The sequence below is a fragment of the Actinomyces sp. genome (assembly GCF_030524025.1).
In the GTDB taxonomy this organism is placed as follows: domain Bacteria; phylum Actinomycetota; class Actinomycetes; order Actinomycetales; family Actinomycetaceae; genus Actinomyces.
Genome location: NZ_JAUNHI010000015.1, coordinates 1 through 56,128, shown reverse-complemented (window position 1 = coordinate 56,128; position 56,128 = coordinate 1). Strand labels below are relative to the sequence as shown.

The 56,128-nt window shown below is 70.9% G+C and carries 60 protein-coding genes; 31 read left to right on the top strand and 29 right to left on the bottom strand.

The window, feature by feature from the left end; genetic code table 11:
• Positions 1–2 precede the first annotated feature (2 nt).
• From Q4C85_RS07365 to Q4C85_RS07340, 6 genes are all read left to right on the top strand, one after another.
• Positions 3–215, top strand: a complete 213-nt coding sequence (locus Q4C85_RS07365) for a hypothetical protein (RefSeq protein WP_303140977.1) — start codon at positions 3–5, stop codon at positions 213–215.
• The gene (locus tag Q4C85_RS07360; protein WP_303140975.1) at positions 212–529 is read left to right on the top strand and encodes a hypothetical protein; all 318 of its coding nucleotides are present in this window, start codon (positions 212–214) and stop codon (positions 527–529) included. Before Q4C85_RS07365 ends, Q4C85_RS07360 begins: the two co-directional genes overlap by 4 nt.
• Before the next feature lie 8 nt (positions 530–537).
• Positions 538–915 carry a hypothetical protein gene (locus tag Q4C85_RS07355; protein WP_303140973.1) on the top strand — a complete coding sequence of 126 codons (378 nt, stop codon included), beginning with the start codon at positions 538–540 and terminating at the stop codon, positions 913–915.
• Positions 912–3,638 carry a hypothetical protein gene (locus tag Q4C85_RS07350; protein ID WP_303140972.1) on the top strand — a complete coding sequence of 909 codons (2,727 nt, stop codon included), beginning with the start codon at positions 912–914 and terminating at the stop codon, positions 3,636–3,638. The genes Q4C85_RS07355 and Q4C85_RS07350 overlap by 4 nt, the downstream gene beginning before the upstream one ends.
• A gap of 105 nt (positions 3,639–3,743) precedes the next feature.
• Positions 3,744–4,217, top strand: a complete 474-nt coding sequence (locus Q4C85_RS07345) for a hypothetical protein (protein ID WP_303140971.1) — start codon at positions 3,744–3,746, stop codon at positions 4,215–4,217.
• Positions 4,218–4,520: 303 nt separating this feature from the next.
• Positions 4,521–5,414, top strand: coding sequence for a hypothetical protein (locus Q4C85_RS07340; RefSeq protein WP_303140970.1), 894 nt, complete (start codon positions 4,521–4,523; stop codon positions 5,412–5,414).
• A 289-nt stretch (positions 5,415–5,703) separates the two neighbouring features.
• Here the strand turns inward: Q4C85_RS07340 and Q4C85_RS07335 are convergent, their stop codons facing one another.
• From Q4C85_RS07335 to Q4C85_RS07305, 7 genes are read right to left on the bottom strand one after another with little or no spacing between them, the layout of a single operon-like run.
• Complete coding sequence (locus tag Q4C85_RS07335) at positions 5,704–6,570, bottom strand: hypothetical protein (protein WP_303140969.1); 867 nt, start codon at positions 6,568–6,570, stop codon at positions 5,704–5,706.
• Positions 6,567–7,187 carry a hypothetical protein gene (locus Q4C85_RS07330; protein ID WP_303140967.1) on the bottom strand — a complete coding sequence of 207 codons (621 nt, stop codon included), beginning with the start codon at positions 7,185–7,187 and terminating at the stop codon, positions 6,567–6,569. Before Q4C85_RS07330 ends, Q4C85_RS07335 begins: the two co-directional genes overlap by 4 nt.
• Positions 7,184–7,897: a hypothetical protein gene (locus Q4C85_RS07325; RefSeq protein WP_303140966.1), complete on the bottom strand. Its 714-nt coding sequence runs from the start codon at positions 7,895–7,897 to the stop codon at positions 7,184–7,186. The genes Q4C85_RS07330 and Q4C85_RS07325 overlap by 4 nt, the downstream gene beginning before the upstream one ends.
• Positions 7,898–7,948: 51 nt before the next feature.
• Positions 7,949–8,446, bottom strand: coding sequence for a hypothetical protein (locus Q4C85_RS07320; protein WP_303140965.1), 498 nt, complete (start codon positions 8,444–8,446; stop codon positions 7,949–7,951).
• A 55-nt stretch (positions 8,447–8,501) separates the two neighbouring features.
• Positions 8,502–8,984: a hypothetical protein gene (locus tag Q4C85_RS07315; protein WP_303140964.1), complete on the bottom strand. Its 483-nt coding sequence runs from the start codon at positions 8,982–8,984 to the stop codon at positions 8,502–8,504.
• A gap of 32 nt (positions 8,985–9,016) precedes the next feature.
• The gene (locus Q4C85_RS07310; RefSeq protein WP_303140962.1) at positions 9,017–9,586 is read right to left on the bottom strand and encodes a hypothetical protein; all 570 of its coding nucleotides are present in this window, start codon (positions 9,584–9,586) and stop codon (positions 9,017–9,019) included.
• Positions 9,583–11,307, bottom strand: a complete 1,725-nt coding sequence (locus Q4C85_RS07305; RefSeq protein WP_303140961.1) for a hypothetical protein — start codon at positions 11,305–11,307, stop codon at positions 9,583–9,585. The genes Q4C85_RS07310 and Q4C85_RS07305 overlap by 4 nt, the downstream gene beginning before the upstream one ends.
• A 191-nt stretch (positions 11,308–11,498) precedes the next feature.
• On the opposite strand from Q4C85_RS07305, the gene Q4C85_RS07300 reads away from it, so the two are divergent.
• The 5 genes from Q4C85_RS07300 to Q4C85_RS07280 all read left to right on the top strand — a co-directional run bounded on the left by Q4C85_RS07300 (position 11,499) and on the right by Q4C85_RS07280 (position 15,527).
• A complete protein-coding gene (locus tag Q4C85_RS07300) occupies positions 11,499–12,338 on the top strand; it encodes a hypothetical protein (protein WP_303140959.1) in 840 nt (279 codons plus the stop codon).
• Positions 12,339–12,461: 123 nt separating this feature from the next.
• A complete protein-coding gene (locus Q4C85_RS07295; RefSeq protein ID WP_303140957.1) occupies positions 12,462–12,686 on the top strand; it encodes a hypothetical protein in 225 nt (74 codons plus the stop codon).
• Between the two features lie 26 nt (positions 12,687–12,712).
• The gene (locus tag Q4C85_RS07290; RefSeq protein WP_303140955.1) at positions 12,713–13,588 is read left to right on the top strand and encodes a site-specific integrase; all 876 of its coding nucleotides are present in this window, start codon (positions 12,713–12,715) and stop codon (positions 13,586–13,588) included.
• Positions 13,585–14,433 carry a hypothetical protein gene (locus Q4C85_RS07285; protein ID WP_303140954.1) on the top strand — a complete coding sequence of 283 codons (849 nt, stop codon included), beginning with the start codon at positions 13,585–13,587 and terminating at the stop codon, positions 14,431–14,433. Before Q4C85_RS07290 ends, Q4C85_RS07285 begins: the two co-directional genes overlap by 4 nt.
• Positions 14,430–15,527, top strand: a complete 1,098-nt coding sequence (locus Q4C85_RS07280) for a hypothetical protein (protein ID WP_303140952.1) — start codon at positions 14,430–14,432, stop codon at positions 15,525–15,527. Before Q4C85_RS07285 ends, Q4C85_RS07280 begins: the two co-directional genes overlap by 4 nt.
• A 174-nt stretch (positions 15,528–15,701) precedes the next feature.
• Here Q4C85_RS07280 and Q4C85_RS07275 read toward each other — a convergent pair whose 3' ends face one another.
• The 5 genes from Q4C85_RS07275 to Q4C85_RS07255 form a co-directional block, all read right to left on the bottom strand.
• The gene (locus Q4C85_RS07275) at positions 15,702–16,922 is read right to left on the bottom strand and encodes a hypothetical protein (RefSeq protein WP_303140950.1); all 1,221 of its coding nucleotides are present in this window, start codon (positions 16,920–16,922) and stop codon (positions 15,702–15,704) included.
• A 99-nt stretch (positions 16,923–17,021) separates the two neighbouring features.
• Positions 17,022–17,801 (bottom strand): hypothetical protein, encoded by a 780-nt coding sequence (locus Q4C85_RS07270; RefSeq protein WP_303140949.1) that lies wholly within the window; start codon positions 17,799–17,801, stop codon positions 17,022–17,024.
• Between the two features lie 26 nt (positions 17,802–17,827).
• On the bottom strand, positions 17,828–18,052 hold the full coding sequence (locus tag Q4C85_RS07265; RefSeq protein WP_303140948.1) for a hypothetical protein: 225 nt from the start codon (positions 18,050–18,052) through the stop codon (positions 17,828–17,830).
• 61 nt (positions 18,053–18,113) lie between these two features.
• On the bottom strand, positions 18,114–18,935 hold the full coding sequence (locus Q4C85_RS07260) for a hypothetical protein (RefSeq protein ID WP_303140947.1): 822 nt from the start codon (positions 18,933–18,935) through the stop codon (positions 18,114–18,116).
• A gap of 291 nt (positions 18,936–19,226) precedes the next feature.
• Positions 19,227–20,315, bottom strand: coding sequence for a GNAT family N-acetyltransferase (locus Q4C85_RS07255; RefSeq protein ID WP_303140945.1), 1,089 nt, complete (start codon positions 20,313–20,315; stop codon positions 19,227–19,229).
• A 273-nt stretch (positions 20,316–20,588) separates the two neighbouring features.
• Here Q4C85_RS07255 and Q4C85_RS07250 point away from each other — a divergent pair, with 273 nt between their 5' ends.
• The 3 genes from Q4C85_RS07250 (at position 20,589) to Q4C85_RS07240 (ending at position 23,275) form a co-directional block, all read left to right on the top strand.
• Positions 20,589–21,299: a hypothetical protein gene (locus Q4C85_RS07250; protein WP_303140944.1), complete on the top strand. Its 711-nt coding sequence runs from the start codon at positions 20,589–20,591 to the stop codon at positions 21,297–21,299.
• An 82-nt stretch (positions 21,300–21,381) separates the two neighbouring features.
• Positions 21,382–22,116, top strand: a complete 735-nt coding sequence (locus tag Q4C85_RS07245; RefSeq protein ID WP_303140942.1) for a hypothetical protein — start codon at positions 21,382–21,384, stop codon at positions 22,114–22,116.
• 301 nt (positions 22,117–22,417) lie between these two features.
• Complete coding sequence (locus tag Q4C85_RS07240) at positions 22,418–23,275, top strand: CPBP family intramembrane glutamic endopeptidase (protein WP_303140940.1); 858 nt, start codon at positions 22,418–22,420, stop codon at positions 23,273–23,275.
• 154 nt (positions 23,276–23,429) lie between these two features.
• Here the strand turns inward: Q4C85_RS07240 and Q4C85_RS07235 are convergent, their stop codons facing one another.
• Positions 23,430–23,999 (bottom strand): hypothetical protein, encoded by a 570-nt coding sequence (locus Q4C85_RS07235; RefSeq protein WP_303140938.1) that lies wholly within the window; start codon positions 23,997–23,999, stop codon positions 23,430–23,432.
• Between the two features lie 159 nt (positions 24,000–24,158).
• Here Q4C85_RS07235 and Q4C85_RS07230 point away from each other — a divergent pair, with 159 nt between their 5' ends.
• From Q4C85_RS07230 to Q4C85_RS07220, 3 genes are all read left to right on the top strand, one after another.
• The gene (locus Q4C85_RS07230) at positions 24,159–25,052 is read left to right on the top strand and encodes a DNA-processing protein DprA (protein ID WP_303140937.1); all 894 of its coding nucleotides are present in this window, start codon (positions 24,159–24,161) and stop codon (positions 25,050–25,052) included.
• Positions 25,049–25,789, top strand: coding sequence for a hypothetical protein (locus tag Q4C85_RS07225; RefSeq protein ID WP_303140935.1), 741 nt, complete (start codon positions 25,049–25,051; stop codon positions 25,787–25,789). Before Q4C85_RS07230 ends, Q4C85_RS07225 begins: the two co-directional genes overlap by 4 nt.
• A gap of 233 nt (positions 25,790–26,022) precedes the next feature.
• A complete protein-coding gene (locus Q4C85_RS07220; protein WP_303140934.1) occupies positions 26,023–26,976 on the top strand; it encodes a hypothetical protein in 954 nt (317 codons plus the stop codon).
• Positions 26,977–26,982: 6 nt separating this feature from the next.
• Here the strand turns inward: Q4C85_RS07220 and Q4C85_RS07215 are convergent, their stop codons facing one another.
• The 16 genes from Q4C85_RS07215 to Q4C85_RS07140 form a co-directional block, all read right to left on the bottom strand.
• Positions 26,983–27,567: a hypothetical protein gene (locus Q4C85_RS07215; protein ID WP_303140932.1), complete on the bottom strand. Its 585-nt coding sequence runs from the start codon at positions 27,565–27,567 to the stop codon at positions 26,983–26,985.
• On the bottom strand, positions 27,564–30,047 hold the full coding sequence (locus tag Q4C85_RS07210; protein WP_303140930.1) for a peptidoglycan DD-metalloendopeptidase family protein: 2,484 nt from the start codon (positions 30,045–30,047) through the stop codon (positions 27,564–27,566). Before Q4C85_RS07210 ends, Q4C85_RS07215 begins: the two co-directional genes overlap by 4 nt.
• Positions 30,048–30,074: 27 nt before the next feature.
• Positions 30,075–32,585 carry a hypothetical protein gene (locus Q4C85_RS07205; RefSeq protein ID WP_303140928.1) on the bottom strand — a complete coding sequence of 837 codons (2,511 nt, stop codon included), beginning with the start codon at positions 32,583–32,585 and terminating at the stop codon, positions 30,075–30,077.
• Positions 32,582–33,583: a hypothetical protein gene (locus Q4C85_RS07200; RefSeq protein ID WP_303140926.1), complete on the bottom strand. Its 1,002-nt coding sequence runs from the start codon at positions 33,581–33,583 to the stop codon at positions 32,582–32,584. Before Q4C85_RS07200 ends, Q4C85_RS07205 begins: the two co-directional genes overlap by 4 nt.
• A 7-nt stretch (positions 33,584–33,590) precedes the next feature.
• On the bottom strand, positions 33,591–33,827 hold the full coding sequence (locus Q4C85_RS07195) for a hypothetical protein (protein ID WP_303140925.1): 237 nt from the start codon (positions 33,825–33,827) through the stop codon (positions 33,591–33,593).
• Positions 33,827–34,414 carry a hypothetical protein gene (locus tag Q4C85_RS07190; RefSeq protein WP_303140924.1) on the bottom strand — a complete coding sequence of 196 codons (588 nt, stop codon included), beginning with the start codon at positions 34,412–34,414 and terminating at the stop codon, positions 33,827–33,829. Before Q4C85_RS07190 ends, Q4C85_RS07195 begins: the two co-directional genes overlap by 1 nt.
• A gap of 41 nt (positions 34,415–34,455) precedes the next feature.
• A complete protein-coding gene (locus Q4C85_RS07185) occupies positions 34,456–35,214 on the bottom strand; it encodes a metal-dependent hydrolase (protein WP_303140923.1) in 759 nt (252 codons plus the stop codon).
• On the bottom strand, positions 35,211–35,669 hold the full coding sequence (locus Q4C85_RS07180) for a hypothetical protein (protein WP_303140922.1): 459 nt from the start codon (positions 35,667–35,669) through the stop codon (positions 35,211–35,213). The genes Q4C85_RS07185 and Q4C85_RS07180 overlap by 4 nt, the downstream gene beginning before the upstream one ends.
• A gap of 27 nt (positions 35,670–35,696) precedes the next feature.
• Entirely contained in the window at positions 35,697–36,833 is a 1,137-nt protein-coding gene (locus Q4C85_RS07175; protein ID WP_303140920.1) for a hypothetical protein, read from the bottom strand.
• A gap of 28 nt (positions 36,834–36,861) precedes the next feature.
• Positions 36,862–37,641, bottom strand: a complete 780-nt coding sequence (locus tag Q4C85_RS07170; protein ID WP_303140919.1) for a hypothetical protein — start codon at positions 37,639–37,641, stop codon at positions 36,862–36,864.
• Positions 37,642–37,756: 115 nt separating this feature from the next.
• Positions 37,757–40,759: an FtsK/SpoIIIE domain-containing protein gene (locus tag Q4C85_RS07165; protein WP_303140917.1), complete on the bottom strand. Its 3,003-nt coding sequence runs from the start codon at positions 40,757–40,759 to the stop codon at positions 37,757–37,759.
• A gap of 245 nt (positions 40,760–41,004) precedes the next feature.
• The gene (locus Q4C85_RS07160; protein WP_303140916.1) at positions 41,005–41,517 is read right to left on the bottom strand and encodes a nuclease-related domain-containing protein; all 513 of its coding nucleotides are present in this window, start codon (positions 41,515–41,517) and stop codon (positions 41,005–41,007) included.
• A gap of 47 nt (positions 41,518–41,564) precedes the next feature.
• The gene (locus Q4C85_RS07155; RefSeq protein WP_303140915.1) at positions 41,565–41,711 is read right to left on the bottom strand and encodes a hypothetical protein; all 147 of its coding nucleotides are present in this window, start codon (positions 41,709–41,711) and stop codon (positions 41,565–41,567) included.
• Positions 41,712–43,079: 1,368 nt separating this feature from the next.
• Positions 43,080–45,242 carry a hypothetical protein gene (locus tag Q4C85_RS07150; protein WP_303140914.1) on the bottom strand — a complete coding sequence of 721 codons (2,163 nt, stop codon included), beginning with the start codon at positions 45,240–45,242 and terminating at the stop codon, positions 43,080–43,082.
• Positions 45,243–45,958: 716 nt separating this feature from the next.
• Positions 45,959–46,225, bottom strand: coding sequence for a hypothetical protein (locus Q4C85_RS07145; protein ID WP_303140912.1), 267 nt, complete (start codon positions 46,223–46,225; stop codon positions 45,959–45,961).
• A complete protein-coding gene (locus Q4C85_RS07140) occupies positions 46,222–46,461 on the bottom strand; it encodes a hypothetical protein (RefSeq protein WP_303140910.1) in 240 nt (79 codons plus the stop codon). The genes Q4C85_RS07145 and Q4C85_RS07140 overlap by 4 nt, the downstream gene beginning before the upstream one ends.
• A 247-nt stretch (positions 46,462–46,708) precedes the next feature.
• On the opposite strand from Q4C85_RS07140, the gene Q4C85_RS07135 reads away from it, so the two are divergent.
• From Q4C85_RS07135 to Q4C85_RS07070, 14 genes are all read left to right on the top strand, one after another.
• Entirely contained in the window at positions 46,709–47,953 is a 1,245-nt protein-coding gene (locus tag Q4C85_RS07135; protein ID WP_303140908.1) for a hypothetical protein, read from the top strand.
• A gap of 47 nt (positions 47,954–48,000) precedes the next feature.
• Positions 48,001–48,852: a hypothetical protein gene (locus tag Q4C85_RS07130; RefSeq protein WP_303140907.1), complete on the top strand. Its 852-nt coding sequence runs from the start codon at positions 48,001–48,003 to the stop codon at positions 48,850–48,852.
• A gap of 286 nt (positions 48,853–49,138) precedes the next feature.
• The gene (locus tag Q4C85_RS07125) at positions 49,139–49,984 is read left to right on the top strand and encodes a hypothetical protein (RefSeq protein ID WP_303140906.1); all 846 of its coding nucleotides are present in this window, start codon (positions 49,139–49,141) and stop codon (positions 49,982–49,984) included.
• A 57-nt stretch (positions 49,985–50,041) separates the two neighbouring features.
• Complete coding sequence (locus tag Q4C85_RS07120; RefSeq protein ID WP_368501429.1) at positions 50,042–51,010, top strand: PD-(D/E)XK nuclease-like domain-containing protein; 969 nt, start codon at positions 50,042–50,044, stop codon at positions 51,008–51,010.
• Entirely contained in the window at positions 51,007–51,849 is an 843-nt protein-coding gene (locus Q4C85_RS07115; protein ID WP_303140904.1) for a hypothetical protein, read from the top strand. Before Q4C85_RS07120 ends, Q4C85_RS07115 begins: the two co-directional genes overlap by 4 nt.
• A gap of 149 nt (positions 51,850–51,998) precedes the next feature.
• On the top strand, positions 51,999–52,151 hold the full coding sequence (locus Q4C85_RS07110) for a hypothetical protein (RefSeq protein WP_303140902.1): 153 nt from the start codon (positions 51,999–52,001) through the stop codon (positions 52,149–52,151).
• A gap of 65 nt (positions 52,152–52,216) precedes the next feature.
• A complete protein-coding gene (locus tag Q4C85_RS07105; RefSeq protein WP_303140900.1) occupies positions 52,217–52,588 on the top strand; it encodes a WhiB family transcriptional regulator in 372 nt (123 codons plus the stop codon).
• A 229-nt stretch (positions 52,589–52,817) separates the two neighbouring features.
• On the top strand, positions 52,818–53,159 hold the full coding sequence (locus tag Q4C85_RS07100; protein ID WP_303140898.1) for a hypothetical protein: 342 nt from the start codon (positions 52,818–52,820) through the stop codon (positions 53,157–53,159).
• Positions 53,156–53,494 carry a hypothetical protein gene (locus Q4C85_RS07095; RefSeq protein ID WP_303140896.1) on the top strand — a complete coding sequence of 113 codons (339 nt, stop codon included), beginning with the start codon at positions 53,156–53,158 and terminating at the stop codon, positions 53,492–53,494. Before Q4C85_RS07100 ends, Q4C85_RS07095 begins: the two co-directional genes overlap by 4 nt.
• On the top strand, positions 53,491–54,480 hold the full coding sequence (locus Q4C85_RS07090; protein WP_303140894.1) for a DNA methyltransferase: 990 nt from the start codon (positions 53,491–53,493) through the stop codon (positions 54,478–54,480). Before Q4C85_RS07095 ends, Q4C85_RS07090 begins: the two co-directional genes overlap by 4 nt.
• Complete coding sequence (locus tag Q4C85_RS07085; RefSeq protein ID WP_303140893.1) at positions 54,477–54,830, top strand: site-specific DNA-methyltransferase; 354 nt, start codon at positions 54,477–54,479, stop codon at positions 54,828–54,830. The genes Q4C85_RS07090 and Q4C85_RS07085 overlap by 4 nt, the downstream gene beginning before the upstream one ends.
• A complete protein-coding gene (locus Q4C85_RS07080) occupies positions 54,827–55,219 on the top strand; it encodes a hypothetical protein (RefSeq protein ID WP_303140891.1) in 393 nt (130 codons plus the stop codon). Before Q4C85_RS07085 ends, Q4C85_RS07080 begins: the two co-directional genes overlap by 4 nt.
• Positions 55,216–55,575 (top strand): DUF4326 domain-containing protein, encoded by a 360-nt coding sequence (locus Q4C85_RS07075; protein ID WP_303140889.1) that lies wholly within the window; start codon positions 55,216–55,218, stop codon positions 55,573–55,575. The genes Q4C85_RS07080 and Q4C85_RS07075 overlap by 4 nt, the downstream gene beginning before the upstream one ends.
• A 196-nt stretch (positions 55,576–55,771) precedes the next feature.
• Positions 55,772–56,128, top strand: a 357-nt coding sequence (locus tag Q4C85_RS07070) for a hypothetical protein (RefSeq protein WP_303140887.1), incomplete at its 3' end; no start/stop codon positions are given.

The following is a 56,128-nucleotide window of genomic DNA, read 5'->3' as shown; positions in this document are numbered from 1 at the left end:
GCATGAGCACCCGCCACGACCACACGCACCCCCGCGCACACACCCGGGCGCTCAGACGCCAGGTCGACGACGCCCTGAACGCCCTGCGCACCAGCCCCAGCACCGCCCGCCGCGACCCGCGCGTCATCACCCTCGTGCGCGCCCTCAGAGCCCCACGAGACACGGTCCGCATGTGCACGGGCAACCCGCCCCACACGACTAAGGAGCACACATGATCGAGAGCGTAGACTTCACCACCCTGTGGTCCAGCTTCCTGACCACCGTGGAGTCGGTAGCCGACACCGCCGGGCTCTTCACTATCCTCGCGTACGTGGGGCTCGGGATCCTCATCGCGGCAATCGTCCGCTGGTTCTGGCAGAAGCGCAGAGGCGGCAGGATCGCGGAGGGCAACAGCGCAGTGTTCTGGGCCCTCGTGGTCGGCCTGCTGTGCATCTCCCCCAAGGTCGTCATCCCCATCGCCCTGCTCATCCTCCAGATTCTGGCCAACCTTTGCATCGCGGTCCTCAACCAGACCGGACTCGGCGTGTGATGGCCGCGATGTACGACCTGACGGACCTGACGGGCATGCGAGCCGAGCGCTCGCGCTCGACGTTCCTGGGGACGTTCCAGATCCCCGCCTCATGGGTGGCACCCATCACCTGCGGGGTGATCGCCGGGGCAGTGCTTGGGCTCGCGGCCTGGCCCCTGACCGGGCCGGCTGCCCTGTTGCCCACTCTCCTGGTGACCCCCGCGATCGCCGTGTGGCTCGTCGTCGACGACACCGAGCCGCCGTGGAGGCGCGCCCTGCGCCGTGCCCGCAGCCGCGACGGCAGATTCATCGCCAACGCCGAGCCCATCGACATCGAGCCCGACAGGTTCGTGCGTGTCGTAGCGTCCTCCACCCCCTACCGTCCAAAGGAGACGGCCAGCCCGTGAAAACCGTCGTCGCTGGCGCCCAGCGCGCCGTTCTTGGCGTGATCCTGGCCCTGCTGGCACTGACCGCGTTCGGCGGCACCGCCGGGGCCACAACCATGGACGTCACTGTCGTGGCCGCCAGCAGCGTGTCCACCGACCCGACGGTCCTGACCGGCAGCGTCTGCGCCGCCGACGCCGGCCAGTCCGCCTCGGGGTTCCTTCCCGTCAACAGGTGGGCCGACGCCACCACGGGCTTCCACTCCCGACTGGACGCTGACGCCTGGAACGACGTCTCCGAGAAGATCCAGCGCGACGGGTGGGCGTCGGCGTGGATGCAGGTCGGTAACGCCGCCTGGTCCCTGTCGACCAACCTCCTGTACGCCTCCACCAGCTTCTGCCCAATCAAGACCCTGGGCTACCCCATGGACCGGATCGTCGCAGTCATTGGAGGGGCCGTGACCACCTCGGGCCTGCTGGTCGCGATCCTGTCATGGATGGTCTGCTCGACCCTGTGGCGCCTTCACCGAGGCGGCAACGGCGCGTACGTCGCCCGCGAGTTCGTCAAGACCGGCATCGTGCTGGGCTTCGTGTTCTCCATGGTCGCCGGCGCACAGGCGTCCACGTCGGACGCGCCAGGCCGGGGCAGCCCCTGGTGGTGGGTCGCCCAGGCCAACAACGCGGTCAACAGCCTGTCCGGGCAGCTGTCCGGGGCAGTCCTGGAGGGAGCGGACGGAATCGCCCTGGGCTACCAGAAGCTGTCCGACGAGTCCGAGCTGGACGCGAGCGAGTGGACGCTGCACTGCGCCCCCCTGGACGGGCAGGACACCGCCGGCTACGTGGACTACCTGCACAGCACCTACACCTCGTCCTGGACTGACCCGGAGTCCGGTGCGGTCACCGAGGGGTCTGCGCTGCCCGCGACGGTCTCAAGCCTGTGGGAGGCCACAACCCTGCCCGTGTGGGCGGGCACACAGTTCGGTACGAACAACCCCTACAGCGACCAGATGTTCTGCTTCGCCCTGGAGGCGAGCTCGATGGGGACGAGCGCCGACGAGTCGACGTTCGTGTCCTACCTGGTCTCGTCCCTAGGGATCACGAGGGACGAGGCGAAGAAGATCGTGGAGGACACGCACGCCCTGGACGTGGACTCCACGACGGCGACGGACAACGCGTGGGCCGGGTGGGCCGAGTGCTCACCCACCGACGCCACGACCGCAGAGCCGCGAACCAGATGGGCAAGCATCGCCGATCGAGAAGCCGACGATGCGTGCGGGAAGTGGTGGACGGGGGGTGACATCTCACGCTCCAACCTGAACTGGGATGACGACGAGGACGCCATCGCCAAGGCCACCGGGGAGGACCGCGAGGCCGAGGAGAACTTCCTGGACTCCCTGCACGGCAAAGGCGGCTCCAACACCGGCGTCGCCACCGTCCTGTACGGTGTGGGATCCATCATCAACGCCGCGGTGTTCATCATGATCGCCGCGATGCAGGGTCTGTCCAAGATCATCCTGGTGTTCATGGTCGCCGGGATCTTCGCCGCCCTCGTCAGGTCCCTGACCCCCGGTGACGACTCGGCGCTGTTCAAGCAGTCGGCCAAGCAGCTCCTGGGAGCCGCCTTCGTGTCCTCCTGCGCGGGCCTGCTGATCTCCGTCATCCTGCTGATCGCCGCCGTCATCACCGGCGCCGCGGTCAACATGTTCGGCGCTGGCACCACCGGCGCCATCATCAGCGCCTGCCTCGGCCCCGCGCTGGGGGCGTGGTTCGTGCACTGGCTGTTCTCCTCGGTGCTTGCGCTGCCCAGCCCGTTCACCGTCAAGGGGATGGCGGCCTGGGGGCGGGGCATCACCAGCGGCGTCATCGGCGGCGCCGTCGGCGCCGGGCTCGTCAGCGCCGCGGGAGGCCTCACCCGACACGGCGGGCGCAACGCCCGACACATCTGGGACAAGAAGCGCCCGCGCGTCACGGGCAACACCCCGCAGCGGGGCGTCAACGCCGCCGACAAGGGCGAGTCCGCCACCGTCCAGGCCGACCGTGGTCCCGCCAAGGCAAGACAGAAGAAGGAGCGCAACAACACCACCCAGCCCATGAAGGGGCGCCACGCCGAGGAGCCGCCACCCGCCACACCGGGCCGCTCACCGGGAGCCCACCGGGCCGCGCCCCAGGGTGGTGCGGCAGCGCGCGCTCGGCGCATCAAGTCCAGCTTCACCCGCCCGTCCGGGCGCCACAAGGCCCTCCCGGAGCCCCGGGCCGCTGGCGCGCACCGCGCGCCGCTGGCAAGCGTGCAGGGCATCAAGGCCGCGGCGGGCGAGACCAGGGCTGCTGCTGGCGCCTACGCGTCCAGCGCGTGGTCGGCGGGCCACCGTGCGGTGGATGACAGGGTGGCCCGCACCTCGCACGCGATCGACCGCGTCCAGAACGCGGGCCAGTGGGCACGACGCGGGGTGTCCGTGGCCACTCAGGCCGCCGGTGTGGCGGCGGTCGCCGCCGTCGCGGGTCCCCCGGTGGCTGCAGGTGCCGCCGCTGTCCTGGCCGGCCGGTCCTTCGCCCACCGAGTGCGCGACTACCGGGCCGCCCAGCAGGCAAACCCCGAGGTCGGCCACACCGACCAGGCGGCGCGTGCCGTGCAGGCCGTCCGCGTACCGGCGGTCCCTCCGCAGTCTCCTGCGGTTCCAGCACGCCCACGCCCCACCGAGGCGCCCCGCAGGGTCATCCAGCGCAGGCTCCCACGCCCCGGACAGTAGACCCTGGGTGGCGTGGTGCTTGCGTGCCCGCCCCACCCGGGGAGACAATCCCCCGTGAGACCCCGTGCCCTGGAGGGAGAGACAATGCGTCGAGGTGCAGTAGTCGTGGTCGCGCTGCTCGTGCTCACTCCACTCGCGGCGTGCTCTGGTGGTGGGTCCTCGGGTGCGGCTGGTGGCCAGCCAGGCGCCGCGCAGCGCGTCACAATTGACCAGTCCACCCCCGAGGCACTGGTCTACACACTCCTCCTGGCAAACGCCAACGGCCAGACCGAGGACGTCCAAGCCGCCATGATCGCCAACGAGTCGATGAACCCTTGGGCGGTCGACGACCCGTCCGAGATCGTGTACTGCGACGACGAGGGCGTTGTATGCGATTATTACCCCACCCAGAAGCTCAGCAACGGCGAGTGCCCAACCGCCCTTTCGGAAGTCCAGGCTCTCAAGGACAAGATCACCGTCGAGTATGAGCCCGCCACGGATGTCTACGGGGAGAATATGAGAGCCGATGTCGATGCGAGCGACACCTGTGGCTTCGACACCTTCAACGTCGACGGAAACTGGGTCATCGTCAGTGGATGATGTCCTGGCGAGCCGGATATCCCTGGGAGGTGAATCCCCCGTGAAGTTTCCCCAGATCGCAACCCTATTCACTATCAGGGTCCGTCTCTCATGGGATCGTGAGGCCAGCACGCTGACGCTCTACCCGAGTAACGACTACGAGCCGATCGTGGCGGACAAGTCGTCCTGACGGCCCGCGCCGAATGGTGACTCGTGATGGCTCAGGGCTCGTGTGGTAAGCACTTTGCGTACAAGCCGGGGTGTGCGGCTTGTGAGGTCGCTGAGCAGGCGCGCCTCGACCGCCACCATGATCGTGGACTCGTCTTGGGAGAGGCAATCGGGTCGGGCCTGGTCTCGCTGGTCCAAGCGGGATGGTCACGGCACCGGGAGCGGCAGCGGGCTCGCCGTGAGGCCGAGGCGCAGCGGCGCCAGTGGGACGAGCAGCCGGCGAACGCCCCTGTGCAGCAAGCCCCGTCCGGGCACAACCCGGCCCCGCACAGACTGGTCCATCAGGTTGGCGCGCTGTGGGCGGGCTCGTCCGAGGAGCGGGCCCTCACGTCGTGGGCGCATGACCGTGAACGCCTGGCCGTGATCATGGACGAGGTGCAGGAGACCTGGGACAGGGCCTGGGGGCCCGCGGTCCGGAGGGCCGAGAAAGAGACCTCGGTCAGCAGGAGGTCCGAATGGGTCTGGCTCGCCCTGCGCTTCTTGACCTGGTTGTCCCCCTACGTTCTGGCGATCGGTATTGTCCTGTTCCTGCTGAGCTGGGTGTCTCCGGGCATCAAGTTCGTTCATCGTCTGCTGCTACTCGCAGGCATGCTCGTGGGTCTGCCTGTGCTGCAGGCGGTCGCCGACGGCACGAGGTCGAGAGCCGCTGAGGTGACCAGGAGGCTTAACGCGCGCGCGGCCAAGGACGCGGCGGTGGTGCTGCGTGACCGGTATGGCCTCGACCCGCGCGACACGCACCCTTGGCTGGGGGAGCTGTCCGCGGAGTCGGTGCGGAGGGGCACCGAGGCGGTCCTCGACCAGGTTGACGCCACCGGTGCGCTGCCGCGTGTGCTCCCTGGGATCGAGCCCCTGCGTGTTCGCGACCCTGAGCCGCGTATGCCCGCGCAGGTCAGGCATGTGCTGATCACGCTGGCCGCCCAGCCACCGCCGGGGTTCCAGCCCCCACCAGCCGACCCGCAGAAGCCAGGGCCATCCACCGGCGGGGGGTGAGCCCTCCCCTCCCGGGGGCTACCTGGTCTTGCTGTGCCAGTTCGCTGCCGTGTACCGATGGTGGGGACACGACCCGCGGTGACGTCAACGACGGCTCGTCGCTGACGGCGCACTCGGTGTCGGTGACGGTGCGGGCGCTATCGGCTTCGGCCTCGGTCCATCTGTCGGTCGGTCCGTCACCCAGACTGCGCCCCCGCGCCCAGCCGTCGACGGCGACGTCGACCTCGGGGGTGGCGCAACGCCTGCAGGTGGGGCGGGCAGACTCGGGGCCCGAGTGATCGACATGGCGTCACAGGCGCATGAACGTCTGGCCAGGTGCCTGGACGTCTACCGCGTCGAGGTGTGTCGTGACGTCGACGTCGAGGCACGAGTCGTCCAGTCTTGACCGCACGCCGGGTACGCCCCGCACGTATACGGCTGGCAGGCCCGCCTCCTCACCGACCTGATCGCGCACTGGGCTGCGCCCGAGTCTCATCACGCCACCCTGCTCGTCACGAAGCCTGAGGTCCGTGCCCCAGGCGCGCACCTCGCCGTCGATGATGCTCAGGCGTGAGACTCCTTGACGTTCGGCCTCCAGGCACACGGCGGTGATAGCGCGGGCCGCCTGGGTGCGCAAGCGTGCGACGCTGCGGTCGAAGGAGGAGCGCGCAGCCTCCACCTCGTCGCGGCCACGCAGCGTCCGTGGCCTGCCGCTGGCGCTTGTGAACGCGTCCTCGGTGCCTTGGTCGGTGGAGCCCGCGTAGCCAGTCTGTCCGTACAGGTCGCCGCAGGCGGCGCGGGACACACGCTCACACAGGGCATCAAGGTCTACCTGCCTGCCCGGCTCGGTCTCAACGTCAGTGAGGCTGAGCGTCGCCGCGTCCTCCACAGTGGCCTTGGCGGACAAGACCCCGGCACGCTCGAGCTCACGCTCAGCCAGGGCCCTGCGCGCACGAGCCACCGCAGCCTCCACACGTGCCACGGCGCGCCCCACCGCCTCCAGCTCGGTTGAGGCCATCCAGGCGGCGGGGGTGGTCGTGATGACGCCAGTGCGCGGGACCCGCCCGCGTCTCGCCACTGGGGTGTCCGCCAGGTGCGCGGCCGGCGCACCCGTGGCCCTGGGGCTGAAGCGTCCGGCGCGGTCCCGGCTGACCCGCGTCTCGTCGAAGCCGTTCACCCCAGCTCCCCATCCGTGGTTGGGGCGTTCCGGGCACGCTCCACCGCCCGGTAGGGGCTGGCCAGCGCACCCGAGTCCCGGCCGGCCAGGTCGAGGGCCAGTCCCCTGCGGGTCGCCCGCGTCACGGCACCCGTGCGGGCGTCAGTGAACACCTGCTCGTACACCTCACCCTCGGCGTCGAAGGTGACCACAGCGGGCCCCGTGTCCCTGACCGGGGCGGCGTACTCGCCCCCGGGGAGCCCGTCGGTGGCCTGGACCATCTCGTCCGCCGGGCACTGGCGCCACACGACGCAGCGCACGGTGCCGTGCTCGTCAAGGCTGACCTGCACTGGCACGTCGTCGTCCCACAGCCACCCGTGCGGGTCGGACACCTCCAGGTGCGTCCACCCCTGGGCGTCGTGCTCGACGGCGACGTGGTTGCCCTGCGGGGTCGTCCCGCCTGCGGAACGCACCCAGGAGAGCACGTGCACCAGCGTCTGGTCGTCCATAGCGCCGGCGCGCACGACGCGCTCGTGGCGGGGTGCTGGGGTCAGGTGGGTCGCTGGGGCGCCAGCTGCGCGGGTGGTGAAGCGTCCTGCGCGGTCGCGCAGGACGCGTGCCTCATCGAAGCGGCTCACCGCCAGCCTCCCGGGTAGCGGGGCTCAGGGTCGTATACGCCTTCCTCGGCGCTGAGGCGGTGGTCTCTGAAGATGTCGTGGTCCGGTGTGCTGGCAACTGCGCGTTCCAGCGGGGAGTCCTTGCCGTCACCCACGCGGGCGCCGTCCTCAGCGTCAAGGGTGACGTCGGGTCCCATGAGCCACACCGTGGACCCCGCCTGGGCATGTACGGTGCCTGTCCACGCGTACACGGTGCTGCCCGCTCGGGCCCGCACCACCCCTGCAGCCCCGTACAGGTAGCCGGTCGCACCCTTGTGCAGGTCGGCCTGGGCGTCGTCGTAGACGTCGGCGCTCGAGGCGGCATAGACCTGGGCGTGGGCGCCGCCGCGGGCGATGAGGCGGGCCCTGTCACGTACCGCGAACTGACCGTGCGACTGGTCGGGGGTGCGGCACACCAGGCCGCCCCTGACGGTCACACGTGCGGGCGTGTCCGGCAGGTAGGCGTTGTACGCGGGGCACCGGACCTCGACGTCGTCCCCGGCACCCAGGTCCCGGCCGTGGGCGTCCATCATGTAGGAGATCAGCAGCTGGGAGACCAGCAGATCGCCCCCACGGGCGATCAGCACCCTGCGCCTGGTCTCGGTCAGCGCCGTCGCCGGCGGGGACGGGGGGCGTCGGGTCCACTTGCCGTCGGCGCCTCGGGGGTGCTGGTTCTCGTCGTAGGTACTCATGCCCTTCTCTGTGCGGGGAAACCCACGCTGTGGACCCCAGGGAGGTGGGGCTCATCGCCCCCAGACGGTGCCGGGCTGGACGTCGACGGCGTCGATGAGTCCGGCGTCGGCGATGGACGCCACCAGCATGGTCTCGGTGGCGGGGTCGATCGCCAGGACGTTGCCGTCCGGGAGCGGTGCCCGTGTGTAAGGGCTGTGGTGGGTCGCCACCACGTACAGGGGAGCCCCGTGCTCCCACTGCCGGATCTCGGTGACGGCGCGGGCACCCCTCGCCGACAGCGCGTAGCGCTCCTGGTCGGTCAGGAGCGCGATGTCGGCGGCGGCCCAGGCGCGGTCGGTGGCGGCCGCGACGAGCCGCCGGGCCAGTTTGTGCCGCGCGAGGTACGCAGCTACCTGGCCAGCGGCGGCCTGCCTCGGGTAATCCGGCTCGAGGTGGGCGATGACCTCGGCAGGTGAGTCCAGGACCATCAGGTCCCCGACTGTGTCGCGCACTGCCAGGTACACGGGGCCAGGTGGGACCTTCTGCCCCGCCTCGATGATGGTGCTCATGTGTGTTCCTTCGCTTGGGGTCCTTGACGCCCCGGCAGTGGTCGGGGGACACCCGTCAGCGGGTGGTTGCGGGCGTTCCGTCGAGGCCGAGCAGGTCGGCCGCCACCTCCGCCAGGTCGGCCGCGTCCACGAGGATCTGGTGCTCTGCCTCGCCGCTGGGCGTCCAGCGGCCGAGCGTGAGCCGCAGGTGGTCGCGCCCGCCGAGCTCGGCGGTCAGGGCCCGCACCGCCACCGTGGCGGGGTCGGCGTCGTCGGCGACGACGTGGAAGACGTCCTGGGTGCCGCAACGCACCACGGTCACCGTGACGGTGGCGCCGACTGCCACGGCCGTGTCGGCGATGCGCAGCAAGCAGCGTGGGGCGAGCAGGGCCGCCAGGACTGCGGCGACCCCTCTGGGGTCGCCCATGAGACGCGCCTGCCCAGGTGCCCGCGACGGCGCGGGCAGGGAGAGCACGCGCGCCAGGTACCGCGACGCCGTGTGAGGCGCACCCGCCGCGAGCAGGGCCGCCAGGTCCGTTGGGCTGATGTGCAGGATCACGGGGCCTCCCGAGGCGGGTGAGGTGGAGACGGTCACCTGCGGTGGTGGACGGACGCCCCCGCCTGCCCGCAGCCTCCTCGTGCGAGCCTCTGGAGCCGGTTGGCCTGTCGGGCGCGGCCGGTGCGGGCCAGCAGACGGATGACCCTGCGGGTGGCCACGGGGTCCGCCTGGGCGTAGGCAGCCAGGTGTGGGTCGTCGTGGTCCGCCATGCAGGCCAGGACGACCTGCCTGGTGGCGGTCATCAGCTGAGGCCACGCCTGGGCGAGGTCAGCCCACACGTGTTCTGCCTGCTCCTGTGCGCGGCCGTCCAGGACCGCGCGCACGCCTGCGGGCAGGAGCGTCCCCTCCAGGGCCGGAGACCCCACGGTGGGGTCCCCGAGGTGCCGGCTCCCCCAGGCCTCCAGGTTGTGCCACCGGGCCGCCTCACGCCCTCTGTGTGGGGCCTTCAGGTGGGTTCGGATGGCCTGGAGGATCCGGTGGCGTGAGTCGGCGGGCAGTGTCCCCCACTGGGTACGCACCGCCTCGTCGACGCGTCCGGCGGTGTAGCCGCTGCGGGTGAGCGCGTGGGCGACACACGCCTCGAGCGTCAGTGGGTTGGTCACTGCGCCTCCTGTTCTGCCGCGGGGTGCTGGTGCGCGGCCCTCCTGGCTGCGGCGGCACCGACAGCGAGCTCGTGAGCGGCCCGGGCAGCACCCCGCAGCCGCCCGCTGTCACCCCCTGGGTCACCGAAGCCGCCCTCGGTCGCCAGGCGGGAGGTCAGTGCGTCGTCGGTCCCGGCCGTGTCATCCAGGCTCGGGGTGTGGGCGGCGACCTGTGCAGCGGTGGGCTCGGGATCGGTACACTGCGGCACACCGGCGGCGATCAGGCGCTCACGCATCTCGTCGGTGGTGGCGAAGTAGCCCTTGACCACCGCCGAGGGCTGGCCCTCGAGCTCGGCGACGCCGGTGCCCCTGGCCGCGGCCCCGTCGGCACGGATCCACTCGGGCACGTGGGGTACGTCCCTGGGGTTGCTCAGGGCGAAGCCTCGGGCAGACTCGGAAGGGTTGGCTCCCCACAGGACCCGATGGGACAGGTTGGCCTTGAGCGGGCCGTCAAACCCGGTCTTGGCCTGAGCCATCTGGGTGGAGATGACCACTCTCAGACCTGCGAAACGCATCTCCGCCGGGATGGTGGACACCCGCTTGATGAGCGTCTGGGTGACCAGGTTCTCGTTCAGCGCGTCGATCACGAGCGGGTGGTCCTTGGGAATGCCCTTGGGCACTGGCTCAAGCATGAACAGGGCCGTCGCCTCGTCGATCACGATGAGCACGGGGGCTGGGCGCAGGTGCTCGGGCAGGTCGGTGACCTTCTGAGCTCGATGCTCCTTGAGCAGGCGGGCAATGGTCTGACCGCGCTCGTAGACCAGGTCGAGAACGGTCAGTGCCTGCTCCCTGGAGTCGCACCCCCACCCACCGGGTCGGCAGAAGTCCTTGCACCACAGGAAGTCCACTGCCTTGTGCGGGGCGTCGACGACCACGAGCTCCCACCCGCGCAGCAGGGCGCCGGTGATGATGGTGTTGAGGCCCACGGACTTGCCGCTGCCTGCGGTGCCGGTGGACAGCAGCCCTGGGACGTCGTCGAAGCCGATCGCGAGCTCTCGGTTCGGGGTGCCCCCGGAGCCGAGGGCGAGGCCGAGGGGGATCGACCAGATGTCGTGTGCGGGGGCGTCGAACGGGTAGGGGACGCGGTCGGGGAAGGTGGGCAGGGCGCCGGCGCGCACCTGCATGGTCAGGGCCTGGGCGTCGACCGTGAAGTACCAGCCCGGTCTACCGATAGCCGTCGTGACTGCCTCGTCGATGCGGGTGTCGTGGCGGGAGGCCGAGTAGGAGGCTGGAAGGTGGACGTCGAAGCCGCCCTGGCTGGCGCGGGTGATCTTGACATCCCAGGGCCTGACTCCTAGGGCCGTGGCCAGCGCCTCGCGGGCCCGCAGCTCCTCGGCGTCCAGGCGCCCCATGGTGGCGCGGTGCCCGTAGGGGTCGAAGTCGACCATGACCCACCCCTGGCCCGGGTGGCGGGCCTCGTACATGTCCGCCAGGAGCGCCGCCTGGGCGGCCCCGTCGGAGGGGCGGACCGTGTCGGGCAGCACCACCACCCGCGTGTCGCTGATGCTGGCGACCTCGACTCCGGTGGAGAAGTAGGCTCGTCCCTCACCCACGTCGACGCCGACGAGCCTCCATGTGCCGCCCAGGCGCTCGCCCAGACGCGCGGCGACAGCCGACTCGAAGGCCTGGTAGTGCTGGTCGGGGTCGAAGCCGTCGGGCAGCGCAACGGGCTGGACGCTCACGCGACTACCCACCGCCGGAGGGCTCTCATACTGATCATCCACACCCCACAACTGACACGGCGAGGTCCCGTCAGGGCACGGGTCCGTCCACCACTGGTGGCATGGATCGTCAGAGCTCAACACCAACGCAGCGGACCAGAAGAGGTCCTGGGGAGCAGACGGTTGCCAGCGGCGTGCTCCCCGGCGGCGAGGTGAGCACACCGCAGCTCCTGGCGGCGCTGCGCAGCCACTACATGCCCCCCGCGCGCACCGGGGCCAGCGGTGGTGGGATCTTCGCCCACGAGGTCAGCGTCAACGGCACCTGGAGCGGGGCCGGTAACCGTCGTTGCGACGCCCTGTACGCGGGATTCACCTCCACGTCGGGACGCATCTTGGTCGGACACGAGCTCAAGGTCTCCCGCGCCGACTGGCGCAGCGAGCTCGACCACGCCGGCAAGGCCGACGCCTGGGCGGATGCTTGTCACGCCTGGTACGTCGTCGCCCCCTCTACCGACGTCGTCCCCGCAGAGGAGGTCCCCGACGGCTGGGGGCTCATGGTGCTTCCACGCACTGCGCGCGGGCGCCGCATGCGCATCATCGTCAAGGCCGCCACGAAGCGTGACCACCAGCCGCCCTGGTGGGCGGTGCGGTCCCTCATGGCCCGCCTCGACACGCTGGCACGGCAAGAGCGCGACGAGGAGGTCCAGGCGCTCGTCCACCAGCAGCTGGCCCGGGAGCGTGAGCGTCTCGACCGCCTGTCCCGACAGCGCCCCACGCTGACACCCGCTCAGGAGGAGCGGCTGGCGAGCCTGGAGGCCCTCGAGCAGCACCTGGGCCTGCGCATCACGCACTGGGGCGACTACAGGGACCTCACGGCCACACCGGAGCGCCTGACCCAGGCAGTCGACCTGCTCAAGACGCTTGAGCGCCTGGACTCCCCCGCCGAGCTCCAACACCTGGTCGACCAGCTCGCCCATGCACGCGACACCCTCGAGGCGCTCGCCAACGACCTGCGGAACCTCACCGGGGACAGCACGCCCGACACCGCGTGAGAGCCCGAACGGCGCAGCCAGTCCATGGCATGCCCAGATGCAGCCGGCGGTTGGGCATGCGTTGTCCGTCCACTGCTGGGGCAACGGCACATCCGGTGGCTGACTCAGGAAGGAACTCCTTCGGTGGACATCATCAACATGATCTACGAGCTCTCAGAGCAGGTCCCGTACAGCACGTTCGTTGAGTGCTGCGAGGGCGTCGCACCCGCAGCGATGAGCGCCGAACAGGCGGAGGCCACGCTCAAGCGTCTCCACGAGGCGACCCTCATCCGCACCGTCGACACATGCGGCGTGTGCGGGGAGCGCCGTTACAACAGGTACTGCGTCGAGTGCGGTACCCGCGGCTGAGCAGGCTAGGCAACAAGGAACGCGCGATGCGCGACGCAGGCCTGACAGAGCAGTTCCTTGCCCGCCTCGCGGGCAGGACCAGAGACAACCACCGCCTCGACCTCGCCCCCTGGGCCGGCTGGCTCGCGGACCGGGGAACACCCCTGCTGGACGCTACGCGCCAGGACCTCGAGGAGTACCTTGCCTCCCGACGTGAGCAGGGTCTGCGTCCCAGAACCCTCAGCACGATCCTGTCCCACGTGCGGGGCTTCTACCGGTGGGCCATGGAGGAGGGACACGTTGAAGCCGACCCAACCGCGCTTGTGCACGGCCCGGCCCGCGGGCGCAGCGAGGAGCGGACCTGGCTCGGCTGGGCTGATCTGGGCCACCTTCTAGACGCGTCCCTGGACTGGTGCGGCGGTGAGCTGGCCGCGCACGTCCACCTGTGGGCCCTGTCCGGGCTGCGGCCCGGCGAGCCCCGGGGGCTGCGCGTCGAGGACCTCAGCTCCCACGACGGACAGGCCACCCTGTCCGTGACAGCCACCAAGACGCTCGGCTGGGAGCGGCTGGTCATCCCCGACGTCACGGCACGCCTCCTCACGGCCGCTGCCGGAGGGCGGCGACGCGGCACGCTCCTTCTCAACCCCCGCACCGGCCGCCCCTGGACCAAGGCCGCTGAGCGAAACCGGCTCCTCCGTCTCCTCAACGCCACCGGACTCCCCGCGGTGACCCCGTACGGGTTGCGCACAAGCTTCATCACCCTGGCCCTGGACGCGGGCGTTCCCGAGCGTGAGGTCATGATCGCCGCCCGCCACTCGTCCAGCGCCCAGACCGCCCGCTATGACCGGCTGCGCACCCACGTCACCAGACCCGTTGGCCCCCGCCTGGCCAGGGAGATCCAGGAACGAAAGGAAACACGATGACCGACCTCGCCGGCACCTTGGCCCGTGGAGTGATCTACGGAGCAGCCGTTAGCGCGCTGTGGATCGCTGGCCCCACCGCGCTGGCGGCGTTCTCGAGGCTCGACACCAGCGAGAAGGCCTGGACTGCCACCGCCATCACTGCGGCAGCGCTTCTCGTCGGCCTAGCGCTGCCGTCACGGCCACACGTGGTCGAGCGGGCCACGTCCTCACCGACCGGGATCGCCGTCCTCTCCAGTGAGGACACGGGATTCCGCAGGTGGGTTGAGGCTCAGGCCTCCCCTGGTGAGGACGTCGAGGCTCTGGCGCGTAGGCTGCGTCCGACCTGGGACCAATGGCTCAAGTCGAACCGCCTGAGCGACAAGGACCGGGCCCGTCACGAGGCCGCCCATGCGGTCACGGCCTGGGCCCTGGGACACACCATCATCGGGGCCGAGATCCTTCCCGCCAGGAACCGGGGTGGGTGTGTCGAGTATGTTCCGCCCCTGCCGTCCCGTGGAAAGGGCCCGGACCTGTGGGACCATCTGACCATCGCAGTGGCGGCGAATGTCCTCGACCAGACCGAGGGGCGGCGCCATGACGGCGCGCAGGATGACGTCCGTGCCGCTGAGGAGCATGCTGCCGCCCTCATCTCCACCGGATTTGTTCCGGATGGTATCGATGGTCCGCTGGCTATCACCCAGGCAGTGTCGGCGGCACGCAACCGCGCCCAGAGGATCGTTGCTGGCCACCCCGGCCAGGTCGACACCCTCGCCAGGGCCCTTGTCAAACGGCGTGCCCTAACTGGCCAGGAGGTCCGGGAGATTCTCGCACCTCAGGAGGCCCACGACGGTGGTGCCGCATCATGAGCGCCTCTCACACCGGCGGCCCCACCGACCGCATCCAGGCGTTGCACGTCAAGAACGCCCGGACCTGGCCCAGCGCACGCCCGGGCTGGACGGCCCCTCACGGTGCTGGCCAGCCCGAGGACAGACCCCGCCGCTGGCGGCAACACCCGGCGCGACCTGGCGCCGCGACAGACGTCGCGACACTGTCGTCACCGACGACTGCCCTGACCGCTGCCGTCGCCCTGGGTGCCACAGCAGCATCCGTGGAGGGCCTGGCCGAGCTCCTGCGTGCCACCGCAGCACTGTCAGCACCCATGTCCTGGGGAATCGGGTCGGTCATCGACCTGGCGGTGATCGTCCTTGCCCTCCAGGCACGCGAGGCTGTCATCACCGGACGCGGCGGGCACCTGGAGATGGCCCTGACCTGGTTCGCGTCGGCGGCGTCGGGTGTCGCGTCGGCCTCCTGGCAGCTCGGTCACGTCGGGGTCCAGGCGGCAGCCGTGCGCCTGGTCCTGCCGCTCCTGGCCGCCTGCCTGTGGCATCTGTCGATCGTCGGCACCCGCGCTGCCGCCGACGCCCGCCCGGCTCGACGGCAGGCACGAACCTCGAGGCTGACCCTCAACCTGGCGCTCGCCCAGGCGGACACCAGTGGCAGGCCGTCGGTGAGGCGTCGTGAGCTGCGTGCTCGACGCGACCTGCTGCGTCACATGGCGGCGACGTCGCCTGCTGCTCAGAACCGTGACCTGTCGTGGTGGCGTCAGCAGGTCGCCGACATCGCCAACCAGTCCAGCACCGGTACGCCGCTGTGCGACAGCCGGGGTGTCACGGGTGCTGCGACGGCGACGGGCAGCAGCGACAGCGCCGGGCGGGTGCGGCACTCCGGTACGGAAGCGCGCCCGCCGGCCGCCGCACCCACTGCGCAGCCGGTTGCGCTTGAGGTCGCGGCACCCGTGGTGGCGGCCCCGCAGCCATCCACGCGGGAGCGCGTCGCCGCCGTGCTGCGCGACAACCCAGCGGCCACGAGCACCCAGATCCGCGACCGGCTCGGTGACGTCTCCCTACGCACTGTCCAGCGACACATGGCAGCGATCCAACGACACGACGGCGCCACGTGACGGCCAGCAGTCCATGGGACGGTGTCTGTGCCGTCCCGCAGTGGGCGTCGACAGCAGAAGAGGAGAGGTCCTGGGCACCGTGCGTAGGCTGCCGCTCAGGTCCTGATCACGAGCCTTCGCACCTCAACACGGAGCCGTGCGCGCGCGTGAGGTTCTTCGGGGTGAGCGCCCACGTCAGGCGTGGTCGTCCGAGTCACCTTGAGCAGAACCAGGACCACGGGCCCAGCCTGCCAGGGCGGGAACTGCCAGAAGTACGGTCCCGACGACCCCGGCAACCACTGGCTGGGCCTCTTCGCGCGCCTTCCGCCGCTGCTGCGGGTCACGCAGCGCCTCTCTCCAGCCTGGCGCCGTCAGGGGCACACGCTGAGGCTCGACGCCCAGAGGCGCGTAGAACTGCTCGATCTCGGCGCCCACGGCGTTCACTGAGTCAACCACAGCCTGCGCCTCCTTCCAGTGCAGGACGACCTTCTCACCGGCCACCCCGCCAGCCTCGTCAAGTCGCCTCATCAACTGGGCGGTCATCTTCACGATCTTGTCGCGACGGTCGCACCGCGCGGCATCCAGGCTGAGCCGGTGCGCGTCCAGCTTCGACGGTGCGGTGGCCCTGACATGGTCCAGCTCGAGAACCGCGTGCTGGTCCTCCAGCTGGAAACAGGCAGCCAGGACCGCCAGCCACACCGCAACCTCCTTCGCGACCTCCTCCGTGGTCGTCCTCAGCGTTCGGGCGCTGGCATCCTTGTCCACCTTGTCCGACAGAACCCCGATAGCACGGAGCGCGTCCGCCTCGACGTTGAACACGGTCTCCTTCGTGTTCTCGACCTTGCGCCAGGCGGTCTCACGGTCGCCACCGCCTTCGCTCAGGGCCACGGCCTCATCGATGGCGCACCTGGCGCCGTCCATCTTGGCGAGGACCTCGTCCCTCTGCCTGCGGCGTACGTCATCGAGCTTGCCGTCGATGGACTTAATGAGCTGTCTGAGCTCCTCCATCTCCTGCTGCCTTGCAATCTGCGCCATGATCCCAGCCGCACCGGACAGGATCGCGGGGTTGGTGAGCCTGGCGGTTACGCCGGTCTCGATCCGAACCCACTTAGTGATCGATCCTCGCTGACCGACCATGGCGTAGCTGACGCCGTCGGTCTTGGTCGGTACGAGTCCAAGCTCCCTGATGTCTCGCGCGGACTCCTCAGTCAACTTCACGTATCGCCCTGCGGTTGAGGAGGCACTCAACGCGGCCTCGGCAACACCGGGAGCGATGTCCAGCACTGACCCGAGTCCTTCAAGGTCCTGGGACGCTGCCCACAGACCTGCATGCTCCAGGAACCTCTTTACAGCGCCTCGCTCACCAACGACAGCTAGCCCCTCGCTGTCCTGAACCAGCTCGACATCATCGGCCACCGCGTCCGGCCCTCCTTGCCGCCCTCCTCCGTTCGACAGCGCGCTCAGCGGTGGATGGCGGCACGAGCCCGGCGAGCGCAGTGAGTCTACCTGCGGGCATCACCTGGGATCGCTGTCAGACGATCGTCTCCGTCGGACCCGTAGCAGGTCCTGGTGCCAGTCGGTCAGGGCCTCGCTGGTCGCGCGTGCCCCGAGCGTCCGGTTCGGGGTCCACGGGTCTACCTGCCGCCACGACGTGTCGTCCTGACGCGCCCAGTAGTCGCCGCGGCCGTCCAGGACGATCACGTGCCCGGTCTCGTCAGGCTCCAGGGCGTCGAGGTCACCGGGCTCCTCCAGCCAGGCGCCGTCATCGACGTCGAGGACCCGCCAGTCCTCCAGGTCATCCACGTTGGGGTCGAATCCCGCACGGACAGCCCCGTCCAGGTCGAGCTCGCGCCCCCGGGGCTCGCGCACCACCCCGTAGTCCCACAGGGCCGTCGCCCACTCCTCGACGTTGACGGGGCCGCGTGGCTCCCGCTTGTCCTGGAGGGCCTCGTAGAGCGCCTGCATCTGGTCGGCCCGCCGCCACCCGTGTTCACGCCCGCTGCGCAGCGCAAGGGCCACGCGGTCCAGCGGGTCGGCGTAGCTGGTGGGCCGCCACCGGCGTCGGGCACGTTCGTCGTCGCCGAAGGCCGCGCCTCGGCCCGTGGCGGACACCAGGTCCGTGATCTCGTTAAGGGCCTCCTGGTCCCAGGGGCCGTCCAGGAGGCCTCGAATGCGCCTCAGGGCCGCCTGCTCGGGGCCACCAGGACTCCCGGTCAGGCTGGCCGGGGGTGCTCCGGCGGGCTTGGCCACCCATCTGCCGTCACGTCCCCGCGGGTGCTGGTTCTCGTCGTGCACGATCTGCTCCTGTCCGAGTCGGTCGTTCAGCCGCGGGTACCGCACTCGACGCAGTACCTGTTGTAACGGCGCTCCCCGCACACGCCGCATGTGTCGACGGTGCGGATGAGGGTCGCCTCGTGGAGACGCTTGAGCGTGGCCTCCGCCTGCTCATCGCTCATCGCTGCGGGTGCGACGCCTTTGCAGCACTCGACAAACGTGCTGTACGGGACCTGCTCTGAGAGCTCGTAGATCATGTCGACGGTGTCCACCGTGAATCCTTCCGGATCGTTGGATGTGCTGTCACCCCAGTAGTGGACGGAGTCCCCCGGGTCAGCCGTCGAGGTCGAGGCAGGTCTGGCCGTCGATCTGGCCGCGGCCGGTGGCCCGGGCCCAGGCCGCCATGTCCACCCGCCCCTGCCGGTCACGCGGCAGCCCCTCCAGGGCACTCGGGTCCAGGTCCTGAGCGATCACCTGGGTGAAGGAGTCCCAGGCCGGCCCGGCCCCGGCTACACGCTCCACCACGCCGCCCTCCAGGTGGAGAACCGCCCCGCCGACGGTCGCTGACCCCGCCCTACCCTGGCGGGTCTGGAGCTCGACCGACCTGGCACCCAGAGCGTCGGCCGCGGACAGCACGCCGTCGACCAGGCGCTCACTGGCTCTCCGGTGCTCCACCTGTGCCTGAGCCAGCGCCCGGCAGGCCTGCCGGGAGTCCGGACCGTCCGCGTCAACCACGTAGGGCTGTCCCCTCAGGCTGATCCGCCACATGATCTCCTCAACGGCCGTAGGGCTCGCCCGCACCGTCCACTGCTCGTCGTCCAGGACCTCGCCACTGGCAGGGTCCCACACCTCGTCGGTCACGAGTCGATCCCCCCAGCTGACCAGGCTGACCTTCGGCTGGCCTGGGAGACCCGAGACCCGGTCGCGCACCAGGGCCTCGGCGTGTGCGACATGCGCGTTGATGACCGCGTCCAGGGCTCTGCCCACCTTCTCGCGCAAGACCTCCAGGGCCTGGGCGTCAGCGGGAGCAGCAACGTGGTGGGAACGGATCTCCGAGACCGTGTCGAGCGCTGCCGCAGGTTGGGAGGCACTGGCCTTCGTCCAGCGCCCGTCCGCTCCTCTGGGGTGGAGAGTCTCGTTAAAGTGATGTGGCATGATCCCTCCCTGCGCAGTGGTAGTCATGTCGCCACCGGTGGTGGTCGGACGCACCCGGCCGACCGGACCTGTGGGGGTGCTGGTGATTCATCGCCGCTCGTCGTGCTCGGCGGCAAGGGCTTTCAGCCAGTCGTCGAGACTCGCACCGCTGGACGCCCGCCAGCCCCAGACCTTCGACGTGTAGCGGCCGTAGACCGGCTCACACCTGACCTGGAGTTCTCCATGCTCCCCGTCACTGCTGGCTGACCAGTCGCACAGCCTGGCACCCATACGCGAGTAGAGTGCGATCCCTCAGCTGGTCTTGCCCACGTGCTCGTGCGCGTCAGCCACCTCGTGCAGCCGCTTACGCAGGCGGGAGACCGCCCGCTCGTCGGCGGTGCAGAGCGCGCGGACGATCGACCCCTCCACGTCCTTGGAATCGATCGCGGTGACGATTCCCGTCTGGTCGTCGACCATGACCGGCCATCCGTCACCGTCCTGGCGGAGGTGCAGGAGCTCGCCTTTAGCGGCCCGTCTGCCCTCCAGCGTCTGGAAGCCGAAGGGCTGGAGCCACTTGACGAGCTCGTTGTCGGAGGCGACCTCGAGGAAGGTGGTGCTGGAGGGTATGGCCCGGATGCGCTGGATGGTGGCTTTCAGGAGGAGCTCCCCGTAGCGCTGGCCGCGGGCGTCGGCTGAGACCTTGAAGGTGCAGATCTTGGTCGTATCCTGCGGGAGCCCGTAGTCGGCGTCGTGCTCCTTAATGACTGCGAGGGCCTGCGGATCGCTGAGGTCTCCGACGATGAAGGTCGTGCGCCCCTCGGGCACGACCTTCTCCCGCCACCAGTCGTGGAACTCCGGGTAGGCGCCGACCAGCGAGGTGAAGAACGACGAGCGGACGTTGACCTGGTCGGCGGGTACCGCACTGACTCGCGGCGGAGGCTCGCTCGGGTGCCGCGCCGGCTCGAGGAACTCAAGGAACTGCCGGGCGTCCAGGACGTGGGTGAGCCCGGCCTGCGCGGCGTGGCCGATCATCTTCTTGTCGTTGGTGATGATCCAGGCAGCGAGCTCCTGGTCGAGCGCGGCCAGGATGCGCAGGTCGCAGTCGTCGTTAGCTCCCAGGTCGTCGCCGTACCCAGCGCGTTGCCGCAGGTCCCCGGGCGGGGCGGGGTCGACCCGGGCGTAGCGTCCGGCCTCACGGAGCCTGGAGCCCATGAGCGTCCCGCCGCGACGCAGTTCGTCAACGGTAGCAGCGGCGATCACCGGCGTGTACCCGAGCTCCCCGAGCGCTCGGAGAACCTCGGCCGCGACCCGCCCGTCAGGGTGGTCCTGCTGGGCGTAGTCCTGCGCGTAGATGAAGATGTTGGTGTCGAGGACGCCTGTCTTCTTCGGATCACGAGCCACGGTCTCAGCCCCTCACTCCGCGCTTGGCCGTCGCTCGGTCTGGCGTGGACCTCGAGCCCGCCCGCCCACGCCGTTGTGCGAGCCGGCGTGTTGAGCCTACCTGCGCGCTGCGTTCCGACAGGCGTGTGCTTCGCGCGATCCGCGGAACGGGGACGAAGAGCAACTCAATCATTGCCGGGTAGACAGTGACGCCGACGCGCGTCCGACCGGCAGCTCGAGCGAGTCGGGTGGGGCACGTACCGAAGGGTGGCGTGTCCGACCACTGCTGGTTACATGAGCCGCTCGACCGGACCCCGTCCCCGGACCGCCACCGCCAGGTGGCCCCTGTACCTCCTGCTGGACACACTAAAGCGTCAGGGCTGGGGTCCGCTGGCTGGCAGCCCATGGAAGGGGCTGCGCGCCGTCCTCCAGGGCCTGGCAGCCCGCCTGCCCTACGGGGCCGCCGAGGGCAGCACCACGATCGAGCAGGTCGCCGCGGCAGCAGGGTACGGACTGCGATGGACGCGCCGGATGCTCACCGAGCTCGAGGACCTGGGGGTCATCACCTGGGTGCGCGGCGGCGTCCGCTACGGCCAGCCAGTGCCCTCATGGTTCCGCATCGACAAGCACATGCTCGCCCAGCTCGTTCAGGCCGCACGCGAGCAGCGCACCGCGGACATGATCGCCTGGGCGGCCCAGACCCGGGCACGCCTGGAGCGCGTGCGCAGCATCCGCATGGTCAAGGGCCGGCGCCGGCCCCGACCCGCACCTCCGGGTGCTCGCGTTGAAAACCGTGGGCGGGAAACCCGCAGGTCAGCCCATGCGGCACTGGCTGCCAGCCCCTCCCCCAGGAGGGGAGACCAGGCGGGTCTCCGCCTCCCTGTGGACAACACTCCCCCCACTACGGCAAGTGTGCCACGGGCCGATCGGTCATCTTGGGTTCTGCCGGAGGGTCTCGCGGGGCCGGCACTAGCCAGAGCCGTTCTGGCATCCCTCGGCCGCTAGCCCCATCACGCGCCTCGTCCCGCCCACTACTGACTACGGACGCCAGCACACGGCACCTCGACCGACGTTAAGGAGCACCCCCATGAACTCGAGCTCTCCGGCGGACTTATCCGCTCGTGCAAAGCGTGACCCTGACTACAAGTGGCCATGCAGATGGCCATCGTTCGAGGAGATTCTCAGCGGCACTAGGGACCGGACGCCGACTGGGAGCGATGTCGTCGCCAGGCGCTGCATCGTCGTCGCCGGCGTGCTCCTCACCGCAGCTCTCATCAGCTACCACGCGTACAACGGGGCCTTCCGTGCCCAAGCCGTGTGTCTCCTTCTCGGTGCGTGGACGGCGTGCACCCTGATGGTGCCCGTCGTGCGCGAGCACGGTGCGGCCGATGCGATCCTCACCGTCGCCGAGTCTGCCGTGGCGGGTTGGCTGCTCGGCGTCTTCTACCGTGACATCGTGGCAATTTCGCCCTGGATCGCCGCCGTCGTCCCGATGGTCGTGCCGCTTCCCCGGATGAGAGTGTCGCACAGTGCACGGAACGCTCTGCTGGGAGGGTTCCTGCTGGTCAGCATGGTGGACGTCGCTCTGATCGGCGCTGGTGCCGTCGGACCGTGGGGTCTGCGCGGCGAGTCGGCGGCTGTTGGCGTAGTCGCGATCATCATTGCGGTCTGCTGCTGGTCAGATCTGCCAGGTGCCGATCTTGCACACGATGTCGACCAGCACCCGCGGACCAACACGTGGGACCTGGCACTCAGGGTTGTGCTCTGCAGGGTATGGATCTTCGTCGAGATCGCTACGCTCCTGGGGCTGCTATGGGGCTGACGGCTGCCTGCTCGGCAGCACGGTGGGCATGGCGCCGGCGGAGAGCCTCGTGACCAAGGGTGAGCGCTGGCCGGCGGCAGCCGCGCTAGGCGAGTCCGAGGCTGCGTCAGCGCTCAGCCTATGGCGCCGTCGTTGGGGCGCCGCTGATGCCGAGAGGCGGGCTGAGCCTGGTCGCTTGGCGCCCATGTAGCCTTCCGGTGCGCCGCGCCGTCATGGTTGCGGCACGGGCCCGTCCTCGAGTCTTGGCGCCGTGCCATGGCGGCAGGGCGGTGCTGAACCCCTCAATGGGCAGGAGTACGTCATGGAGGGAATCCCTGAACCGGAGCCGGCGACCAGCGGGACCGCGACACGCGCGTCCCATCACTCGCTGTCTGGGACGCGCCCCATCGGCTGGTGGGCGCTGCCGCCGGTGCTGGGCCTGTTCGCTGCGCTCTGGGGACCGGCAGTCTTCCGTGCCGTCAGGCTGCGGCTCGGGTTGTCTCCCGGGCAGCCTCCCCCGGCGCAGAGTGCCTCGGACCTGGAGGTTGTCGTCACGGCAGCGGCGGTGCTGGTGCTGGCAGCCGCGTACAGGTGGCTGCGCGGGCCCTTCTCGGTCACGCTGACCTCCTGGCACCGGACCGCAGTCAGCACCGGATGGCAGGCGTGCGCCTACATGCTGTTCACGAACCTGGGTTTCGTCACCGGAGCTCTTCTTGCTGAGACAGGCTGGCTCACGCGCCTGCCGGTTGTCGGTGAGGAGATCTCCTTCCCGGTGGTGGAACCCCGCCTGGCGGATCTGCTCGACATGACGCTCGCAGGGCCTCTGGAGGAGCTCGCGCTGGTCGGCATCCCACTGCTGCTGTTCGGCCGCGGACGGGGCCTGATCGCGTTCTGCGCTGTCCTCGTGGCCCTGCGTGTCTCGTTCCACGTCTACTACGGGATCTCCACCACCGTGGGCCTGATCCTCTGGGCTGGCGTGGCGCTGTGGATGTACCTCTCGACCGGCAGGATCCTGCCCCTGGTCCTCGGGCACTCGGTGAATAACCTGCTGAGCTTCTTGGTCCTCGACGCCCTGCCGGGTTCGGCGTTCTCGACCACCTTCAAGGTCGTGAAGGCTGTGCTGCTTGGTGTTGGTGCCGTCTGCACGCTGTGGGCACTGCGCCGGCGGAGGTCATGCTAGCGGCGGACGACTGGGCCTCGGTGAGGTGTTGATGGCTCGAGCCTCGGGGTAGGACGCTCAGCCTCGCCGAGGCGCTGGCCTGAGCTGACGCGGGCACGTGGTACGGCCTCGAGGCCCGGGCGCCGCCTGGGGTCCCCGTCACGCCGTCCAGGACCTACCTGGACTTCTCGGGGCGTCCCACGGCGAGTGGCAGCACCAGGGGAGAGTCCTCTCCGTCCAGGTCGAGGATGAGATCGGCTGGGAGGGGACGCCCCCACGCCTCGACCACGGTCGCCTGTGCTGACTCGCGTGGACCGATCTGGAGACCATCCTCGACGCCGTCGAGGCGCACAAACTCGCCGCGGTTGATCACCTTCTTGATCGACACTGGGGCGTCTGAGTTGTTGCGCAGCACGAACTTGGTATGGCCGGTCCATTGGAGCGTCAGGCGCTCGGGTGTCATGGTCTCAGCGATCCTGCTGGCCGCTCGCGCGGCTTCCTCCGACGCTGTCGCCTGCCTCGCCATCTCCTCGGCCTGCCGGACCATCTGTGCGGTCTGCGACCCGGCCTCCTCGGCAAGGCGCTCTACGGCCTGAAGGGTTCTGGCCGCCTCGTCTCGTGCGACCTGGGCCTGTGCCCGGGCCCGCTTCGAGACCCGGGCGTACAGCCAGCTGAACACCGCACACCCCGCTGCGATCATCGCCAGGACCAGGTCAGCGAGCGCGATCCACTGTGAAGTCTGCATGGGGAACCTTTCAGGTGCCGGTGGGGCGCGGCACAACGAGGACTGTCAGCGTCGCGCCCAACCCTCTCACGAGCGTGGCTGCTCGTCACGTCTCCCGCTGTGGCGCGCGCCGTGGTCCCCGGCGTGGACGGCTTGCCTCTCACCGCTACCATGGCTCCCATGGAGGACATGGAGACTCTGGCGGCCGTGCTGGCGGTCACGCGTGTCAAGAAGCGTGGCCTGTCCCAGCCCGACCGGGTCCAGGAGCTGCTTGCCACTGGCAGCCCCAGTGAGGTGCTGGCCTCCATCACTGACCAGACGCTGTTCGGCGACCCCGTGCTGGACCAGGCACGCCGCGACGTCGAGCAGTGGGCCACCAGCGGCATCAGCATGGTCAGCGTCCTGTCCGACCGGTACCCGGCCCGGTTGCGTGACGTGCGCGAGGCCCCGGCGATCATCTACTACGAGGGAGACCTGCGCCCCCACGACCAGGGCGTGTGCGTCGTGGGCTCGCGCGACGCCGACGCCCCTGCCCTGCGTGTCGCCAACCACGTCGCGGCCGCGCTGGTCGCGGGGGGCCTGACCGTCGTGTCGGGGCTAGCGGCCGGCATTGACGCCGCGGCCCACGCTGCCGCCCTGGACGCCGGCGGGCGGACAGTGGCCGTGATGGGCACGGGCCTGGACCGCACCTACCCGCGCGACCACGCCCGGCTGCGCCAGGACATCATTGACCGGGGCGGCCTGGTGATGACGCAGTTCGAGCCCGGGGCGACCGTGACGCGCGCGAGCTTCCCGATGCGCAACGCCGTCATGAGCGGCTACGGGATCACGACCTTCGTGGTCGCGGCCTCCGAGCACTCGGGCACGCGTACCCAGACCGCCAACGCGGTCAAGCACGGCCGCGGCGTGATCCTGGCCCGCCGGGTCGCTGAGTCGACGTCCTGGGGGCAGGAGCTCGCCCACGCGGGCCAGGCCCAGGTCGCCGACCGCGCCAGAGACGTCCTGGACCACGTGCGGGACCTCCAGGCCAAGCGCCAGCGCGCCGAGCTGCTGCTGCGCGAGGTCACAGCGTGAGTACGCTCCCTGCCTACTACCACGCGTCGGTGGTGCCCAGCTCGCTGCGCAACAGGGTGTGCAGGCTGTGCAGGGCCGCGATCGACCCCCAGTACGAGCTCTGCTTCCAGTGCAACAGCGTGCCCGACTCGGCTCGGCCCGATGTCCTGGGGTTCGGCTGCTACGCCATCAAAGGCAGGCAGCTGGGCACCGACATGCACCGCTACAAGGCCCCGCAGCGGTCTGTGCAGGCCGTCGAAGGTGTCCTCACTGTCCTGGGGCACGCAGTGTCGCACCGTGGCTGTGCCGGGGCTCTAGCGGGCAGCGAGATCGACGCTGTCGCCGTGGTTCCCAGCCGCTCACACCACCGTGCTGGCTCGCCCAGCGCGCTCGAGCGGCTGTGTGAGATCGCGCTGGAGCAGTCGGGGCTGCCCTTTGTCGAGGTGTCTCCCAGCCCAGGGTCGAAGTCGGACCGGAAGGTCAGGGCCGACGCCTTCATCGTCCACGACCAGGACGTGCCCCACGCCCTGGTCGTGGACGACACCTGGGTCAGCGGAGGCAGCGTCCTGTCCACCGTGTGGTCGCTGCGTGACGCGGGGGTTGCCCGCGTATCGGCTCTGGTCGTGGCACGTTGGCTGGATCCCTCCTACCCGGCGACGGGCGGCCTCGTCGCTGAGGTTGACCGGATCCCCGGCTGGAAGGACCCACTCCGGGCCTGCCCGTTCACCCTCGACGGCGTGTGCCCGAGGACTGTGTGACCGGGGAGCCTCCAAGCGTCGACGGGTAGCGGAGAACGCGCACCTGCCACGGTCGTCCTCAGGCGCTTCATCTGGGCGGCCGTGAGCGCGAGGCTCCCACGGCGCGGGCCGGAGGCTCATGCACGCGTGGATGACGCGGCGCGGCCACGCGGAGAGGGCCGCCGTGCGTCGCGAGACTGGCCGGCCGCCCTCCCTGGGGGTTCACTGGGTGGGTTTCCCGCACAGAGGGGGGCATGAGCAGGTATGAGGAGAACCAGCACCCCCGAGGCGCCGACGGCAAGTGGGTGGCCAAGCCCGCTGGAGCACCCCCCGCAGCGTCCCTGGGCGACACGCGGCCCCGGACCGTAGACGCCAAGGCGATGTACAAGATCGTCCGGACATACGCCAACCGGCTGGCGCGCCGCCACGGCATCACCGACCGCGACCATGTTGACACGGTGGTGTCCCAGGTCTGCCTCGAGGTGATCAGCCGGCACGGGACGGACAGCATCCCCTCGACCCCACTGTTCACCGTGGTGTCCCGGCACATGGCCCGCTCCCTGGGGCACGTCAACCTCGGCCCCACCGACAGGGCGGCGATGCGCTCCCTGTCCGAGGCGGTCTCGCTGCGCGCCGAGCAGCTCGGACGAGAGCTGACCGAGCGCGAGACCCAGGAGTTGGCCGACGAGATCCGCAGCAGCTGGCACGACGCGAAACACCGGCCGAGCCGGAACTTCCTCCAGCGTGCGCGCATGGCACGCATGGGCTCCATCATCGATGACGAGGGGCACGAGGTTGATGGGATCAGCCCCTGGGGGGACAGTGGCACTGTGACCGACCCGGACACGCCGGCGGGCCGGGTGGAGGCCGCACTGAACGCAGGACGGCCCTGGGCCGCCCGCGCGGAGGCGTGGGACGTCATGGCCCAGAGCTCCGGCGCCCCCACCGTGGCCCGGGACGCTCGCTCGTCTGGCACCGCCGCTGCCTGCCGACGCATCATGAGCGACTATCCCGGTGGTGTGGCGGGCGCCGTCGACGCCTGGCAGCGGGCGGAGCAGGACGAGGGGACGGTCGCACTGTTCGCCCCGTTCGGCCCCGGCCTGGACGAGGATGGCGCTGACGCCGTGTGCGCCGTGCTCTCCGCCCACCCGGACGTCGCCGACGACCTGTGGGACGCGGCGCTCAGCGCGTCCACGCGCCCACACTGACCCGTGTCATGACCCGCTGCCGGTGGTCACGTCCGCGACCCGCCATGCGCCTGACTCGTTGACGACAGTGACCTCCCACGCGGTGACCGCGGCGTCGCCCGGCCCAGCGTCGCCAAGGGCCACGGGTGGGGCCGTCTGGGCGGGAGGCGCCTGCCAGGACAGCGCGTACACCATGAGCACCAGGCCCGCGTCGTCAACGTAGACGGCCTGCTCCTGGCCCTCCAGGACCTGAGCGTGCATCGTTGTCCCGTCCCGCGCCAGCAGCGAGGCCCGCGCGTCGGCGCGTGCGGACAGCTCAGCGGGCACCGCCTGGGTGGCACCGCCCGTCAGCGCCCCCGCGAGGTCGGCCTGGTCGTCGCCGCAGGCCAGCGCCTGGACGACTGTGCGGGCGGCCTCCACCGCCTGTGGCGCAACCGGTGCGGGACTGGACGGCGAGGGCGCCGCTGAGGCGCCCTCGGACGGGACGGTGAAAGCGCCACCGGGCTCGGGCGTCTGCCCTGTGTCCGGCAGGGTGCTGGCGCATCCCGCCACCAGTGACAGCACCGCCAGGGGAACCAGCAGCAGGACAGGGGCGGGTTCTGGGCGTGTCACTGGATCCTCACCATGTAGTAGTCGCCGTACAGGGGCACCTCGGCGATACCCGTCGCATAGGACTGGGCGCCGACGATCCCGCCGTCGCCGTTGTAGAGCGCCACGTGGTAGGCGGGGCTGCCCCAGCACACCAGGTCCCCCGCCTGTGCGGACGCCGCGTCGATGACCTGCCCGGCGGCGCACTGCCGGGCCGCCGAGTGCTCCAGGCTGACCCCCACTGACGCGTAGGCGGCCTGGACCAGCCCCGAGCAGTCGTAGCCGGTTGGGCCCTCACCACCCCACACGTAGGGGCCGCCGACCTTGGAGCGCGCGAACTCCAGGACCCCGCTCACCGGGCCCCCAGCGGGCTCGGTGACCTGGCCGGTGGTCAGGTCCACGCCATGGGCCGTGAAGGTCTCGACCGGGTCAGGGCACGCGTCGGCCATCGCCGGGTCGAACGCGCACCACAGCACGTCGGAGCCCAGCAAGTCGGTCCGGGAGGCCTCGATGTGCAGGTGCGCGCCGGCGGAGACCCCCGTGTTGCCGACCTGCGCCAGCTGCTGGCCGCGCTCGACCGTGTCGCCGGCCCGGACCGTCGCGGATCCCGCCACCACATGCAGGTAGCGCAGCCGCCACCCGTCCGGGCTGTCAACGATCACCGCGCACAGCCCGCCGTTGCCGGTGTCGCAGGCCGCGTAGCGCACCGTCCCGCTGGTTGCGGACAGGACGGGTGTTCCCTGGGGGGCTGCGATGTCAGTGCCCCAGTGCGGGCGGGCGTAGCCGAGCACCGGGTGGGTCCGGGCCAGGTCCCAGGAAGAGCTGACTGGGTGGTACTCCGGCAGCGGGTACCCCCAACCCTGTTGGGAGGCCACATCCGGACCCGTGCATGCTGCCCCGGCCGTCGTGGACAGCAGGCTCGTGGCCGCCTGCTCCCAGTGGGCGTACCGCTCGGGGAACGCCGAGGCCTGCACGGCCTGCGCCTGCTCCCCATAGGTGCCAGCACCACCGGCAGCCTGGTAGGCGTCCAGCGCGTCGTAGAAGAGCCCGGCAGACGCGCCGGCGTCCATGAGGGTCGCGACGTCGCCGCCACCCCACCCTTGGGAGGGCCGCTGCTGGAACAGGCCCACGCTGTCGTGGTCGGCGCCTACAGCGTCGTGGGTGATGCCCAGGGACTGAGGCACCGTGGAGTTGGCGTACATCAGGAGGCGCGACTCCGCCAGTGCCACCATCAGGGCGATGGTCACGTTCGCGTCCGGCTCGCCGCGGGCGCGCCCCGCGGTGATGATGGCCTGCGCGTAGCCTGCCTGGCTGGCGCCGATCGTGACGGTCTCCCCGGTCGCAGAAGTCACCTGGGTTGCGGGAGCCCCTCCGCTGTCGTCAGTGCACGTGTCAGACGCCGTCGGGGTACCCAGGAACCACGACAGGGCCTGGGAGTAGACCTGGTCGGCCTGCTGGCGGCTCAGCGTACTGTCCCCGGCAGTGTCGGTGGTGCACCCGGCACCCCACCCGGAGTCGCAGACCCTGGCGCGCACGTGCGTTGAGGCCGTCGGGTCCTGTCCGTCAAGCACGGCGTCGATGGTGGTCCACCCGGCCTCGGGCGTCCACGTGCGTCCTGCGGCCTCGACCGAGGCAAGGCCGATGCCCTGGTAGCTGGTGACCAGGGTGGTCGCCAGTGGGAGCGGGTCGTCGGTGGCAACCGTCACGAGCTGGGCGGCCCCGCCGTCGTCGGTGATGGCCTCGACGGTGACCGCCGTCTCCGGCAGCGCGTACACGCTGGTCGCGACCTGCGTGATCTGCTCCGCCCCGTCACCTTCCAGGGCCTGTGCCGCCGGGGCGTCGACGGCGGCCGACACGGTGCCCGTGCGGGGTGCTGGCAGGCCCTGCACGGCCATCATGGCCGTCACCCAGGCCTCCCGCACCTGCCGGGCCTCCTGCGCCCCTGAGGCGTCGGACACGACCCCTGAGGGGCAGGGGTCGCCGGCGACCACGAGCTGGTCTCCCTGGCACATGACGGTCCCGGTTGACAGGTCCCATCCGGCGGGAGCCGGCACGTCAGTCTTGGCCTCGGCCAGCGCCTGGGCGACCGTGCGGGCGTTGTCAACAGTCTGGCTGTCGGTGTCCGCCCGCCACGGCCCAGACGACTGTGCCACCAGCGCGAGCAGCACCACGGTGGGGACTCCCTGGTCCTCGGCGACCTGGGAGATCTCACCAGCGTCACCCTCCAGGCCCGACTCCTTGGCGGCGCCGGCGAACCCCGAGGTGCCGGACCCGTTGACGGCGACGTCCTGGACGTGGCCGATGCCCAGGCGCGTGGGCTCACCACCGGACCCCAGGAGGAGCCCCACCAGGCAGACGCACAAGGCAACGACCGTGGCAATGGTCTGTCCGCGCCCTTTGAGGGCTGCGCGCGCACCACCGACCAGAGCGCCCTTGGTTCCACCCTTGACGGCCCCCTGGGCGACCGCGTGCGCGACATCAGTCAGGTTCGCTTTGTCTGCCACACCCTTGGCACATGCGGACCCGCGGCCTCACCTGTCCTGGCGTGTCCGCCGGCGACGCTCGCGCAGCACCGCGGCATTCGTGGTCGCGAGCCTCCGGAAGCCCTCGGGCAGCACGACCTCGCACGGCACCACCCGGTCGTCGAAGTCGATGACGTAGGCGACCGACCCGCGCAGGACCTCCCCGGTCTGCGGGTCCCGCTGGTGCCACATGGACTCCGGGTTGGGGACCGCACCCATCCCTGACCCACGTGTCGCTTTGGCCGTCAGGGCAGCGACACGCTCGGGGGTGGCGAGCTTGGGGTCGAACAACTCCAGGGCGCCCCGCGCCTCGTCTGCGTCCTTGAACGGCAGGACCGCGCCACGCACGAAGTACCCGGCCAGGCCCTGGCCCGTGGCCTCGGACACTTTCTGGTTGAACAGGCCGATGTCGACGCTGAACTCGCGGGCCAGGCGCCCCGCCTTGTCAAGCTCGTCGGCGCCAGCGAGCAGGAACACCCAAGCCTCGTCGAGCAGGATCGACCCTCCACGCTCCTGAAGGGCGAACACGCAGGACGTCACCAGGGTGCGCACAAGCGTCAACGCCACCCGCTGGGAGATGTTCGCCGCCCCCTGCTCGACGGTCAGCTGGTTGGGCAGGTCGAGGTTCATCGCCCCCACCTGGACGTGGGTCCAGCCGCGGAAGTCACTGAGGGACGTCCCGGAGTCGTCCATGGCGACGAACGCCCGGAACTGCGGCGAGGAACGTGCCAGCTTCAGGACCGGGGCCACCACCACATCATCAACGACACCAGCGCGGGCCGCGGCGGACAGTGCGCTGCCGGTGGAGGTAGCGCCCCGCTCTGCCGCCCAGTGCAGGGCCGCCATGAGGTCGACCTCGACGGCGCCGCGGGCCTCGAGCGTCCCCCATGGGTTGACCGCCAGGAGGTTCGACGCAGACTGGGCGACCGCGGACTCCAGGTTCTGGTTGTAGCGCAGCGGGTCCAGGGCGCCGTCAGAGCTGAGCAACTCGGACAGGTCCACCAGGCGCGCGTTGTCCGTGGCCTCCACGATGGGGCGTGCGTCAGCCATCGGCTTCGGTGCGATCGTGACGACGTCGCGTCCGGCGCGCGCAAGCTGCTCGGCGTGCCGCAGCAGCAGCTGGGTCTTGCCCGAGCCGGATGCCCCAGCGACAAGCCACATTGTCGCCGAGTCTGCGTCGGACGCCCGCGTGGGCTCGAAGCCAACGGGCTGGTGGTCGTCGGCGGTGAACCCCCAGATCGAGGGGGCCGCGGGGCCGTCGCCAACGACCGCGACGTCGGCCATGCCCGCCGCGGCGACCATCTGCAGGGGCCAGTCCTTCAGGTGCGGGTTCTCCCGCGCCCACGAGCAGATGCTCATCTCATCGCGCAGGAAGTCCTGGCGTCCTATGCGGGGCACCAGGACCACGCCGAGGTCCCGGCCGAGTGTCGTGGGGTCCACCCACTGGCCGTCCATCGCGACCGAGACGCGCCCGTGAGTCAGCGTCGGGGGCACCGCCTGAGAACCGCGGCCATGGTCCGCCCCATAGGCGCGCTCGGCTGCCGCGAGGTTCGCTGCCGCCTCGTCGGCCTCCGCCTTGTCCATGCGCCCTAGCTGTTGTGCCTTGGCGATGTCACCCTCGTACTGCCTGCGGTGGCGGCGCATCTCACGGCGTGTGATGTCCGCGGGCTCGATTGAGCCGCGGATGGACACCGCGGTCGCCCCACCGTGCAGGAGACGCGACGCCCAGGCGGCCACGTCGTCGGTCGAGTCGATCTCCCACCCGGAGTCCACCTCGTCGACGCACGCCAGGGTCAGCACCCGGTGCCCCTCGAGGGCACTCCCCCAGTCCATGCAGTCCACGCCGCGCCGCATGGCCCTGGACGCGGCCTGGGCAGCACTGAACGCGCTGAACACGTGCAAGTGGTCACCGTGCGGCAAGTCAATAGTCTCCGGCCAGCGGCCGTCGTTCCACCAGCCCTGTGCCGCGGCGACCGTCGCCGCCGACGGCACCTCCAGGCCGTGGCGCCGCATGATGGTGTCGATGCGCTCGTAGTCGGCAAGGTAGTCGGAGATGGTCGCCCCGCCCTCAATGAGGGTGGCGGCGACGTCGCGGATCGCGGTGCGCAGCGTGGAGCGGCGCACTGAGGCCCGTAGCGGCACCCCGAGCAGCACGGTGTGCTGGGGCACGGACACGCCAGCGAACTCGTCGCGCAACCGTGCCGCGTTGGGGTTGGCAGCGTCGGGCTCGAACGTTCCGCGGTGGCGGAACGCAAACAGGTGGATCGACCTGTAGCCCGAGCGCTGGAGCGTCCGCCTGCGGATACGGCCTCCCGTGAGGCTCGCGAGGTCTCGCCCGACACCCATCAGGGGGGCGGCGCACTCGCTGTCCCTCCAGGCTGCGACCCGGGCGTGACTGACCGGGGCGAGCGGCAGCTGCCGGTAGAGCCACACGTCCGCGCCGGTGGACACCAGGAGCCCCGGGTCGTCCACGCTGGGGGCGCTGCGGACGAAGGTCGGTGACGGGACGACCCTAGTCATGGTGTTGCCTCCCCGCTCGGGGCCGGTACCGGGACCTGCGGCGTCTGGGTTGACTGGGGCGTGCTGGGCCTCCCGGCGGTCACCGCGTTGCCCCATGCCTCGAGGGTCGGGCCCGTCCCGGGAGGCCCCCAGGCGACGACACGCGCTCCGCCGGTGCCGGCACCCGTGACGAGCAGGTCGTAGGAGACCTCGACCGCCTGCTCGGAGCCGGTGCGGGTGATAGACAGCCGGACAGCCACCCAAAGGGTCTGGGTGTCCGGGGTTGCCTCGGGCTCCGTGGCTCGTGCGGCTGCTCGGTCGACCGCCACCTGCACCTCTGAGACTCCCGACAGCGGCACGTACTGGTGGCTCACGTCGGGGTCGGCAACCACCGTGGTCAGGGCGTCGCTGTCACCGGACGTGAAGGCCTGCGCCCAGGCGTTGATGGCGCGGGTCGTCGCGTCGTCGACCGTCACCGGCACGGCGCCGGCCCAGTCGGTGGTGCTCCACCCCTGACTCGACGGTGGGACGAGGTCCAGGGACGGCGTCCCGACGACCTCAGCGCCGGCGGTCGGGGAATAGTTGACCTGCACGGCGACCTGGTAGACCGCCTCCTCGGTGGAGGCCAGCACGTAGGCCGTCCACACCTCCCACCCCAGTGGCGTGGCGCCACGGGCGGGGACCTGCTCGGCCCGGTCCCATCCCAGGACAGTCGCGCCGGGGAGCGGCTGCGGGTCGGCCGCGAGCCACGACGTGACCTCCTCCAGCGCAGTGGCCCGCACCTGGCTGGGAACCTCTGCCTGGGTGTGCGTGGATGTCGGCTCCTGGCCCCCGCTGAGCGTCTGGGAGACGACGAGGATCAGGGCCAGGGCCAGGACGGGCCACGTGAGCACGCTGCCGGTGACGAACCAGCGCATGCGCCGGGCCGCGCGCGAGCGCGCCCCCGTGTCGAGCCCGTTGTCGGTGGGTACCTGAGACGGGGCGCTCCACCAGTCCTGCTTCTTGCGTCGCCAAGCCATGTCAGTGTCAGTCCTTGAGGTCGTCCAGCACCGACCCCGCACGGTCGGGCTCGGTCAGGTCGGTGATCCACGCGACCACCTGGGGGTCGTCGGATGCCAGTGCCGCCTCCTGGCACGCGGCGCACCAGGTGCGGCCGGGCTGGGCGGCTTCACGGCACTCGGCCCAGCAGAGGAGGCAGGCGGTCGTGTGGTGGATGGGGGTGTGGTGTCCGGGGCGGAGCCGGAACAGGGTGCAGCGGCTCATCAGCCGTCCACCAGCACCTGGAGGGCCTCGAGCAGGCCGCGACGGCTGGTCGCAGCCTCGGCGAGCTCGCGGGCAGCATCCACTGGGTTGCCGCCCGGCCGCCCATGCAGGGCCCCGACGGCGGCTGCGAGGTTCCAGGCGTGTGCCGCCCGGGCGACACCGTTCTTGCCGACCGCCAGGGCGAGTGCCGCCATCGGTGGCTCGTCGGCGTCGGCGACGGCGAGCAGGTCGCGCAACGCCGCTACGGCGTTGGCCTGCATCTTGGGCCGCGGGGCGGCGGCAAGTGCGGCGGTCAGGTCGTTGATGTCCTTGGGCACACCCAGGGCGCTCGCCAGCGCCTCCAGCACCTCGTCGCTGGACGCAGCCAAGGCGTCGCGCGTGGCGAGGACCGCCCTGACCTGGGAGCGGCTCGGTCCCGCATGACGCTGACCGGTGCGCCTGGCGGGCACACTGGGGGTGCGCGCCTGCGCGTCAGCGTCCGTGGTCTCGTTCAGGCCCGGCGCCCCGCTGGCCTCGTCGGGCGCGTTGACGATGTCCTGGGGCTCGGCCGGACCGTGGCTGGGGGCGGCTCCGTAGTAGTCGCTCATGATGTCTCCGTGTCTCCTTGTTCGGGGGGGTGCTTGCGTGCTCACATGCGGACCGCGGCGAGCAGCAGGTCGGCGCCGCACCAAGCGGCATAGGCGGCCGCGGCGCCGGCGAGGGCCTGCTCGCGGTTCGACCCGGTGGGTCCCAGGAGGGGCACGCACAGCCTGGGGCCGCGTACGACAGGCCACAGCAGGTTCTCCACGCCCTGCGTTGTCAGGGCGTCTCCGATGCGGTGGACCCACATGCCGACGGCGACGGATGCCGGCGCGAACCACCATGAGGTCGCCGGGAGCGCAGCACCCATGAGGGTCCCGGAGGCGGCAGCGGCCCACAGCAGCAGCCGCTGGTGCGGGCCCACCCCGCCGGCTCTGGCGCCGATTGCGGCGCACAGCCCCAATAGCAGGCCGTTGCCTGGTCGCACGGGGATGTCCGTACCGACGACCCAGACCGACACGGCGGCGGCCAGGCCCGCCCCTACGGCGATACCCACGCCACTGTGAGTCACCTTGCGGTGCCCGGCGGCCGCCAGGCGCCCTGAGACCCAGCCCGTCAGGGGTGGGATGCTCGTGGACGCCAGGCTCGACGGCGTGTCGAGGTCTGGTAGCAGCGCCGTGCACGCGAGCGCCAGGCACATCAGTGCCGTGTAGGGGGCGGACATGGAGCCCAGGCCCAGCCCCAGGTGCGTGCTACCGGCCGGCACCTGTATGGGCCCCAGGTCGAGCGGGCCGTGCGCTACCTGGGCGTCCCAGAACAGGGCCATCCCTGCGGCCACGCCGGTGATGGCGTGGGTTCTTCCCATCATTGGGCGGCCTCGGCGACGGTCAGCGATGTCGCGCCGTCGGCGACGGCCTGGAATGACCCGGAGCCCGTGACGGTCAGGGTCACGGACTGGCCGTCGTTCCGGGCCGTGGCGTCCGTCAGGACGCCGTCCGTGGTGGCGGTCAGGTCGACCGGTTGGCCCTCAGGCCCGGTCGCCGTGAACTCGAGCGTGCACGCGCTCGCGCACGCCCAGGTCAGGGTCGAGGTGCCGCCCGACGCAGGTGCCGCCTCCTGGGCGGGCGAGGCCGCGGCCGTGACGGGCCGGGTGGTGGCCTCTACCGTCTCGGGGCTGGCGGCGCCACCGTGATCTGCGCGGTTGAGCACCACGCTCGTACCGATGGCCAGCACGAGGGTGACGGCGAGTGCCAGGGCTGCTAGCGGGGCGCGACGTACGGCCAGGGCGCGGCGGGTCCTGACCAACGGATTGGTGTTGCTCAAGGGGTTCTCCTTTGCGGTTGGTGGTTGTCAGGTGCGGTTGTGGTCGGATGCGGCCCACGCCTGGACGAGGAAACGACGCACGTCCTCGGCGTCCGAGCCCAGGTCGCCGCGCCCCGCGCGGGCTAGCTGGGCGGCCAGTGGACCGAAGGCGCGCGCGCGTTTGGCGGCCGCCCTGCGCATGGCCGCGGCCGCGGCGCCGGTGATGCCCGCCTGGTTCTCGGGGACCGGGTCGGTCGTCAGGTCCCAGAACGCTTCGCACACGTCCATCACCAGGGAGGGGCGCGCCGCGGGCACGAGCGTGCGTACCGCACGGGCCACGCGGCGCCGTACCCGCTCCCCGGGGCGTGGCCGCAGCGTCACACTGGCCTGGGCGTGCAGGCCCAGGACGGCGTCGGGGAGTGTCACCATGTACTCGCGCTGCGGCGCCGTCGTGTCGTCCCACAGGGCCAGTGCGGTGTCCGGCACCCCTTCGAACACGTGCCTCCAGGGTGTGCCGTCGAGCAGGGACCTCATGGCCTCCAGGGAGCGGCGGGCCAGCCGAGGATCGTCCGCGAGGTCCTGGCGCAGTTGGTTGGCGTCGACCGGGTCGGTGGGGGCTAGGAGCACCGGCAGGTCGTAGATGTCCGCGACCTGCCCGGCTGCGGCCTGGAGGCGGCGCGCGCCGCGTCGGTGACGCATGGCCTCGACGACTGTGTCGAGATGCGCGTCAGGCATATCACGCGCCGTAGCGATCGCCTCGGGCCGGGACTCCGGGGCATCAGCGACCTCAGGGGCCTGCTCGGCGAGGGTCAGGTCCTCGAGGCTGACAGTCTCCTGGAGGGGCGGGACGACCTGCCTGACCACCAGAGCCCGCGAGCCCCACCCGTACTGGGTCAGCCAGCCGCACAGTGAGGCCCCTGAGGCGAGGCGTTGCCGGTCGGGACCCTCACGGATCCTGCGCACCAGGAGCCAGGCGAACGCTGCCTCCAGGTCGTCGACGTCGACGTCATGGCGGCGCCGCATGCTCCCCTGCGACAGGTAGCGCAGTGCTAGCCGGCGGGGAACGTTCGAGGCGGCCATGAGGGTCAGCAGGGTCTCGATGAGCTCATCGTCGGTGAGTTTGGTGTCAGCGGCAGCGCTCGAGGCGTCAGCGTCGATGCGCTCCCTCAGGGATTGGGGGTCCACGCTGTGTCAGTGGTCGGAGTGTGCTACATCACGCTCCTTCGAGGCCGCTGGAGTCCACCAGGACGTTTGCTAGGAAGCGAATGTGCTCCGTGCCCTCATCGCGCAGGCGCTCGAGGTGCTCCAGGCCCTTGGACACGAGGTCGCCGCGGTCAGGGGTGGCGGCGAGCTCGGACCACCAGGCGGGGCAGTGGGGGACCCCGTCGACGACCTGGAGGCACTGGGCGGCCGTCGCCGCGGCGCGCACCACGTCCGGCTCCCCGTCCCGCAGGGCCTGGGTGATCTCGATGGCGCCCAGAGCGTCCGACGCCGCCCGCAGGGAGGGCACCAACTCCTGGGCCGTTGCGATCGTCCACGCCTCATCGGCCTCCAGAGGAGCCTCAAGGCCGTCCAGGACCGGGTCCGCCGCACCGGAGACCCAGTCGCGGACCCGCCGGGCGTCCGCACCTGCCGCGTCCAGGACGTCCACCCACAGGCCGCTGGGCCGGTCGTACCAGCCTGCGGCCAACGCTTCTAGGAGCAGGCGGCACACCCAGGTGTCCAGGCCCTCGAGGCTGGTCGTCCCGTCGTCGGCGACCAGCTCGTAGCGGGCGAGGAGCCGCTCTGGCAGCCACAGGAACGGGTGGCCGGCGACAGCGTCGTCGACCGGGGACAGTCGGGCGCGCCCGGTATCGAGCAGCGGGATGGCAAGGTTTGCCCACAGGGGCGCCACGACGGCCCCCGGGGCCAGCCCGGTGGCCTGGGTCAGGTGGTGGTGCCGCTCACCCGCATCCAGGACCGACGCTGCTGCGCCGTCCCATAGTGCAGGCATGAACAGCCCGCACCCGGGTGCGGGGTCGAGGCTGATGAGGTGACGCACTGGAGCCCCTGTTCGGTTCCGCCCCTCCGGTCGAGGGGCTCTCGACCGGGCACATGCGGACCGCGCCTCACCGGTCCCCCACGGACCCACCTCCCAGGTCGAGGCCGCTGAGCCCCAGGTCGGCCAGCTCCAGTGGCTCTAGCGTCTCCCCCGCGGCCTGGCCGGTGTACTGTGCTGGGATCTCGCTGTAAGCCCTCCCTGGGGTCGGGGCGGTGGCCTGCTCGACCCGTAGGTCCTCGCGCTCGGTGACCCCGTGCTCACCCAGCTCTTGGGCGAGCAGGTGGGTGGGGGTGTGCCAGGCCTGGACCTCGGTGGCGGCGGCGCTGAGAGGCTCCCACAGGCCCCGTCCGGTTGTCGCGTGCATCAGGGTCGGTGCCTCGTCGGGTTTCCGCAGGCCCGAGGCGAGGTCCCCGTAGGACGCCATGCCGAGCAGCAGGCGCCCGGTGTTGGTCTTCAGGTCGTTGCCCGGGATCGCCCGGATCGTGTCTGCCCGCAGCGCCTGGGCGCCGAGCAGGATGTGCACGCCAGCGCTGCGCGCCTCCCTACCGATCTTGCCCACCAGGGTGGCGATCGTGGCCCGGAGGTCGTTGACACGCTCGGTCTCGGCACGCTCAGCGAGCACCTCAGGGTCTGTGGTCCGGGCGCGCGCGATCTTCTCGGGCAGGAGCAGGGACGTGAACTCGTCGATCACGACGAGCATGTGGTGGGGCCGCATCTCCTCCGGCAGGTCGTCGACCGACGGCGCCCCGTGCTGGGCGTTGAGGTCCTTACGGCGCGCGATCTCCGCGTAGACGCACTTCAGGACGGCCGCGGCGTCGTCCACCGTGCCAGCGACTCCCCTCAGGAACGGCGCCAGTGGGGTGAAGTCTGCTCCTCCCTTGACCGGGTCGGCCACGACCACGTCCCAACCTGCCAGGAGCACACCGGCGACGGCGTTGACGAGGGCGACGGTCTTGCCCGTGCCCGTCGGCCCTAACACGAGGCAGTGGGGCGTGTCCGCCATGTTCCATGTCACGGGCGTCCCATCGATCCCCACACCCCAGGCGACGCGCAGCCCACCGGCGTTACCGTGGCGCGCGGCCAGGGCTGCCGCCGCACGCAGGTCGTAGGCGGCGGCGTCGGGGATCGGGTTGCGCTCGGCCGCGAGCAGCCGCACATGAGAAGGGTCGGCGCCAGGGACCAAGCGCAGGAACGCCAGGCCCGCGGCGGCCGCGACCTTCTCGCGCCGGCCCACCACGTCGGCGGCACTCAGCCCGGCGGGGAGGGTGAAGTCGTAGACGCTGACGTCCGGGTTGCCGGCCAGGGTGTCCAGTGACTCCAGCACCGGGGTCAGCCCCGAGGCCGTGAGGACCTTGGCATCCACGAACACCTGCTCGAAGTCCAGCTCGGCCAGCAGGCGACGCCACCTGGGAGCGACCCGGGCAGACGCCGGCCGGGCCCCCAGATAGATCTCCACGAGGTCGCCGCTGGGCCGCACCCGCAGCCACTCGGCACGCATGAGGGACCCCAACCGGTCAGCGCGCCGACGCAGGTCCGCGATCGACACGCCGCCGTACAGGCGCAGCCTCGCCCGCCAGATCCACGGCCGGGCGTCGCTCACGCACACGGCGTCCACCAGCTCGGGCGCCCCCTTGGCGCCGAAGACGGCACGGAACGCCTCGTCGACGAGACCCGCGAGCACCAGTGCCGCCCCGTCGCGCGCATCGAACGCACTGCTGCTGCCCCACCCGACGGTAGGCGGCAGGTCAGCAGGGCAGGCTGGTACCGGGCTGGTCGACCACACGACACTGAAGAACTTGTCGGACCTCGTACCCGGGGCGCTGTCGCCCTCCGTGGGCGGCATGCCCAGAACCGCCAGGAACGGTGCGGACGGCATCGTGGTTCGCAGCCGCTGCGCAAGCGGCAGGTACGCGGCAGCGACGTCCATGCCCTGCCGGGACGCGAAGGGAAGACGGTGCACCTCAACCCCGGCGACCTCCTGCGTGTCCAGGAACCGCACCTGCGGTGCCGGCGGGAGCTGGGTGGGACGCAAGACCTCCCGGAAGTGCGCCTCCCACTCAGCGCCGACCTCCAGGTCAGCCACGTGGCCCGCCAGGTCGGGGTCGACCCACCGGGCGCCGTCCCTGGGTCCGACCAGCAGCGTGCCCCCATCAGCAAGCACGGGGCCGACCGCCTCCAGTGCCATCGCAGCCGCCGCTACGTCCACCTCACCCAGGTGGAGGCGCCAGACCCTGGGGCCAGGTGCCGTGGTCAGCGGCTCCACCCGCTCCACCACCATCGACGACTTGCCGGTCACCTCAGCGAGCACACGGCTGCACGCGATCTCCACGGTGCGCGCGTCCTGAACAGCACCGACGTCGACGCGAGCGCCCCGCTCGACGCTGCACACCACGAACCTCGACGGGTCCACGCCTCCTCCGCCGGCCCGAGCGGGAAGGACGTGCACGTCACTTCCCGCACCGGCCAGGGAGGCGACCGCATCCCGCAGAGCCAGGTACTCCGCAGGACGTCGTCCTGGCGGGCACTCGAAGGTCTCGACCAGAAACGGCCCCACCTGCTCAACACCGGCCAGGAACGGTGCCGGCTCCTGCCTGGGCAGCGCCGCCCACCGCGCCCGCCACACCGCACGCCGCCCCTTGCGCAGGGCGAACGACGCCCACGACATGCGCCGGCACACAGCCCACACACCCGTCGCCGCGCCGAGTGCGAGACAACCGGCGCACCACAGCAGTGGAGCCGCCGACACCTCGCGCGTCCACACCCCCAGCACGGCCCCGATGGCAGCGACCACCGCCACGGTCCCGAGCCTGGCCCGGTCGCAGCGCCCGAGAGCCACCAGGGGTGTGCCTGGTCCCGGCTCGTCGGCACTCGCAACCACCCGCCACCAGCGCTCCAGCCCCACGACCAGCAGCAGGCCCGCCACCGCCTGACAGGCCGGCCCCCACAAAGTCAACCACCCCAGGCCCGGCCGGACCGGCACCCCCACCACACAGGCGCACGCACCAACGGCAGCCAGCAGGCTCGTCTGCACCGGCCACAACCCCCGGGGCACCGCGACCCAGCGCAACATGCGGGCACGTCGATGCCTCTCGACCGCTGCCCTCTCACGGGCACCCGCAGGCAACGGTAGGCGACTCGTCCCACCCGTCAGCACCGGGGGCCGGTGCGACACCCCCGCGGCCGTGAGAGCCACCAGCGTCACCGGCAGGCCCGGCAGCCCCCACACCGGTTGAGCCACCAGCCCCACCACGGCCACGGCAAGCCACAGCAGGAAAGGACCCTGCCCGCGGCGCGCGGCGTTCCGGGGCAGGCGGCTCACTGGTTGGCCTCCATCCAGCTGTCGACGGCCGCAACCACCGCGAGGTCGGCACCACCGCGCCCCGCCATGCGCGCCGCCCGACGCACCGCCCGACGCGCTGGCAGCACAGCGCGCGCACCCGCATAGCGCAGCAGCCGAGCGTGCACCCGGCCAGCCGCCGACGGGGAGGTCGCCACCACAGCACCAGCCACCGGCAGACCTGCGCGGCGTAGCCGCTCAACCGACAGCGCCAGCGACTGCGACTCCCCCGGGACGAAACGCCAAACCGGGCCGCCCGTACGCCACGCGCGACCGAACGCCGTCACGTACCACGCGGGCCGCCAGCACTTGGAGTCCAGCACCACGATCCCACGAGATCCGACCAGAAGGTGGTCAATATCGGCCCGCCCCCGCGCCACCGACAGCGAGTGGAAGACGACATAACCGTCCTCAGTCAGCATGTCCAGCAGGCGGGCAGTCGCGCGCTCGGCCCGCGCACCCGCCGCCCTCGCACGCTCGCCCTGCCCCACGAACGTGCTCAGCTGGGAGCCCGGCCGCCCCACCGTGAACCCGCCACTCACCGCAGCACCCCCACTACCAGGTGCACCGCCAGCGCGACACCCGTGATGACGGTCAAGAGGGCGATCACCACGCTCCCCCGCCTCGACTCGGCGAAGTCCTCGATCCGCTTATCATCCTCAGGGCTACTGCGAAGAAGTCTCATGCCCCGTCACTGACAGGCCCCCGCCCGCACAGCCCCCTCGAAGGGAAGAACCCGCGTCTTCACGTCGCGACCGCCCAGCCCCGCCCACCCGCGCTCATCGCTCCGGCCGCGGCCGGAGCGACCCCGGAGTCCGCAACGCCGCAGGGTAGTCCGCTGGACCGAACCGCCCAGACCCCCCACCAATACGCGCCCCGAAACGTGCCATCAGCGGCCTCATCGGATCCAGGTCATCACGCCGCAGCCACCATGGCACCCCCGCCATCAACCCAGTCGCCGACAGCACCGACTGATCACCACCCGCCACCGGCACCTCCAGCAGATCCACATCCTCCAGGGAGCCTCCGCCCCCAACGCGCTGAGCGCGCAGCGCCAAGAACTCACCGGACACCCTGCGCCTCGCCGGGAACCACCGCTGCCACTCGGCGACCGCCATACGCGGACCCGTGGGATCCACCAGGCCCCCGGGGTGCGCGCGCACCGCCCTGAGCACCGCCTGCCGTACCCCCACAGCCAGTGACGGGTCAGCGCCGTCCACCGGCGGCGCCACGACGAACACGACAACCACCCCGGCGCCCGGGTGCTGCGCAAGATGCCGGGCCCACGCCTCAGCCTTGGCTGCGAGCGCCGGAGTCGCCGACGCCGTGGTCTCGACCACCAGACGCACCCCATCACGCCGCACCAGAACCGCGTCACCGCGCTTCGCCGACGCGGCACCAGTCCTGCCGGCGCCAGTCCCGAACAGGTCGTCGACACCGGCCAGACACTCCCCCAAGACCGCCGGCACATCCAGCCACGCCCCAGCCCGCAACGCCAGCTCGCAGGTCAGAGCGTTGTGCCTCGCCGACGCGCTACCACGCGCCCAAGGCCGGTCGAGTGTCACCGAGAGCCACTGCGGCCACGCCAAACCCTCCAGGTGACAACGCACATCCGCCTCCCGCCCAGCCGCCACAAGCGTCTCCGGCGTCCACCTCCACCCCCTCATCCCCGCGGGCAACGCAGACCCCACATCAACCAGCCCCGCACGGAACAGAGCCCTCACGTCCCGCACAACCCGCTCCACCGGATCCCCAGTGATCGCAGCCACCTGCGCGACGGTCAACGACCCCCACATGCGGGCGCACGCCAGCACCCCGCAACGGCGCACCCCAGCCGCCCCGCGAAGCGGACGCAGCCCCGTGTCCGGCACCATGCCCCGCGGGTACGACACCACGCCAGCCGCCTGAGCCGCACGCACCGCAGGAGACGTCAGCCACGACGTCACCGCAGAGGCCCGCCACGCCCCGTCATAGAACAGATCCGACCGCGCCGCCGGCGACTCCACACCCGCCGGCACAGCCAGGTCCCCGAACCCCCAGACAGGCACCGCCGTCACTGGCGAGCCCCCGCAATGAACGCCGCAGGGTCACTCTCAGAATCAACCGACCGCGCCGTAAACGGCGGAGCCAGCACCCCATGGACACGCGTCGCCACCACCGCGGTCCACTGCGGAAGCGTCGCGATCTCACTCGCCTCCCACTCCGACCCGTCACGACGCATCTGCCGCGCCACAGTCTCCGCCGCGTCCGGATCGTCCTGATGGAACGAGACAAACGTCGCCAACGACAAGAACGAGGCCAGCACATCCGCCGCCAGCTGCACCGGATACTGCGTCGCCGCCACCAGCTGCACGCCGTAAGCACGGCCGTCATCACGCCACCACTTCGCCGGCCCCGCAGCAGAACCCGCAAAATGCTTGAACTCATCCACCAGCACCCACACCGAACGTCCCTCGGCACGCCACCCGAAGCACCTGCGCTCCACCGCGGCCTGCGCAGTGAACCCCGCCATCGCGGTCAGCCACTGCGTCATCGTCGCCGTCCACTGATGGACACCGTCCCGGCTCGGGCCCGTCCCCACCACCACCACACCGTGGTTGACCAGCACCTGATCCCATGAGTAGCTGTCACGCGACACCGGGGCCAGGAAATGCGCGGCGCCCTTCAGCTGGTCGAACTTGTTCCGCGCAGCCTCCACCAGGCCCCGGCGCGCCGTCGCCGACACCCCCGGCCCCCAAATGATACCCAGACCGGCGCACGCCCGAGCCTCAACCGACCCCCGCCCCGCACGCCTAGCCAAATCCAGCAGGGCACTGTGAACCGCCTGACCCGCCTCATCCCCGAGCCTGCCCGTCAGCACCAACGCCGCCCAGAACCATGACCGCTCCGCCACCTGCACCAGACCCGTCGCCTCGCACGCGTCCCACGCCTCATCATCCATCACCAGACCCGCAGCGATCACCGCCGCCAACACCTCGCGCGACCGACCCATGATCGCCCCGTCACCGAACGCCGCCGCCCACGCATCAGTGATGAACTCAGCCCGCGCGAACACGTCATCGCCCTCACGCGCAAACATGTCCACCGCAGGCCCCCACGGATCAGCCGCCTCGACCACCAAAAGGTCACCCGCATGCCCCGCCGCGTCCGCCATCCGCTCATAAGCCGCCACCCCGTCGGGCTTGGTCTCCACCGCGATCACCGCCTGCCCCGCAACCCGCTCCCGATCCACCAGCAGCCACCCGAACAAGCCTCTCAGCAACACGGACTTACCCGACCCCGGAGCACCCAGAATCCCAACACCACCCCACAGGCAGTCCCGGTCGATCCTCACCGGACGCCCCGACACCTCGAACACAGGCGGGCCCGCAACCTCCTCCAGAAGAGCCGGAGGCACCACACGCGCACGCGTCGCCGTAGCCCCAGTGCTCGCACCGGCCTGCGGTGCCACCAGCGAGCACACCACGGGCGCCGAGGTCGGAATCACCAGCCGACCAAACGGCCACGGCCCTCGCGCAAGCAGCCCACGCCGAGCCGACGGCACCGGCACCAGAGCACGAGACCACACCCGGCCAGCCTGAGACGCCGGCGAGTGCCACACCCAGCGCAACAGGCCCAGTGCCGCCAACACCAGCGCAACTCCCACACCCTCAGCCCGACCCACCAACACGCCAGCGATCAACGCCGCAGCCGCCAACACCGCCGCGGACACCACCTGCCACAGGCGAGAGCCCGTATCCGCACGCGTCGCCGTGTCCCACCCCGGCAGCGGGTCAATGATCCGACGCACCAAAGCACGAGCCCTGCCCGCGTCCCGAGCCGTCACCAGAACGGTCGCGAACAACGGCGTCGCCGCCTTCAAGGTGTGATGCTCTGTCGACCCAGGCATGTTCTCCGCATACCGTCGCCACCGCCTCCGCTGCCGCTTCGCCAACGGCCGCAGCACAATCAGCACCTCCTCACCATCCTCAAGCACCTGCGCGAGCAGACGCGCAGCATTCGCCGGATCCACCCCAGCCAACGAGGTCCGGCCCGCCTCCCCATCACCCTCCACGCGGGCCACCGCCCGCACACCCCCTAACGGTGCAGGCACCTCACACGGCGACGCCGCCGCCCCCAACGCCCCAGCCAACGCCGTAGCCGGATCCGCCGACGGCGCGGACGACAGCACGAAGTCCTGCAGCTCCCCGCCAACCCTCCGCACCAGCAACGCCACAGCCGCTCCCGCCGTAGAGGCAGCAAACGCCTCAGTGCGAGCCGCGTAGTCAGACAGGTTCTCGGTGATCGGGCCCGTGCGCGTCAGCCGCCACGCGCACGCAGGTGAAAAGCTCCTCATGCCCACGCACATGCGGACCAGACGAGCTGCACCGACCACACACGCGACGAAACAGCCAACGACCTGCGGAAATGCTCAACCCCACGAGCACCCCCGACGAGGGGAGATGGATGCTGTGGCGGACGAAACGATTGGCACGGGGACGGGGAGGGGCGGAAGGGCTCAGGAATCGGGTGGCTGGGGCCTGGTTGTGCCTGCGGAAGGACGTTGACGCTGGTCATGCGGTAGGCGCGGAGCGAACCATGCACGTCGCAGTGCCGGGTTGGTGGGTGGGACTGTCATCTGGAGAGGGGCCAGCTGGGCTGGTGCATAGTCGTGGGCGTGCTCGGGAAGTGGGGTTGGAGCTGGGTACAGGTGGCTGCGTGGGAGGGTGTTGCGGGACGACTCCGGTAGTGGCGTGTGGATCTGGTAGGGAGTTGGGGTGATACTGCCCGGATCTCAGTGTCGGGTATGTGCGCAGCCGCGGGGTGAGCACGGACACCCGTGCCCATCACCCCGCGGCTAGCGCACGGTGCCGCACCGACGCTCTCGCTCGGTCGGTGCGTCGCGCTCGAGACAGGGAGGCCCTGTCTGCTTTGGTGGTTGGGCCATCCGCCTCAGCCGGTGGCCCGGTTGAGGCGGATGGCCTCGAACGCCCCGGGCTGGGCGGGGTCAGACGGAGCGAGGTCGGCGGTCCATGCCCACCATCCGCGGTGGACTTCCCAGCCCTGACCAGCAGGCCAGGGGTCGAGGTCGAGGTAGCCGGGGAGGTTGGCGAGGACCAGCTCGAGGTCCTCGCCGTCGAGATCCGGCGGCAGAAGGATCGCGGCGGGCGCGGCGCTGTCGCCGTCGGTTTCGTACAGGCACACGGGTAGAAGGCTCATCGGTACTCCTGGTTGCAGTTGGTGTGGGTGGTTGCTGGACGGCGCGTGCGTCCAGCGCGGATGGCGGTGGCGACGCCGAGGGCACCGAGGACGACGCCGCCGGGGACGCCCTTGGCGAGGGCGATGAGGGCGAGTGCTGCGATGACGCAGCCTCGCGGGTGGGCGACGATGAGGCGGACGGTCAGGGCGAGGACCGCTCCGACCGCGCCGCCGACGATTCCGGCGATGACGTTCATGCACCGGTAGTGGACGGACTGGGCTGAGTCGACCGCGGCTGGGTGGGCACGGGCTTGCGTCGGTGGTGACGCCGCAGTGCCGTCTGTAGTCCGCCAGTGAGGCAGCGGCGGGGATCGAGCCTCTGCCCGTTTGGGTGTCCGCGAGCGCTGGTGGCGACGGGCGGTGGCTTCGCCGTTGGTGGGGTCCTGTAGTGCGGGCGGCGGCCGGGTGCGGGCTGTTGGGGGCGGCGCCTGTCAGTGGCGGTGCATGGGACCCATCATCGGACTGGTCGGGCCGGCTTCTCTCGCCTCGGCCTTGGTTGAGCGCGGTGCTCAGGTCGTCACCGCTGAGGTGCCGCGGGATGCGGCGCGACTGATTCGGGAGCGCGAGGACCTTTCGGGGGTCCTGGTAACTGGGCCGTCCGATGCGGCGTTGGTCGCGTGGGCGAAGGCGTTGACGCTTCGCACCAGAGTCATCGCTGCGGGGGATGGTTGGCCGGGCCAGGTGCTGGGCACGCCGGCCACACTGGAGGCGCTGTGCGCGGCGCTGGGGCTGGAGCCGCAGACCGGTGACAGTGATCGTCTCGTCGGAGCCGATGGGAGCATCTCCGGTCCGGAGGGGACTTCATCTCCGGGGGGCGGGTCCGCTGGGGAGCCTGCGCCGCGGGTGGTGGAGCAGGACGGTGCCTCTGCCGTGCGGGCGAGGCGGGTTCCGTCGTGGGCCAGGCCGGAGGAGACGGACGCTGGTGCCCGGACGGCGGCTCCTAGGCCGTGGGACAACGTGGTCTTCGTCGGGTCGGGGCGTGGAGGCGTCGGCCGCACGCACTTGGCGGTGCACCTGGCGGCCGTGGCCTGTGAGCGGGGCGTGGATGCGGCGGTTGTCGACGCCAGCGTGGGTCCCGGGGGGCTCGCGCATCTGCTGCGCGTCGGTGGGGTGTCCACCGTTGCGGACCTGGCGGCTGGCGCTGAGGTCGAGCAGGTCGTCGTCGGGCCCGATGAGGTGCGTGTGGCGGGCGGGGTTCGCGTGCCGTTCGCGTCCGTGTTGGGTCCGGACGCGGACCAGGTCAAGGAGCCTGGCTCGTGGACTGCGGTCTATGAGCGGGCGCTTGCGCACCTGGTGGAGCGTGCGGGCCTGGTCGTGGTCGACACGCCGGTGTGGTGGTCGCCGTCGTGCCCGGGCGCGGGACTGATCGAGACGGGCCTGAGGCATGGGGCTGCGCTGCTGGTGGTGACAGACGCGTCCCGTGAGGGCGTGACGGGGGCGCGCGGGCTTGCTGCGTGGGGCCGTGCGCGCACGCACCACGTACTGGGTGTGTACAACACCTTGCCCTCACGGAGGCTGCCCAGCCTGGATGAAGCCGGGCGCAGTCTGGAGACGGCGTCAGTGGCCGCAGTCCTGCCCTATGACGAGACGGTGCGGCTGCGGGCTGCGCGCGGGGAGGTCATTCACCCGCTCCTGAGGCTGGGTGCCAGCCAGGTGCTGGACGCCGTTGGGCTGGGAGCCGGCCGATGAGGCAGAGGCACCCGTGGCTGGCGCGGTGGGCGCCGGCGCTTGAGGCCATGATCCAGGCCGCTGATCTTCCCGAGGGGCTGGGTGACCGCGAGCGCGTCTGGACGGTGCCTGCGTTCATGTGGGTGGCGGCTCCGGAGGTCATGGGCCGTAAGGGTCGTGACCGGGCGTCGGGTGGGCGCCTGGACGTGCCGGTGCGTATCCAGTGGGACGGTGGCGGGACCGTCTGGGTCACTGCTGGTGCCAGGCGTGGTCAGGCAGTGGGGCCTGGGGTGGTCAGGCCGGTCGTCGCGCCGGGTGTGGAGGCGACTGCGGGGGATGTCCGGGCGGCTGGCTGGGAGGCCCGGTGGCGGCTGTTCGGTGAGGTCGAGCCGTGGGCGGGCGAGCAGGTAGCTCGTGCGGCGGCGGTGCGGCGGCGGGAGATCGCGGATGCGCGGGGCCTAGCGGACGTGGATGTGGGTCCTGCTCTCGATGAGGTGGCGCTTGAGGGCATCGCGTCGGACCTGATGGTCGCCGAGGGTGGGGCGTTCGAGCGCATGTGCCGGCTCATGGCGCGGCCCTCGTGCTTTGAGCGGACGGATCCCTTGCGGTGGCTGCGGATGACCCTGGCTCGGGAGGCGGACCAGGCGGTGGGTCGGGCGCTGGGGGACGTGTGGACGGGGCCGCGGCTGCGGCGCCTGGCTGCTCTGCACCCGCACCTGTCTGAGGAGGGTGTGGCGGCCCGGTTCAACGCGACGCACGCCCGTCAGGTGTCGGCGGCTCAGGTTCGGCGGGCGCTTGATGCGGGGCGGGGTCGGCAGGTGCCTTTGCGGCACGACCTGGCGGACGTCATCGACGAGCTGGTGTCGGTGCCGTCCGCGGAGGATGTGGCTCTTGAGGCCGGGGGCCGGTCGTGGGCGTGACGCGGGAGCGGGCGGAGCTGCTGGCCGCGGTGGACGCGGGGGTTCTGGACGTCGCCGACGTTGTGGCGTTGGGGCGTTCGTCTCCCGCGGCGGCTGGGCTGCGGGTTCGGCGTGTCCTTGCTTGTGAGCCGGGGACGACCGAGGCGCGGGCTCGACGGGTGCTGGGAGTGGCGCGCAGCCTGCATGGGGGCACGGCGGACCCGACGGTGGGGTATCTGACCGATCCGCGTGCGGCTGGAAGGCGTGTGGCTGCGCTCGCTGCGGCGTATGAGCCGCGGCCGGGGACGTGGCCGGGTTTCCCATTCACTGCGGCGCCGTCGTCGTGGAGGCGGCGGTGAGTGGGAAGGTCGCGGCGCTTCGGAGTGCGCTGGCGGAAGGGGAGGTGGATGGCCTGTTGGCTTCCTGGGCGGCTGATGTGCGGGTGATCGCGGGGCGTGAGCGGCGTCGGTTGTGTCTGCCGGACCGGGTGGAGGTGCGGCAGGAGCTGGAGGCTCTGGCGTGGGAGGTCGTGGCCGAGATGGTGGCTGAGGAGGAGCGGGGTGAGGCGCGGAGCGGGTACTCCTTCGACGCGCATCTGGTGATGCGGCTGAGGAACCGGGCGCGGGCGTTCGCTGACTCGGAGGTGGGTGGTGCGCCTGCGGCGGGGATGAAGGGGGCGCTGCGGCGGGGACGGAGGATCCGCCGGGAGATGGTGGACAACGGGGTCAGTGCGTTGGCGGCGGTCGAGTCGCTCAACCGCGGGGGTGGGGGTCATGGTGGGCGCTACCGGGTGGAGGACGTGCGGGTAGGGCGGGCTGCTGTGGAGCTGGATGCGCTGGATGGGGAGGCGTTGGAGGCTCTGACGGCGGATGAGTCAGTGGAGGCGCTGATGGTTCCGGAGGCGGGGTGGCTGTTGGCGCCGTTCGAGGGGCGAGCGTTCATTGAGGAGGTGGTGGCTCGGGTCGCTGCGATTGACGAGTGGGCGGCGGTGATTGTGCGCGCCTGGCTGGGTGCGACCTGGGTGGATGAGGAGCCGACAGTGACCGCGGTGGCGCGCCGGCTGGGGGTGACGCGTAAGCGGGTCCGGTCGGCGGTGGAGCTGGGGCGTGAGGTGGGGGCGCGTCTGGCTGTCGAGCTGGGAGTCGAGCTCTAGGGGTCCGACCACTACCGGGTTGTGCGTGGGGCCCGCACGGGGCCCCACCCGGGCGAGATGGAGACCACAGTGACGATGACGATGCTTCGGCCACAGCTGCCGGTGCCGGTTGGCAATCCTGACGCGGACAGTGCGTCCGCGAGCGCCGAGGCGTGTGAGCCCGGCATTGTCCTGGGCCTCAGCGACACCGCATACCACGCGGACACGAGTGCGCTGTCGGCCACGGGAGCCAAGCGGCTCCTGGACTGTCCGGCCAGGTTCCTGTGGGAGAGGGATCACCCGAGACCGTATACGCCGGCGTTCGAACTCGGCCACGCGGCCCACACCCTCACCCTGGGTACCGGTGCTGGCATGCACGTCGTGCAGGCCGACTCCTGGAGGTCCAAGGCCGCCCGCACCGAGCGCGACGAGGCTCTCGCAGCAGGGCTGACGCCCCTGCTGGAGGGCGAGTACGAGCAGGTGCAGGCCATGCGCGAGGCGCTCGCCGTCCACCCCATCGCCGGTCCCCTGTTCGACCGCACCGACCGGGTGACCGAGGCGTCCCTGTACTGGACGGACTCGGCCACCGGGGTCGCCTGCCGGGCGCGCCCCGACTGGTGGAGCCACGACCGTTCCCTCGTCGTTGACCTGAAGACCACGAGCAGGTCCGCGGCGCCCGGCGAGTTCGGTCGCCTGGCAGCCCAGTTCGGGTACCACTTGCAGGCCGCCTGGTACCTGGAGGCGGTCCGTGCCGTCACCGAGGTGGAGGCGTCGTTCGTGCATGTCGTGCAGGAAACCGTCCCGCCGTACCTAGTGGCGGTCGTACAGCTCGACGCCGAGGCGCTCCACGTCGGTGCCGAGCAGGCCGACCGCGCCCGCCGCCTGTACGCCCACTGCCAGGCCACCGGGCAGTGGCCCGGCTACCCGCCAACCGTCCACCCCGCCCACCTGCCCGGCTGGTACCTCGCCCAGCACGACGCCCTGGCCGAGCAGTGGGCCACCGAGACAGACGACATCGACGCCCTCAGGGAAGGAGCGCTCTCATGAGCCAGCAGACCATCACCGCCGCCGCCCTCACCGGGCATGCCACGGGCAGTGAGGCCACCGCCGTCGAGCAGACCCGCGCCGTCGCCGAGGTCCAGGCCGCCATCACCGTCGCCCGCGCCTGCCCCAGGGACCTGGAGCGGGCACGTGCCGAGATGCAGCGCTCCTGCGCCGAGCGGGCGCTCGCGGACCGCGCGTTCTACGCGGTCAAGGGGCTCGGGAGCGGGCCCTCCATCCACCTGGCGCGCGAGCTTGCCCGCATCTGGGGCAACATCGACTACGGCGTGAGGGAGATGCGCCGCGATGACGTCGAGGGCGTGAGCGAGGTCCAGGCCTACGCCTGGGACCAGGAGACCAACGCCCGCACCATCCGCTCCTTCATCGTCCCCCACGCCCGCACCACCCGCCAAGGACGCCAGCGCCTGACGGACCTCGGCGACATCTACCGACACAACCAGAACCAGGGGGCCAAGGCCGTCCGCGAGTGCATCCTCGCGGTCCTGCCGACCTGGCTCGTGCAGGAGGCGCAGGACCTGTGCCACGCCACACTGCGCGGACAGGTGGTAGCCGACGGCCTCGACAAGGCCATCGAGAAGTCGCTGGCGGCCTTCGCCCGGCTCGGCGTGACCCAGGCGATGCTCGAGGCGCGGGTCGGTCGGCCCCGGACCGCCTGGTCGGCCGATGACGTGGCGCGCCTGCGCACCGACTACACGTCGCTGACCCGTGACGGGGTGCCGGTCGCAGAGCTTTTCGAGCCCCATACGGTGGATGCCGCTGCCCTCGCCGGCCCGGTGGGCGCGCCTCCGGAGCTCGATCTGGTCGAGCCCGGGCCTGACCGTTGAGCCCGTGTCGTGGGTGTGCGCATGGTCCGGGGTGTCCGACCACTACGGAGGGCGTGAGCGACTATCCAGACCCCGCCCCAGCCCCTGTGCCGGATACCGCCGGGCGCCGCCCCTGGTGGTGTGCTCGCTCGGCACCCACCTTGGTGGGGGTGGCGTCGGTTACCGTCATGGTCGACGTCATCGAGTTTGCCGTTGCCCTGCGGGTCGGGCACACCACGGGACTGGCGGGCTGGGCGCTGGCCCTGACCCTGGCGACCGTCGCCGTCGCCGAGTCGGCGCCGTCCGGGGGTGAGCGGGGGTGAGCCGCGGGCGGGTGGTGATCGACTGGGCGGGCGGGCCCCTGCCCTGCTCGGTGTGCGGGCGTCCCATGCGCCCGCACCAGCGCCCCGCCACGGGGCGGTGGGGTGGCACGGTCATCCACGGCGGGTGGGGCCTGTGCCAGGCCTGCACCAGGCGTGAGCAGCGCGCCCGCACTACCAGCCCTGGGCCGTCGAGACTGCCCGGGCGCTGGGTGGAGTCCGCGAACTGCGCGTCCGCCGACCCCGAGGTCATGTTCTGCCCCGCGGACGCCCAGGTGCTTCGGGCCGCGCGGGCGGTGTGTGCGGCGTGCCCGGTCCGCCGCGAGTGCCTGGAGCACGCGCTGTCCACGGCAGAGCCCGACGGGGTGTGGGGTGGCCTGACTCCTGGTGAGCGGCGTGCGCGCCTGGACGCCGCGGCTGGTGGGCGGGTGGTCGCGTGAGTGTCTTCATGTTGGTTTACGTGGTCTGCGACCACGTGGGTTGCGAGGCCCACCTCGACGCGCTGCCTGACGTTGAGACGGCGGAGGAGTGCGGCTGGTGGGTCGGCCCGCAGCGGTCCTGGTGCGCCGACGGTGTGTCCGGCCGTGCGGCGTACTGCCCCGACCACTACCCATTTACGGGATCGGCCGCTACCAGCTAGGTCGGATCCAAGATCACCGAAGGAGAATCATGAGGATTCACGACGAGATTGATGACATCCGCAACAGGTGCTACCAGGTGACTTTCGGCGCCAGCGCCGACGCCGTGTACGCAGAGAGCAAGACGATCGCAAAAGATCTGTCCGTGCTTTTCAAGCGTATCGACGACCTCGTCGGGTCAGTCTCCTTTGAGAGGCGGAAGGCTGCCATCGCCTCGTCTGCGCTCAAGCGCGGCCGTATGGACATCGAGCGGGCCATCGCTTCGCTCGAGTGCGGCGACACCGAGGGCGCACTCAGCACCCTCAATGCGTCACACGCCCACGCGACGCAGGCGATCGACCGGTACAAGGCACACGGCGGCGACGACACATGAGTACCACGCTGAGTATCGGCTCCATGTGCACTGGATACGGGGGCCTGGAGCTCGGGCTCGGGCTGCTCGGGCCGGTACAGACCGCCTGGGTGTCCGACGTTGAGCCCGGCCCCCGGGCGGTGCTCGATGTCCGGTTCCCTGGCGTCCCGAACCTCGGGGACATCACCACCGTCAACTGGGAGAAGGTGGAGCCGGTCGACGTCGTCGCCGGCGGCCCGGATGCCGTCTCGTGCGCTGGTTGCGTCCGGGGTCAGGCGGTCCGCGTCGCGGAAGCAGCTGGTCGCCTGGGGCGCATTGCGGACCGGCTCCGGGCCGTGTGGGGAGACGCAGCGTGAGCGTCCATCTTCTGAGCGATGACGTGACGGTCTATCACGGGGACTGCCTGGACGTGCTGCGCACGCTCCCCGATGACTCGGTCGACTCCGTGGTCACCGACCCGCCCTATGGGCTGCGGTTCATGGGCCAGGCCTGGGACGGCGCAGCGATAGAGGCCAGGGCTGCACGAGGTAGGGAGACCTCGTCTATGCCCGACGGCTTGGGCGGCCCTCACGGGGGCTACCGGTCGCTGGCGACCGAGGCTGGCCGCTACGACCAGTCCCCCACAGCCCTGCGGGGCTTTCAGACATGGTGTCAGGAATGGGCGGACGAGTGCCTGCGCATCCTCCGTCCCGGTGGGTACCTCCTGGCATTCGGGGGCTCCCGCACGTGGCACCGGCTCACCGCCGGTATTGAGGACGCGGGCTTCGAGATCCGCGACTCCATCGCATGGATCTATGGGCAGGGCATGCCCAAGTCCCTTGACGTCGCCCGGGCCATTACTGGGCACCTCGCCGGGGTGCGGGGCAGCCGGGATGGTACGACCCGGCGCAACACCGGCACGGAGGGTCGCAGTATCGCCCTTGCCGAGCAGGCGCGCCCGTGGCAGGGGTGGGGCACTGGTTTGAAGCCCGCTTTCGAGCCCTGTGTGGTGGCTCGGCGCCCTCAAGTAGGGTCGGTTGCTGCCAACGTCCTGGCCCACGGTGTCGGGGGCCTGCATGTGGACGCCTGCCGGGTGCCGATGAGCCAGGAGGATGCGGATGCGATCGACGCCAAGCACTCGGGTATGGACCTCGAGGGCTACCAGCGGCCCCCCGGCACATCCCTGGGACTTTCCACGCACCCCATGCCCCTGGTACCCGCCCGTGCACACGAGGCGGGGCGGTGGCCCACAAACGTGGTCCTTGACAGTACCGCAGCGGCCGCGTTGAACGCCCAGTCCGGCACCTTTACCTCACTGTCCGGCCAACTCAGGACAGGCGCAGAAGGGGCCGATGGGGCATGACCGCCACGGACGCCGAGTACGACGAGACTGGCGGGGCCAGCAGGTTCTTCCCAGTTTTCCGTTGGGAACCAAAGGCACCACCTTCAGAACGACCCAAGGTCGACGGGGTCGCGCACCCGACGGTCAAGCCCCTGGCGCTGATGCGTTGGCTCGTTCGCCTGGTGACCCCCTACGGTGGGACGGTCCTGGAGCCGTTCGCGGGGTCGGGCACGACCGTTGAGGCGGCCCTGGCGGAGGGTATGCGCTGCGTCGCCATCGAGCGGGAGGCCCAGTACCTGCCACTGATCCGCGAGCGCGTCCGGAGGGCCCGTGACGTGCCCATGGACGTGTGGGGAGGCGCCGCACCATGACCAGCCTCCGCTTCACGGTGCCGAAGAGCCTGTGGATGAGCGCCAACCGGCAGATCGCCCGCCCCGGGCACCGCCAGCGCATCATCAGCGACCTGCACGTGCTGGCTGCCCTTGGGGCTCGCCAGGCCGGGGTCAGGCGCTTGCCGGAGCCCTGCACGATCGTCTGGGAGATCTGCTACCCGAAGGGCACGGGTCCGAAGGCCGACCCGCCCAACGCCTACCCCACGTCCAAGGCCCTGCTCGACGGCCTGGTCAATGCCGGGCTCCTCACGGATGACAACGCGAATGTCGTGGTCGTGCAGGCCTTCTGCCGCGGCCCCAACACCCGGCGGCAGGGCGTGCACGAGGTCCTTTTGACTGCCACGGCCCTGGAGGTGGAGGAGCCGTGAGTCCCCAGCGTATCCAGCGGCGCCGCAGCCGGGGGTGGCGTATGCCCGAGAGTGCGGTCTATGTGGGGCGCCCGGGGCAGTGGGGCAACCCCTACCGGGCCGCCCGGGCTGGCAGCACGGAGTGGGTGGTTGAGCATCGGGGGCACGTGGTGAAGACGTTTGCCTCGGGGCGTGAGGCTCGCGCCTACGCGGTGGAGAGCCTGGCCGCCGACCTGGTGGCTGGGCGGGCGCCTTGGACGTTGGGTGAGGTCCGCGAGCGCCTGACGGGCCGTGACCTGGCCTGCTGGTGCCCGCTGGACTTCCCGTGCCACGCAGACCTGCTGCTCGGCGTGGCGAACCAGTGGTGCAGCCCATGAGCGGCATGGGCGGGAGTGGGCCCGTGAGGGTCGGGCGCATCCTCCCCAGGCGCCGTGGGGAGCCTGTGGAGGTGTGGTTGCGGCGTCTGGGGCAGGCCACCGCCCGGGAGGCACGGCGGCGTGGACGGCGGGCAGGTCGGGTCACGACCACCACTGCCAGCGCAGAGGTTCCGGGGCGCGCAGGAGGGGGCAGCCAGTGAGGATCCGGACAATCAAGCCGGAGTTCTGGCGCAGCGATGACATCGCTGCGCTCAGTATCGAGGACCGGCTCTTGTTCATAGGGCTCTGGTCCTATGTGGATGACAACGGTGTCGGCCGGGACGAGCCGCAGCTCGTCCTGTGCGATTTGTTCCCTCTTGACCCACTCACTGAGGGCTCAGTGAGGGTTCACGGAGGCCTCATGCGCCTCGCAGAGCGAGGTCTGATCACCCGGTATGAGGGCCCTGACGGGCGCCGCTACCTCCAGGTCGCGTCGTGGGACGAGCACCAGCGGATCAACCGCCCCTCAAAGCCTCGTTTTCCGCGGCATGACGCAGAGACATGCACACTCACT

Excerpts from the sequence above, each read along its gene's own strand:
- Q4C85_RS07290 (WP_303140955.1), top strand. The coding sequence starts at position 12,713 with ATGCGCGACGCAGGCCTGACAGAGCAGTTCCTTGCCCGCCTCGCGGGC.
- Q4C85_RS07080 (WP_303140891.1), top strand. The coding sequence starts at position 54,827 with ATGACCAGCCTCCGCTTCACGGTGCCGAAGAGCCTGTGGATGAGCGCC.
- Q4C85_RS07355 (WP_303140973.1), top strand. The coding sequence starts at position 538 with ATGTACGACCTGACGGACCTGACGGGCATGCGAGCCGAGCGCTCGCGC.
- Q4C85_RS07365 (WP_303140977.1), top strand. The coding sequence starts at position 3 with ATGAGCACCCGCCACGACCACACGCACCCCCGCGCACACACCCGGGCG.
- Q4C85_RS07325 (WP_303140966.1), bottom strand. The coding sequence starts at position 7,897 with ATGAGTACCTACGACGAGAACCAGCACCCCCGAGGCGCCGACGGCAAG.
- Q4C85_RS07120 (WP_368501429.1), top strand. The coding sequence starts at position 50,042 with ATGGAGACCACAGTGACGATGACGATGCTTCGGCCACAGCTGCCGGTG.
- Q4C85_RS07135 (WP_303140908.1), top strand. The coding sequence starts at position 46,709 with ATGGGACCCATCATCGGACTGGTCGGGCCGGCTTCTCTCGCCTCGGCC.
- Q4C85_RS07260 (WP_303140947.1), bottom strand. The coding sequence starts at position 18,935 with ATGCCACATCACTTTAACGAGACTCTCCACCCCAGAGGAGCGGACGGG.
- Q4C85_RS07155 (WP_303140915.1), bottom strand. The coding sequence starts at position 41,711 with ATGAGACTTCTTCGCAGTAGCCCTGAGGATGATAAGCGGATCGAGGAC.
- Q4C85_RS07240 (WP_303140940.1), top strand. The coding sequence starts at position 22,418 with ATGGAGGGAATCCCTGAACCGGAGCCGGCGACCAGCGGGACCGCGACA.
- Q4C85_RS07250 (WP_303140944.1), top strand. The coding sequence starts at position 20,589 with ATGAGCCGCTCGACCGGACCCCGTCCCCGGACCGCCACCGCCAGGTGG.
- Q4C85_RS07165 (WP_303140917.1), bottom strand. The coding sequence starts at position 40,759 with ATGTTGCGCTGGGTCGCGGTGCCCCGGGGGTTGTGGCCGGTGCAGACG.
- Q4C85_RS07130 (WP_303140907.1), top strand. The coding sequence starts at position 48,001 with ATGATCCAGGCCGCTGATCTTCCCGAGGGGCTGGGTGACCGCGAGCGC.
- Q4C85_RS07140 (WP_303140910.1), bottom strand. The coding sequence starts at position 46,461 with ATGAACGTCATCGCCGGAATCGTCGGCGGCGCGGTCGGAGCGGTCCTC.
- Q4C85_RS07170 (WP_303140919.1), bottom strand. The coding sequence starts at position 37,641 with ATGCCTGCACTATGGGACGGCGCAGCAGCGTCGGTCCTGGATGCGGGT.
- Q4C85_RS07235 (WP_303140938.1), bottom strand. The coding sequence starts at position 23,999 with ATGCAGACTTCACAGTGGATCGCGCTCGCTGACCTGGTCCTGGCGATG.
- Q4C85_RS07200 (WP_303140926.1), bottom strand. The coding sequence starts at position 33,583 with ATGGCTTGGCGACGCAAGAAGCAGGACTGGTGGAGCGCCCCGTCTCAG.
- Q4C85_RS07095 (WP_303140896.1), top strand. The coding sequence starts at position 53,156 with ATGAGTACCACGCTGAGTATCGGCTCCATGTGCACTGGATACGGGGGC.
- Q4C85_RS07085 (WP_303140893.1), top strand. The coding sequence starts at position 54,477 with ATGACCGCCACGGACGCCGAGTACGACGAGACTGGCGGGGCCAGCAGG.
- Q4C85_RS07205 (WP_303140928.1), bottom strand. The coding sequence starts at position 32,585 with ATGACTAGGGTCGTCCCGTCACCGACCTTCGTCCGCAGCGCCCCCAGC.
- Q4C85_RS07245 (WP_303140942.1), top strand. The coding sequence starts at position 21,382 with ATGAACTCGAGCTCTCCGGCGGACTTATCCGCTCGTGCAAAGCGTGAC.
- Q4C85_RS07115 (WP_303140904.1), top strand. The coding sequence starts at position 51,007 with ATGAGCCAGCAGACCATCACCGCCGCCGCCCTCACCGGGCATGCCACG.
- Q4C85_RS07220 (WP_303140934.1), top strand. The coding sequence starts at position 26,023 with ATGAGCAGGTATGAGGAGAACCAGCACCCCCGAGGCGCCGACGGCAAG.
- Q4C85_RS07185 (WP_303140923.1), bottom strand. The coding sequence starts at position 35,214 with ATGATGGGAAGAACCCACGCCATCACCGGCGTGGCCGCAGGGATGGCC.
- Q4C85_RS07145 (WP_303140912.1), bottom strand. The coding sequence starts at position 46,225 with ATGAGCCTTCTACCCGTGTGCCTGTACGAAACCGACGGCGACAGCGCC.
- Q4C85_RS07280 (WP_303140952.1), top strand. The coding sequence starts at position 14,430 with ATGAGCGCCTCTCACACCGGCGGCCCCACCGACCGCATCCAGGCGTTG.
- Q4C85_RS07105 (WP_303140900.1), top strand. The coding sequence starts at position 52,217 with ATGCGCCCGCACCAGCGCCCCGCCACGGGGCGGTGGGGTGGCACGGTC.
- Q4C85_RS07360 (WP_303140975.1), top strand. The coding sequence starts at position 212 with ATGATCGAGAGCGTAGACTTCACCACCCTGTGGTCCAGCTTCCTGACC.
- Q4C85_RS07320 (WP_303140965.1), bottom strand. The coding sequence starts at position 8,446 with ATGAGCACCATCATCGAGGCGGGGCAGAAGGTCCCACCTGGCCCCGTG.
- Q4C85_RS07190 (WP_303140924.1), bottom strand. The coding sequence starts at position 34,414 with ATGAGCGACTACTACGGAGCCGCCCCCAGCCACGGTCCGGCCGAGCCC.
- Q4C85_RS07100 (WP_303140898.1), top strand. The coding sequence starts at position 52,818 with ATGAGGATTCACGACGAGATTGATGACATCCGCAACAGGTGCTACCAG.
- Q4C85_RS07230 (WP_303140937.1), top strand. The coding sequence starts at position 24,159 with ATGGAGGACATGGAGACTCTGGCGGCCGTGCTGGCGGTCACGCGTGTC.
- Q4C85_RS07195 (WP_303140925.1), bottom strand. The coding sequence starts at position 33,827 with ATGAGCCGCTGCACCCTGTTCCGGCTCCGCCCCGGACACCACACCCCC.
- Q4C85_RS07285 (WP_303140954.1), top strand. The coding sequence starts at position 13,585 with ATGACCGACCTCGCCGGCACCTTGGCCCGTGGAGTGATCTACGGAGCA.